This window comes from Streptomyces sp. NPDC059355, from assembly GCF_042752335.1.
In the GTDB taxonomy this organism is placed as follows: domain Bacteria; phylum Actinomycetota; class Actinomycetes; order Streptomycetales; family Streptomycetaceae; genus Streptomyces.
Window position 1 is genome coordinate 1 of record NZ_JBHYXN010000031.1, and the last position, 57,671, is coordinate 57,671.

Sequence of the window (57,671 nt, forward strand, 5' to 3'; positions counted from 1 at the left end):
CGTTCGCGCAGTTTGCCGGCGTCGATGTACTCCTGGACGGAGGCCACGTGCAGGCGCAGGTTGTGCCTGGCCACGGCGCGGTCGCGGTAGTCGAGGACCTCGGGGAAGTTGTGCCCGGTGTCCACGTGCAGCAGCGTGAACGGCACCGGCGCGGGCGCGAACGCCTTGAGCGCCAGGTGCAGCATCACGATGGAGTCCTTGCCGCCGGAGAACAGGATCACCGGCTTCTCGAACTCGCCCGCGACCTCACGGAAGATGTGCACGGCCTCGGATTCGAGGGCGTCGAGATGGCTCAGCGCGAAGAGCGAGCCGGCCGCCTCCGCGGCCCGGACGGTCGTCGTCATGCCAGACCCCTTTCGGTGAGCAGTGCGTACAGGGCGGAGGCCGACTCCCGGACGCTCTGGGTGTGGGACTCGATGCGCAGGTCCGGGACCTCGGGTGCCTCGTACGGGTCGTCGATCCCGGTCAGACCGGAGATCTCGCCCGCCGCCTGCTTGGCGTACAGGCCCTTGACGTCACGTACGGAGCACACCTCGACCGGGGTGGCCACGTGCACCTCCAGGTAGGGGGTGGCGGCGCCGCGGTGCCGCTCGCGGACCGCCTCGCGGCTGTCGGCGAACGGGGCGATCACCGGGACCAGCACGAGCACGCCGTTGCGGGCCAGCACCTCGGCGACCATGCCGATCCGCTGCACGTTGGTGTTGCGGTCGTCCCGGGAGAAGCCGAGGTCGGCGGAGAGGAACTTGCGGATCTGGTCCCCGTCGAGGACCTCCACCCGCCGGTGCTCCCGGCGCAGCCGCCCGGCCAGCTCCTCGGCGATCGTCGTCTTGCCGGCGCTCGGCAGCCCGGTGAGCCACACGGTGGCCCCCGGCCAGCAGGTGCACCGCCGGGCCTCGGATTGCGGCCGGGCCTCGGATTGCGGCCGGGCCCCGGGCCGGGGCCGGGCGCCGGATTGCGGCGGGGCCGCGGGGAGGGTTGTCACGAGTGTCATCGGTCTGCTCACGCTCCTTCGGGGCGGAGGGTCAGGCGGTCCTTCGTCGCGGTGGTGACCGCGGACCGGCTCGAGGGCCAGGGGAGGGTCTCGCCCCTGCGCCACAGCTCCGTCTGGTCGTCGTAGTGGTCGTTGAAGGCGTGTCCGGAGGCGCCGGTCAGGTTGATCCAGCGCGAGGCGTCGAAGTCGGCGAAGTCCACGACCATCCGCATCGAGGGCACCCAGTTCACCTCGTAGCCCTTGGAGGCGTCCCAGCCGGTCGCGTCGACGGTCGCCGAACCGCCGCCGACCTGCACCGGCTCGTGGTTCAGCAGCCACTGCACGGGCGCGGGCCCGCCGGTGCCCAGGGTGTCGTTGCGCAGGGTCAGGGTGTGCAGGGCGCCCCACCGCCACTTCGCCGGATCGGCGCCGAGCCGGCCGGACAGCTCCTTCGCCGCGTCGTCCAGGGCGGCCCGCAGCACGTCGTCGCGGGTGCGCAGGCCCCGCGGGTCCTTCGTGTTGCGCCACCAGGGGTCGTCCGGCGAGGTCAGCAGCTTGCGGACGACGTCGTACCAGAGGCCGCCGCCGTCCACGTGCAGCTGCGCCTTGTTGCCGTCGAGCTCGTCGTAGAACGTCAGCTTCAGCAGGTTGCTCCACACCGCGTTGAAGTATGCGGCCGCCGCCGAGTCCGCGCCCTGTCCGAAATCCCAGCCGCGCAGCAGGTCCTGGGCGGAGCGGGCGTCCTTCCCGGGGGTGACCGCCAGCAGGTACGGGGTCAGGGCCGCCGCGTTCTCGTTGTGGTCGTCGAGCTGGATCCGCTGCATCGCCGCGGCGTCCAGCTTGCCCGCCTTCTCGATCAGCTGCGCGATCCGCTCGCTGCGGTAGCCGTCGCCCCAGTTGCGGGTCAGGTTGTACGGGTACTGCGGGCCGGCCGCCGCGTTGTTCGCGGTGACGATGTAGCCCGAAGCCGGGTCGAAGGAGCGCGGCAGGGCGTCGAAGGGCACGAAGCCCTGCCAGTCGTACTCGCCGGTCCAGCCCGGCACCGGCCAGCGGCCCTCGCCCTTGCCGCGCACCGGGATCCGGCCGGGCGCCTGGTAGCCGATGTGGCCCTGGCGGTCGGCGTAGACCAGGTTCTGGGCGGGGGAGGAGAACAGCGCCGCCGCGACCCGGAAGGAGTCCCAGTCCTTGGCGGTGTCCAGCTGGAACACCGCGTCCATCGTCCGGCCGGGGTCCAGGGCGCTCCACCGCATCGCGACCGCGTACTCGGCGCCGCCGCCGCTCTCGCGCTCCACGCCCGGGATCCGGCCCTCCGTGGCGAGCGTCTTCGCCTTGGGGAAGGCGTCGGAGATGAGGGGGCCGTGGACGGTGGAGCGGACGGTGACGGTGCGGTCGGGGCCGCCCGCGACCTTCAGGACCTCCTGGCGGGTCTCCAGCGGCCGCTGCTCGCCCTTGTAGCCGTACGTCGAGCCGGTGATGCGCTCCACGAACAGGTCGGTGTCGGCGGGCGCCAGGTTGGTCACGCCCCAGCCGATGTCGCCGTTGTGGCCGACGATCACCCCGGGCATCCCGGCGAATCCGAAGCCCGACACGTCGTACGGGCAGGCCGGGCCGGCCGTGTTGCAGTGCAGCCCGCCCTGGTACCAGACGCCCGGCATGGACGGGGACAGGTGCGGGTCGTTCGCGAGCAGCGGCTTGCCGGTCGTCGTGCGGCTCCCGGCCACCACCCACGAGTTGGAGCCGATGCCCGAACCGCGCGGCCCGAGCACCTTGTCGATCCCGGAGAGGGCGTCGGAGGCTCCGGCCATCGGCCCGTACGAGGCCGTCGTAGCGGCGGTCGCCGCGGTCGTGGTCGCGGACGCCGCCGGACCGGCCGGCGCCTCGGGCACGGTGCCCTGGCTGTCGCCCGGGGAGACGATGGGCCGCCAGCGGGAGAAGTCGTACGTGGGGAACAGGGAGTCGACCTGGGCGTCGGTCAGGGTCGCGGCGAGCAGTGCGTGCCGGACCTGGTCGGAGAGGGTCGCGTTGAGGTTCCACGCCATGGCCTTGAGCCAGGACACCGAGTCGGCGGGCGTCCAGGGCGCCGGGCTGTAGTCCAGACCGCCCAGCTTCAGCAGGGGGTACTCCACCCCCAGGTCCGCGCCCTTGTGGCCGGCCAGGTAGGAGTTCACCCCCGCCGCGTAGGCGTCGAGGTTGGCCCGCGACTGCGGGTCCAGCAGGGCGACCTCCTGCTCGGCGACCCGCCGCCAGCCCATCGTGCGGATCAGGGAGTCGGTCTCCACCTGGCTCTCGCCGAACAGCTCCGAGAGGCTGCCGGAGGTGATGTGCCGGCGGATGTCCATCTCCCAGAACCGGTCCTGGGCGTGCACGAAGCCCTGCGCGAGGAACAGGTCGTGCGGGTCGTCCGCGTAGATCTGGGGGACGCCCGAGCCGTCCCGGGCCACCGTCACCTTCCCGTGCAGGCCCGCCACGGTCAGCTCGCCCGACACCTGCGGGTACGAGGCCCGCACCATCCGGGTCGCCGCGAGGCCGGCCACACAGGCGACCGTCACCAGCAGCACCGCCAGGCACCAGGCGGTCACCCGCAGCCTGCGCCACCGGCGCGAGCCCCGCCGCGGCGCGGCTCCGGCGCCCGGCACCTCCTGCGGCCCGCCCTCCGGCGCGTGCTCGCCGGACCCCTCCTCACCCGGTGCGCCGGCCCGGGTCAGCGGATCCATCACATCGCTCATGTGAATCTCCTCGTGTGGAAACCGCGGCCTTGAGACCGGGCACGAAACGTGTTCAGAGGTCGGGTCCGCGTGGCGGAATCGGTCGAAGGGTTCTTGTCCAGGTGAAACGGGCATCGCTCTCCCGGCCGCTTGCCGGCGTGGGAGGCGTGGGTTCCGCCTTCGTGAGGCGGGCGTTCAAGTACCGCTTCCATCCGAGTGATGTGCAGGCAGCGGAGCTCTCGCGCACGTTCGTGTCCCTGCTGTGTGAGGACTCGCTGGTGACGCCGGTCACCGTCGACCGGTGGTTCCCCAGCACGAAGCCGTGCTCGCGCTGCGGCGCGCTCGACGCACGTCTTCCCCTGCACGTCCGCACCCGGACATGTGAGAACTGCGGCACGACCCATGACCGGGACGGGAACGCCGCATGCAGCCTTTTGGCCGCCGGGCTGGCGGTGACTGTCTGTGGAGACGGTGTAAGACCTCAACGGAAAACTCCGGGCGGGCGGTCGTCGGTGAAACAGAAACCCCAACGGGCAACCGCTGGAATCTCCCGCCTCTAGGCGGCAGAGGATGTCAAGTCGTCCGATCCCATTCCTGGGTGGACCTTTTGTGCCCCCCGACAGTCGCAGCCGCGCCGCCGGTGCATAAGCCGGGGAATCTCCCGACAGTCGATCCGCTATTCGTTCGCTACTGGCCGGCCGTCGGCCGGGGGGAGCGGCCCGGCAGCGGGCCGATAGCGGGCCGGGAGCGGCCCGCGGTTGAGTGGGGTCACCGGGGACGCCGCAGCGGCGGAACCGGTGCACTTCACCCTTGGTTTTTCCGGACACGAAGGCGGGGACATGCCGGCGACAGCGCTCTGGGCGGCACCACGATCACGTTCGACCGCGTTCTTCCGGTCGATGCTCCAGCACGGCGGCATCACCGCCCTGCACGAGCCGTTCTGCAACGTCGCGGACTTCGGGGAGACCGAGGTCGAGGGCGCCGTCGTCCGCTCCGAACGCGAGCTGATCGACGCGATCGGCGAACTCGCCCGCCACCGGCCGGTGTTCTTCAAGGACACCACCGACCACCGTTACGCCGAGGTCCTCGCCGACAAGGAGTTCCTCGCCGGGACCCGGCACACCTTCCTGCTGCGCCGCCCCGAGGAGATCGTCTCCTCCTTCTACGCCCTCCAGCCCGACATGGAGCTCTCGGACGTCGGCATGGAGGGCCTGTACGAGATGTACCTGGCCGTCCTCGCCGCCGGGGGCGAGCCGCCCGTGGTCGTCGACTCCGACGACCTGGTGGAGCGGCCGGCCGCCACGATGGCCGCGTACTGCGCCGCCGTCGGCATCCCCTTCCGCCCCGAAACGCTCAGCTGGGACGCCACCGCCCGCGGCGAATGGCAGCGCACGGACCGCTGGCACGTCGCCGTCGCCAACAGCACAGGCTTCTCCAAGAGCCGCACCGCCTACCGCCACACCCCGGAGAACAACCCGGAGCTGGCGCGCTTCGCCGCCCACCACCGCCCGTTCTACGAGTTCCTGTGGGACGCCCGCCTGCGAGTGGGCCAGGAGGCCCCCGCTCTGTGAGGAAGGCGACCGGTGGCCGGCTCTCAGGCCGACCACCGGCCGCCGGAAGGGTCAGATCACCGGCGGGCGGCCCAGCCGGGTCATGCGCCACACCGTCCGCCACCGCATGGGGCGTCGTGGCGGACAAGGGGTCCGCACTCCCTCGAAGAACCCGGCCCACCACGACTTCAGCCCCGCGAGCGGGGGGCGTTGGACGAGGGTGTAGGCCGCCCACGAGGCGAGGTACACCGGCACCAGGACGGCGGGCAGGTGACGCTTGGCCAGCCAGACCCGGTTGCGCGCCGTCATCCGGTAGTAGACCGCGTGGCGCGCCGGGGAGGTCTTCGGATGCCGGAGCACCAGAGCGGGCTCGTAGCGGACGTCCCAACCGCGGTCGACCGCCCGCCAGGCCAGGTCGGTCTCCTCGTGCGTGAAGAAGAACGCGTCCGGCCACCCCCCGGTCTCCTCCAGCATCGGCATCGACAGGGCATGTCCGCCGCCCAGGAACGTCGTCACCGGCCCAGGCCTCATCGGGTCACCCGCGCCCAGGCGGGGTACGTGCCGTTTCTGCGTCCGGCCGGCCTCGTCCGCGATCCGGAACGAGACGATGCCCAGCCGCCGGTCCGCCGCGTACAGGTCGCAGATCCGCCGCAGGACGTCCGCCTGGATCAACAGGCCGTCGTCGTCCAGGTCCACCAGGACATCGACGTCCCCGAACTCCCGCAGGAGGCGCCAGGCGACGTTCCGGCCGCCCGACACCCCCAGGTTCTCCTCCAGCTCCACTGCGGTCACACCCTCGGGCAGGCCCGTCAGGACCGTCCCGTTCCCGACCACCACGACCCGGGCGGCAGGTTCGTCCTGCTCGGCCACCGAGGCCAGCAGAGCCAGCAGCTCGGGCATCCGGTCACCCCTCGTCAGCACGGCGACACCCACACGCGGCCGGGTCACGCACACCACCACTTCCTTCGGACACCAGGTGAGAGGCGAGCGTACTGCCGGCCCGCGCACCGCGGGCCGGGCCCGTCCACGGATCAGAGGGCGGCGGCGGCCAGTGCGCGCCGGTCCACCTTGCCGTTGCGGGTCAGCGGGATCTCCTCCAGCACGACCACCCGCCCCGGCAGCATGTACACCGGCAGCACCGTGCGCAGGTGCGCGTGCACCTCCGCGAGCGACGGGGTGTCCGTACCGGTGACGAAGGCCGTCAGCACGGGCTCACCGCCCTGCGGGCGCACCAGGTCCACCACCGCGTCCTTGACCCGCGGATGCGTCAGCAGGACGTCCTCGACCTCGCCCGGCTCGATGCGGTGCCCGTGCAGCTTGATCTGGGTGTCGATGCGGCCCGCGAACTCCAGGCCGTCGTCCCCCTCCGTCCAGCGGACCAGATCGCCCGTCCGGTACAGCCGCGCGCCGTGCCCGCCGAAGGGGTCCGGTACGAACTTCAGCGCGGTCAGCCCCGGCCGGTTCAGGTAGCCCCGCGCCAGGCACACGCCGCCGATCAGCAGCTCGCCGAACCCGCCCGGCGGCTCCTCGCGCCCGTCCGGGCCCACCACGTGCGCCTCCAGGTTCGGCATCGCGTCCCCGATCAGCGGCTTGGGCCGGCCCAGCCGCGGCTCGTGCCGCTGCTCGGTGCAGGCCACGGTCGCCTCGGTGGGCCCGTACTGGTTGTTGACGACCCGCGTCGGCGAGGACCAGCGGTCCGCCTGGAAGCGGCTCAGCTGCTCCCCGCCCACGTTCAGCACCCGCAGCTGCGGCAGCTGCTCCGGGTCCAGCAGCGGCAGGATCGCCGTCGTGAACACCCCGATCGTGACGCCCTCGTCGCGCATCAGGGCGCCCAGCGCCCGCGGGTCGAGCAGGCTCAGCGACGAGCCCTGCACCAGGCAGGAGCCCGTGGTCAGAGCCCCGAAGATCTCCAGGACGCTCACGTCGAAGCAGGGCGTGGTCAGCTGCAGCCAGCGGTCGCCCGGCCCGATCGAGAACTGCCGGGCCATGTGCGAGGTCAGGTTGACCACGCCCCGGTGCGGCAGCAGGGTCCCCTTGGGACGGCCCGTCGACCCCGAGGTGTAGATGACGTACGCCAGCTGGTCCGGGTGCGCCGGCAGCTCGGGATCGGCCGCGGACAGCCCGGTCAGCATGTCCGCCGTGAACGGGTCGTCGAGGCAGACCGCCGCGGCCTCCTCGGGGACCTGCCCGGCCAGCGAGGTCGTGGTGACGACCAGCTCGCAGCCCGCGTCCCCCATCAGATAGCCCAGCCGGTCCAGGGGCTGCGCCGGGTCCATCGGCAGGTACGCCGCGCCCGCCTTGAGGATCGCGAGCATCGCCAGCGGCAGCCGCGGACCGCGCTCCATGAGGATGCCCACGACCGACTCCCGGCCCACGCCCATCCGGCGCAGGTGCGCCGCCAGCCGGTTGGCCCGCCCGTTCAGCTCCCCGTAACTCCACTGCTCGCCCTCGAAGCGCAGCGCGGGCGCCTCGGGGATCCGCCGCGCCCAGTCCTGCACGAGCTCGTGCAGGCATGCCTGTCCGTTCATCGCCGACCGCCTCCAGCATCCGTGTCCGTGTCCGTGTCCGCCGGCCCGGATCCGTCCCGGCCGGCCAGCAGTTCCTCCACCTCGTCCTCGCTGAGCTCGCCGATCTCCAGGGCCAGGCGCGCGATCGCCTCCACGTCCACGCCCTGGTCCCGGCCGGCCGCCTCCACGAGGGCCGCCTGGCTCTCCACGTCGGTGGCCGCGAAGACCTCCCGCAGGGGGATCTCCACCCCGAAGACCTCCGCGGTCAGCGCGGCGATCCGGGTCGCGGCCAGCGAGTAGCCGCCCAGCTCGAAGAACTCGTCCCGTACGCCCACCCCGTCGACGTGGAGCACGCTGCCCCACACCTCGGCGAGCAGCGACTCCACCGGGGTACGGGGGGCCAGCCGGCCGGTGTCCAGGGCGGGCCGGGCGCTGCCGACGGGCGGCAGGGCCCCCCGGTCGGCCTTGCCGCTGACCGCGAGCGGCAGCCGCTCCAGCGCCACGAAGTGCGCGGGCACCATGTGTTCGGGCAGGGTCCGGCGCAGCTGCCGGCGCAGATCGCCGACCGGCAGTTCCCCGCCGCCGTCCGGTACGCAGTACGCGGCGAGGGTGGTGTCGCCGGTCTCCGTCACCGCCTTGACGACAGCCTCCCGGATTCCGGGCAGGGCCGTCAGGGCCGCCTCGATCTCGCCGAGCTCGATGCGGAACCCGCGCACCTTGACCTGGTCGTCGATGCGGCCGAGGTAGTCCAGGCCGCCGCCGGCCGTCCAGCGGGCCAGGTCCCCGGTGCGGTACATCCGCCGCCCGGGCTCCCCGAAGGGGTCGGGCAGGAAGGCGCACGCGGTCAGCGCGGGCCTCCCGTGGTAGCCGCGGGCCAGCCCCGCGCCCGCCACGTACAGCTCGCCCGCCACCCCGACCGGCACCGGCCGCAGCGCGCGGTCCAGCACGTACGCACGGGAGTTGGCCATGGGCCGGCCGATCGGGACCGGGCCCGGGGCCAGCACCTCGCCGGGGCACACCCGCAGGGCCACGCAGCCGACGGTGGCCTCGGTGGGCCCGTACTCGTTGGTGACCACGGCGCCGGGGAAGCGCGTCCGCCACTGGTCCAGGACCTCGGAGGTGAGCATCTCGCCGCCGATGACCAGGTCCCCGGTGGGCGAGTACGCCTCGGGCAGCCCCAGCAGGATCGGCAGGTGGCTCGGGGTGACCTTCAGGAGGGACAGCCGCCCCTCCCCGCCCGGCAGTTCGTCGGTGCGGCCGTCGAGGCCGCCCAGCACGATCCGGCCGCCCGCGGTCAGCGGCCCCAGCAGGGTGGTCACCGACAGGTCGACGGAGACCGGCGAGTGCAGCAGCGCCGATCCGGCCAGGCCCGGGTAGTCCCGCCGGCAGGCCGCCAGGTAGTCGGCGAGCGCGCGGTGGCTGATCAGGACGCCCTTGGGCTTGCCCGTCGAGCCGGAGGTGTAGATGGCGTACGCGAGGTGGTCGGGCCGCAGCGGGGCCCGCCGGTCGGCGTCGGTGACGTCGCCCGCCGCGCAGCGGGCCAGCGCGGCCCGGGTGGCGGGCGCGTCCAGGTCGAGGCGCTCGGCCGAGCCCGTCGCCGCCGGGGGGACGGCCGTGGTGGTGACCACGGCCGAGGGCGCCGCGTCGGAGAGCAGGTATGCGATCCGGTCGGGCGGCAGCACGGGGTCCACCGGGACGTACGCGGCACCGGACTTGAGGACGGCCAGCGCGGCCGTCACCGTCCCGGCCGAGCGCGGCAGCATCAGCGCCACCGTGCGCTCGGGGCCCGCACCGCGCTCGATGAGCAGCCGGGCCAGCCGGTTCGCGGCCTCGTTGAGCTCGCCGTACGTGAGGGTGCCCGTGTCGCCGACCACGGCCGGGGCGTGCGGGTGGGCGGCCGCGCGGGCCTCGACCAGGGCCGGGGTGAGCTCCGCGGGGACCTCGGCGGCGGTCCGGTTCCACTCCGTGAGCAGGGTGTGCTCGTCCTCGGGGCGCAGCAGGGGCAGCTCCCCGATCCGGTCCCCGGGGCGGGCCGCGGCCGCGGCGAGGAGGGTCTCGTACTGGGTCCACATCCGGGCGACGGTGGCCTCGTCGAAGAGGTCGGTGCTGTAGTCGACGACCCCCTCGAAGCACTCCCCGGAGTCCCACAGCTGCACGTTGAGGTCCAGGTGGGTGGCCTTGCGGCGGACCGGGACGGTCGACAGCTCCAGACCGTCCAGCGCCACGGCCGGCAGCGGCGCGCTCTGCAGCAGGAACATCACCTGGGCCAGCGGCTGGTGGCTCAGGTCCCGCCGGGGCGCGAGCTCCTCGACGAGCCGGTCGAAGGGCAGGTCCTGGTGCTGCATGCCGTCCAGCACGGTCTCGCCGACCTGCGCGGCGAGTTCGGCGAAGCTGGGGTTCCCGGCGAGGGAGGCCCGCAGCAGCAGCACGTTGATGAAGCAGCCGATCACCTGCTCCACCTGCGGGGTGCGGTTGGCCACCCCGCTGCTGACGGTGACGTCCTCGCCGCCGGTCCAGCGGCCCACCGCCGCGTGGAAGGCGGCCAGCAGGGCGGTGAACGGGGTGACCCCGAGGGTGCGGGCCGCCTGCCGTACGGCGGCCGAGGTCCGCGGGGACAGCCGTACGGGCAGGGTCGCCCCGCGGAAGGACTGCACGGGCGGCCGCGGCCGGTCGGCGGGCAGCTCCAGCACCGGCTGCATCCCGGCGAGGCGCTCGCGCCAGTAGCCGAGCAGCTCCTCGGTCCGCTCCCCGTCGAGCTGCTCGCGGTGCCAGGCCGCGTAGTCGACGTACTGCACCTCCGGCTCGGGCAGTGCGGGCCGCCCGCCGGCCCGCAGCACCGGGTAGGCCGCGGCCAGTTCGCCGACGAAGATCCCGCAGGACCAGCTGTCGGAGACCAGGTGGTGCATGGTGACGGCCAGGACGTGGTCCTCGGCGCCGAGCCGCAGCAGCTCGACGCGCAGCAGCCGTCCCGTGAGGTCGAAGGGGCGGGCGGCGGCCTCGGCCACCAGCGCGGCCAGCGCGTCGGGGTCGGCCGCGGCCGCGTGGCCGGTCAGGTCCCGTACGGGCACCTCGACGAGGTGGCCCTCCTCGACGATCTGGCCGAGGACCCCCTCGACCGTGCGGAACACGGTGCGCAGCGATTCGTGGCGGCGCACCACTTCCCGGACGGCGCCGGTCAGGGCGAGGGTGTCGAGCGGTCCGCGCAGCCGCACCGCGAAGGGCACGTGATAGGCGGAGCCGCCCGGGTACAGCTGCTCGATGATCATGATCCGCTGTTGGGCGTGCGTCGCCGGGAACATGATCTGTTCGGGGTGCATCAGGGCCATCGGATTCTCCACGTACGTCATGAGCCGGTCTTCTGGCTGCCGATCCGGCGTGCGGCCCGCAGGGCCCGCAGCGCGTCCTTGCCGCCGCCCGGTGCCGCTCCGGGCACGGCACCCGGCGCGACGAGTCCGACCTGGCGGGTGCGGTCGATCCGGGTGATCCGGCCGGCGCCCGCGCCGCCCTGCCCCGCTGCCGCCTCCGCCGTGGCGAGGGTGTCCACGGCCGCGGCCAGGTGCTCCAGCGTCGGGGTCTCGAACATCACCCGCAGCGGCAGTTGCGCCCCCAGCGACTCCCGCACGCGCACCGCGAAGCGGGACATCAGCAGCGAGTGGGCGCCGTGGTCGAAGAGGTTGTCGGTGCGGCCGATCGCCCCGGTGCCGAGCAGCTCCGCGAGGATCCCCGCCAGCTCCCGCTCGGTCGCCGTGGCCGGCTCGGCGCCGGGCCCGTCCGCCTCCGGCGCGGGCGGCTTGAGCGCCGCCCGGTCCACTTTGCCGCTGGTGCCCAGGGGGAAGCCGTCCACCCACACGAAGCGCGCGGGCACCATGTAGGCGGGCAGCACCCGCGCCAGCTCCTCGCGCAGGGCGCGGGTGGTGCCCCGCTCGTCGAAGTCCGCGCCGCGCGGGTCGCGGCTCCCGCGGACGTACGCGATCAGCACCGCCGGGGCGTCCGGCGCGGCGCGGTGCACCACGGCCACGCCCTGGCTCAGCTCCGGCAGCCGGCTGAGCGCGGCGTCGATCTCGCCCAGTTCGATCCGGTGGCCGTTGACCTTGACCTGGTTGTCGACCCGCCCCAGCAGCTCGGTCCGGCCGTCGGCCGTGGTCCGCGCCAGGTCCCCGGTGCGGTACAGGCGGGCACCGGGGGTGTCCCCGTAGGGGTCCGGTACGAACTGCAGCGCGGTCAGGCCCGGCCGGCCCAGGTAGCCGCGGGCCAGCCCGGCGCCGCCGATCAGCAGCTCGCCGGCCGCTCCGGCGGGCACCGGTTCCAGCGCCGGGTCGAGCACGTACACCTGCGTGTTGGCTACGGGGGCGCCCAGCGGGGTGGCGGCCCCCGGCACCGCGGTGACCTGCGTGCCGGTCGACCACACGGTGGTCTCGGTCGGCCCGTACAGGTTCCACAGGGTTCCCGCGCCGAACGCCAGCAGCGTGCGGGCCAGCCCGGGGGAGAGGGCCTCGCCGCCGCTGGCCATCGCCAGCCCCGGGGTGCCGGTCCAGCCCGCCTCGCACAAGAGCCGCCAGGTGGCGGGGGTGGCCTGCATCGTCGAGAAGGCGCCGGAGTCCAGCCGCACCCGCAGCTGCTCCCCGCTGGCCGCGATCCTGCGCGCCGCGATGTGCGAGCAGCCGCCGGTGATCAGCGGGAGGTAGGCCTCCAGGGCGGAGATGTCGAAGGAGAAGGTGGTCACGGCCAGCAGCCGGCCGCCCTCGGCGGGCTTCAGCAGCCGGACCATGGCGGCCAGGAAGTTGGCCAGGGCGCCGTGCGGGACCTGCACCCCCTTGGGCCGCCCGGTCGAGCCGGAGGTGTACAGCAGGTAGGCCGCCTGGTCGGGGCGTACGCGAACGTCGGGCGGGGAGGCGGGCAGCGCGGCCAGCTCCCCGGCCAGCTCGTCGAGGACCAGCCGGACCGGGCCGTTCGCGGTCGTCCCGGTGGCCCCGGTCGTCCCGGTCGTCCCGGCCGTCTCCACCGACGTGTCGGTGATCACGATCCGGGCCCCGCTGTCGGCCAGCAGGTACGCGATCCGCTCGGACGGCAGGTGCGGGTCGACCGGCAGGTAGCTGCCGCCCGCCCGCAGCACCGCGAGCATCGCCACCACCATGGACTCGTCGTGCGGCAGCCGCACGGCCACGGTCTCCTCGGCCTGCAGCCCCCGCGAGAGCAGCAGCCGGGCGAGCCGGTTCACGGCCGCGTCCAGCTCCCGGTAGCTCAGCGTCCGGGTGTCGCGTACGCGGTCCGCGTCCGGGGCGGGCCCGGCCGCGCCGAGCGCGTACTCGGCGTCGTCGAAGGCCAGGGCGGGCGCGTCGGGCGTACGGGCGGCCTGCGCGGCCACCAGCTCGTGCACCGGGACGTCAGAAGTCCCCGGTACGGACGTGTCGTTGCGGCCGTGCAGGACGGCGGTCCGCTCGGCGGCGGGCATCAGCGGCAGCAGGGCGGAGGGGCGCTCCGGGTCCGCGGCGACGGCGTCCAGCAGGGCGCACAGCCCGGCGGTCATCCGCCCGGCCGTGGCGTCCTCGAACAGGGCGCGGTCGAACTGGAGCAGCCCGCTGAGCGTGCCGTCCACCTCGGCGAAGGTCAGCTGGAGGTCCATCTGGGCGTGCGGCTGGTCCAGGGCCACCGGCCGCATGTCCAGCCCGCCCAGGTCGAACCGGGAGGCCGGATCGCCCAGGACGAATGCCGCCAGGGGTCCCGACTGGAGCGTGAACAGGGCCTGCACGAGCGGGGTGCGGCTCGTGTCGCGCGCCACCCGGCTCCGCTCGACCAGCAGCGACAGCGGCATCGCGCCGTGCCGCAGGGCGGCCGGCACGCGCTGCGCGGCCCGCCGCAGCAGGGCGGTGAAGGACTCGCCCGGCCGCAGATCGGCGCGCAGCACCGCGGTGTTCAGGAACGGCCCGACCACCTCCGCCGTGTCGGCGTGCTCCCGGCCGTGGACGGGGGAGCCCACGAGCAGGCTCGCCTGCCCGGCCGTGCGGCCCAGCATCAGCTGGTACGCGGTCAGCAGGACGGTGTAGAGGGTGGTCCCCTCGGCGCGCGCGAGGGCGCCCAGCGCGGCGGCGGTACGCGGCTCCAGCCGGAAGCGCCGCGCCCCGGCCGGGGCGCGCCGGCGGGCCGGCCGTACGTGGTCGGCGGGCAGTTCCAGTACGGTCGGGGCGCCCGCCAGCTCGCGCTGCCAGAACTCCCACAGCCGCTCGCCCTCCGCCCCGGCGAGCCGTCCGGCCTGGCGGTGCACGGCCGCGCCGAACCCGGGCACGGCCTGCGCGTCGGGGGCGGGCCCGCCGGTCTCGGCCCGGTAGTGCGCGCCCAGCTCCCGCAGCAGGATCTCCAGGGACCACAGGTCGCAGACCAGGTGGTGCAGGGAGACGACCAGCCGGTGCCGGCCCGGTCCGCAGCGCAGCAGGGCCACCCGCAGCAGCGGGCCGGCCTCCACGTCGAAGGGCCGGTAGGCGAGCGCGGTCAGCTCGGCCCGCATCCGCTCCGCCGGCCAGGCGCTCGCGTCGGTCTCGGTGAACTCCGGCTCCAGTTCGGCGTGGACGCGCTGGACGGGGCCGTCACCGACCTCGGGGAAGGTGGTGCGCAGGGCCGCGTGGCGCCGTACGACCGACTCCAGCGCGCGGCGCAGCGCGGCCGTGTCCACCTCGCCGGAGAGCTCCGCGGCGGCGGCGAGGTGGTAGGCGGTGCTCTCGGGGTCCATCCGGTGCATGAACCACATGGCCCGCTGCCCGTGCGAGAGCTCGCCGTCACCGGGCGGGGTGTCGGCCGGCGGTGCGGGCGCCGTGCCCGATGCCCCGGCGTCCGCGGCGGCGATCGCGCCGGCCAGTTCGGCCAGGGTCAGCGAGAACGCCTCCTCCGGGCCGAGCTCGAGCCGGAACTCCCGCTGGAGCCGGTGCAGGAGCCGTACGGAGTCCAGGGAGTCCAGGCCCAGGGCCGCCGGGGAGGCGTCCTCGGGCACCTCCTCGGGCCGGGTCCGCAGCAGTACGGCCGCGGCCCGCCGCAGGTGGGCCAGGACCGCCTCGCGGTCACCGGCGGCCGGTACGGGCGGCTCCGCGGCCGCGTCCCCGGCCGCGGCGGGCGGCTGCTCCTCGTCGGCGTGGACGGCGGTCACCAGGAGTTCGCCCGCCAGGTAGGCGGCGCGGCAGGCGTGCCGGGCCACCTTGCCGCTGGAGGTACGCGGCAGGGAGGCCGTACGGATCAGGACCACGGCGTTCGGGCGCACCTCGTGCTGCTCGGCGACCTTGGCCTGTACGGCACGCGCCAGCTCCGCCGGGTCCGCCAGCCCGTGGCCGTGGATCAGCTCCTGGACGACGACCAGCTGCTCGCCGCCGTCTGCGCCGGTGACGGAGAAGGCGGCGCCGCCGTTGCCGCGCAGCGCGGGCGAGCAGCGCTCGGCGGTCAGCTCGATGTCCTGCGGGTAGTGGTTGCGGCCGCGGACGATGATCAGGTCCTTGCGGCGGCCCGTCACGTACAGCTCGCGCGCACCGCCCTCGCCGGAGAGGAAGCCGAGGTCGCCGGTGCGCAGGAAGCCGGTGCCGTCGCCGCCCTCGACGAGCGCGCCGAAGGTGTCGGCGACGGCGTCGGTGCGGTTGAAGTAGCCGCCCGCCACGCTCGGGCCGGCCACCCACACCTCGCCGACCTCCCCGTCGGCCACGGGGAGCCGGGTCTCGGGGTCGACGATCTCCAGCCGCTGCTCGGGCGGCAGCACCCCGGAGGCGACCAGTTCACCGGCCACGCCGGAGCCGGAGGGCGGCTCGCAGGTGCGGAAACCGGTCCCCGCGGGGCCGCCCGTCACCAGCAGGGAGCCCTCGGCCAGCCCGTAGCAGGGCAGGAAGGCCTCGGGGCGGAAGCCGGAGACGGCGAAGGCCTCGGCGAAGCGGTGCAGCGAGGCCGGGCGGACGGGCTCGGCGCCGTTGTACGCGACCTGCCAGGACGACAGGTCCAGCGCGGCCCGCTGCTCCTCGGTGGTGCGCTCGACGGCCAGGTCGTAGGCGAAGTTGGGGCCGCCGGTGACGGTCGCCCGCTCCTGCGCGACCACGCCCAGCCAGCGCAGCGGGTCGCGGGCGAAGGTGCTCGGCGCCATCAGCGACATCGTGCCGCCCGCCCGGACCGTGCCCATGACCGAGCCGATCAGGCCCATGTCGTGGTACATCGGCAGCCACGACACCCCGCGCATCCCCGCGTCCAGCCCGAAGACCCGGCCGATCATCGCGGTGTTGTGCAGCAGGTTGCCGTGGCTGAGGACGACGCCGCGCGGCGTCGAGGTGGAGCCGGAGGTGTACTGGAGGAAGGCCGTGGCGTCCTCGCCGATGCGCGGGGCGTGCCAGGCCGGCGCGTCCTCGGCGCTCATCGCGTCGGTCGCCACCAGCCGCAGCGGCGGCACCCCGTCGGCGGAGGCCAGGCGCGGCGCGAGCCGGTCGCGGATCACCGCCGTCGTCAGTGCCGTGTCCGCGCCGCTGTCGCGCACGATCGCGGCGAGCCGCTCGGTCGAGCGGACACCCCGGCTCGGCGGATACGCGGGGACCGCGACGACCCCCGCGTACAGGCAGCCGAAGAAGGCAGCCACGTAGTCCAGTCCGGCGGGGAACAGCAGGACGGCACTGCGCCCGGCAAGTCCCAGGTCCGCGAGGTGCGCCGCGACGGCCCGGGCGCGGGCGTCGAGCCCGGCCCAGTCGAGGTGTTCGGGCTCGCCCGGCTCCTCGGAGTGGAAGCGGAAGGCCGTCGCGTGCGGGCGCTCCTGTGCCGTACCGGAAAGTACGTCTCGCCAGTTCATGTTACGACCTCACCTCGATCACACCGTGGTCAACGGTGCACACCTTGGCCCAGCCGCCGTCCCCGCCTCGATCGGGGCTTTCCCCGACTGCCCCGCGCGGGCGGGGCCTGTGAGAGTCCGTCAGGGTGCCCGGACCCCGGTCTCCCGCAGTCCGCCGTCAACGGCGCCTCGGAGCCACCGCGTCAACGGCGTTAACGCCGTTAACGCCGTTAACGCGGTCACCGCGGAGGGCGCCGAGAACCCGTGGAAAGGTCACCATGACGAGCACCGAGCCACGCACGGAGCCACGCACCGAGCCCGGCACCGGGCCGGCCCGCCCCCGCCACCCGCTGCGCACCACCCGCGACTACCGGGCCCTGTGGGTCGGGGACGCCGTCTCCCAGTTCGGCTCCAAGATCACGGAATTCGTGCTGCCGCTGCTGATGGTCACCGGCCTGCACGCGACCGGCACCCAGGTCGGCCTGCTCCAGACCCTCTACATGGCGCCGTTCTTCCTGCTGCCGCTGTTCGCCGGGGTCTGGCTGGACCGCCGCCCCGCCCGCCCCGTGATGATCGCCGCCGACCTCGCCCGCTTCGCCCTCGTGCTGGCCGTCCCCGTCCTCGCGCTGCAGGGCGGGCTCGCGATGTGGCACGTCTGGCTGATCGCCCTGCTCGGCGGCTCCCTGAGCGCGGTCTACGACATCGCCGCCACCGCCTACCTGCCGCGGCTGCTGCCCGCCGCCCAGCTCCCCGCCGCCAACAGCCTGGTGACGGCCAACCAGGCCGTCGGCGGCACCGCCGGGCCCGGCCTCGCCGGCTGGCTCGCCGCGCTCTTCGGCCCCGCCGCCACCCTCGTCTTCGACGCCCTGTCCTACCTGGCCTCCGCCAGCGCCCTGATGCTCGTACGCCACCGAGAGAAGACCGTCCGGTCCGCCGCCCCGCGCGACCTGCGCCGGGAGCTCCGGGAAGGGCTGCGCTCGGTCCTGGACAATCCGCCGCTGCGCGCCGTCGCCGTCCACGCGGGCATCTACAACGCGGGCATCGCCCTGCTGAACCTGGCCTTCCTGATGCGCTTCGTCCGCGAACTCGGCCACGACAGCGCCGACTTCGGGCTCGTCATGGTGGCCGGCGGGCTCGGCGCCGTCGCCGGGGCGCTCACCGCCCCGCTGCTGCTGCGCCGCCTCGGCTTCGGGCCGGCCTTCCTGACCGTCCTGGTCTTCTCGACCATGCCGTACCTGCTGCTGCTCACCGCCGACGGCGGCGGCGCCGACCTGCCCGTGAGCGCACTCGCCTACCTGCTGGGCACCGGAGGCGCCTCCGCGGGCAGCGTGATCGCGGTGACCATGCGGCAGCGGCTGACCGCCCCGCACCTGTACGCCCGGATGACCGCGACCTACCGGATCATCAGCTTCGGGATGCTCACGCTGGGCACCACCTGCGCCGGGCTGCTCACCCAGTACGCGGGGGCCCGTACCGCCCTCGCCGTCGCACCGGTCCTGCTGCTGCTCTCGGTCGCGCCGATCGCAGGCCGTTCCGTACGCACCCTGCGCACCGTCCCGGATCAGGCCGCGGAGGTGGCTTCCGCCTCCTGAGGGCGGTGCACGGAGTCGAACACGGGGATCTTCCGCACCTCGCCGAGGTAGGGGGTCCCCTCCGTGTATCCGGTGCCGCTGCGGCTGCCCAGCATCCGTACGGCGAGCCGGTAGTGGGTCTGGCGCCAGCGGCGCAGCGCGGAGGCGAACTCCTCCATGGCGGCGGCCGCCGGGAGCACGCGGCCGCGGTCGCCGAACGGCCCCGACAGGGCGTCCGCGTACGCGTCGTCCAGGGTCCGCTGGCCGGCCAGCACCTGCTCGCGGACCTCGGGCACGGAGCGGTAGGCGTGCGAGTGGAGCCGTTCGGCGTCGGGGGTCCGGCACAGGGACTCCACCAGCTTGTACGAGCGCGACTGGATGGCGCTCGCCCCCTCGGTGAACTCCCGGAAGACCCGGAAGGCCTCGGCCTGCATGGTGGCGAGCAGCGAGAACAGCGGCGCGGACTCCGTCAGGGCCGTCGCCGCGCGGCGCAGCCGGTCCGCGGCGGCGGGCCCGTGGCCCGCGTCGAGGGCCCCGATCGCCGCCCGCAGCTCGGCCGCCAGCAGGGTGAAGGTGGCCTCGAAGGCCTGGAGCACGCGGATGAACAGGTACTCGTCGTGCGTGACGTGCACCGGCAGCATGCTCAGCTCCAGCACCAGCCGTTCCCGCCCGGTCATCGACGCGTCGGACGTCTCCCACAGCCGGCGCGCCGCCTTCTCGGGCTCCTCGCCCGGTACGGGGCCGGGCAGCCCCAGCCGGGCCAGCGCGGGGGCGGCCACCCGCAGCGCCAGCCGGTGGCGCTTGCCGACCAGCAGCGGGGACGGGCGCAGCTGCGGCAGCAGGGCGGTCTCCCCGGCCACGGCGGCCAGTTCGAAGCGGGCGAGGTCGCCGAGGAGGTGCACGACGAGCCGGTCGCGGTGTGCGCGTATCTCCTCCGGGGCGGCCCCGGCGGGCGGGGCCAGCAGGGACAGCGCGGTGTAGGTGGGGTAGTCGTAGCGGCCGTCGTACTTGTCGAGGGCGGTGTCCAGGAACCGGTCGAGCACCTCGCGCGCGGCCTCCTGCCCGGCTCCGGCCGGGGCGGGCGCTGTGGTCAGCTTCCCGCGCGCCCGGTCCAGCAGGGCCAGCAGCGGGTCGGAGACGAAGTGCTTGCCGCCCTCCCGGTAGGCCGCGACCACGCCGGCGTAGGGGAAACGGTCCGGCTCGGGCGCTGCGAGCCAGTCGGTGAGCGCTTTCATTTGCGGTCTTTCTCCTCGGGAAGGGGGGCCGCCGGGCAGGGAGCCGCCGGGGGCGCGGTCGGAGCGGCCGGGGCGGCGTCGCCCATCGGGCCGGTGCGGGTGAGCTCGGTGCGCACGAGCCACAGGCGCGGGAAGAACTGGTGGCCGATCAGCTTGGTGAGCACGCCGATGGGGATGCCCTTGGTGCCCAGGACGTCCTCGCCCAGCAGGCGGAGCGCCATCTTGCAGTGCTCCACCCGCCACAGGGAGATCCCCTCGTCCCAGCCGATCAGGGCCTCGGCCAGGCGGTGCACGGGGGTGTCGGGCTGCGTGCGGTAAACCTCGGCGAGGTCGATGCCCCGCTCCTCGACGGCGCGGTCGAAGGCCTCGCCGAGCAGCGCGGTGGCGCGGCGGGCGGCCGCCCAGCCGGGGGACTCGAAGCCGGAGCCGTGGCCCAGGATGGTGCGGATGGTCTGGAAGTCCCAGGGCGAGAGCCGGCGCATCATCTCCAGCTGGTCGGTGGCCAGCCGCACGCCGAGCCGGGCCCGCTCCAGCAGCCGTACGGCCGTGTCGAAGGAGCCCTCGCCGATCAGCCGGGTGCTGTCGGTGAGTTCCTGGCAGGCGAGCTTGAGCCACAGCTCGGTGGACTGGTGCACCACCTGGAAGAGCAGCTCGTCGCGGTGGATGACCTCCTCCGGGCGGCGCTGGAGGGACAGCAGGGTGTCGGTCCGCATGTAGCGGGCGTAGTCCGTGTCCCCCGTTCCGGGCAGCACCGGTACGGAGTAGTCCTTGCCGGCGGGTGCGGCCCCCGCCTCGGGTTCGGTGGTCTGGGTGGTCACGGGGTTTCTCCTGTCAGGCGGCCGCGGGCGCGGCGGTGGTGCGGTGCCCGGCCGCCGCGGCGGCGGCCTCGGTGTGGGCGATGACCTCGCGGATGGTGTGCTGGCCGAGCATCCGGTCCAGGGGAAGTTCCAGCCCCTGCTCCCGGGCGGCGGTCACGATCCGCACGGCCCGCATCGAGTTCCCTCCCAGGGCGTAGAACTCGTCGTGGACGCCGACCTCGGAGACCTCCAGCACCTCGCGCCACAGCGCGACCAGCAGGTGCTCGCCGGGGGTCTGCGGCTTACCGCCGCCGGCCGGAAGGGCCGCGGGGGCCTCCTTGCGGGCCTCGTCGGCCTCGTCGGGCGCCTGGGCACCGCCCGCGGCCGGGCGGGCGTCGGCCACCGGGCAGGGCAGCGCCGACAGGGGGGTGCCGGGGGCCGCGGAGGCGGCCCGCAGCACCGCGGAAAGCGAGCGGGCCACGAGGGCGGCGGTCTCGGCGGCGAAGAGGTCCGCGGACAGGGACACGTGCCCGGTGACCGCGTCGCCCTGCTCCACCAGGTCCGCGACCGCGTCGAACTGCAGCGCGGTGTCGGGGAGTTCTACGGGCTCCAGCGTCACACCGGTGATCGGGGCGAGGCCCAGCGGTACGGACTGCTGCACGTTCAGCAGCGTCTGCGCCAGTGGCAGCCGGCCGGCCCGCCGGTCCGGGTGCGCCCGCTCCACCATCAGCTCGAACGGGACGTCCGCCCGGGAGTACGCCTCCACGCACCGGTCCCGGACCTGGGCCAGCAGCTCGCCGAAGGACGGGTTCCCGGACAGGTCGACGCGGATCGGGAGCGTGTTCACGAAGAACCCGACCAGCGGTTCGAGGTCCACCTCGGGCCGCCCGGCCACGGGCAGGCCCACCACCAGGTCGTTCTGCCCGCTCCACCGCGACAGCACCACCGCGTACGCGGCCAGGGCCACCATGGAGGCGGTCACCCCGCCGCCGGGGGCGGTCAGCCGCAGCTGGCGCACCACCGGCGCCGCCACCTTCACCGGCGCCGACACCGCCGACCACGCCCGTACGGCGGGACGCGGCAGGTCCGCGGGCAGCCGCAGCTCGCGCACCCCGGCGAGCCGCCCGCCCCAGTACGCCAGCTGCTCCTCCAGGGCGCCGGAGGCCACCTGCTCGCGCAGCCAGACGGCGTAGTCCGCGTACTGGAGGGGCAGTTCCTCCAGCTGGTGCGCGGCGTCGTGCAGGCAGGGCTCGTACAGGGCCGTCAGCTCGCGCAGCAGCACCCCCAGCGACATGCCGTCGCAGACGCTGTGGTGGACGAGCGCCAGCAGTACGTGGTCGTCCTCGGCCAGCCGCAGCAGCGTGCAGCGCAGCAGCGGGCCGCAGGCCAGGTCGAAGGGCTCCCGGCTCAGCTCCGCGGCCAGGGCCACGGCCGCCTCCAGGCCGCCGGGCACCTCCACGACGGGCAGGGACACCGGGCCGGGGGCCCGCACCACCTGTGCGATGTCGTTGCCGTCCAGCCGCAGCACGCTGCGCAGCACCTCGTGCCGGGCGACCACCTCGGTCAGGGCCCGCTCCAGCGCCCCGGGGTCCAGCGGGCCGCGCAGCCGCAGGGCGGCACGCATCGTGTAGAGGGCGGTCCCGCTGCCCGCCTGCTCCAGCAGCCACATCCGCTTCTGTCCGAACGAGGCGGGCAGGGAGAACAGTTCCTCGGACATCTCGGGCTGGGCCGTCTCGGTCCGGGCCGTCTCGGTCTGGGTCATGTCAGGACTCACTCCGCAATCGAAGGGGCGGGTACGCGGTAGGCGGACCGGTCGATGCGCCGCAGGGCGGGGGCGGACGCCGGGCGGCGCCCGGCTGCGGCCAGGGCCTCGGCCGTCGCGCGCACCGTCGGCGCCGCGAACAGCCGGCCCAGCGGCAGCTCCACCCCGTATCGCGCCCGTACCCGGGCGAGCAGCTGGGTGGCGAGCAGCGAATGCCCGCCGAGGTCGAAGAAGTTGTCGGTGGCGCCGACGGCGGGCACGCCCAGCACCTGCGCCCAGATCGCGCACAGCTCGCTCTCCACGGGCGTCGCGGGCGCGACCAGGCCGGACTCGGGGGCGGCGGGCTCCGGGTCCGGCAGCCGTCGCCGGTCGAGCTTGCCGTTCGGGCCGAGCGGCCACTCGGCGACGGCGGCGAAGGCCGTGGGCACCATGTGGGCCGGCAGCAGCTCCCGCAGGTGGGCGCGCAGGACGGCGGCCGGCCAGTCCGCGGCGGGCGCGTCCGGACCCTCGGCAGGGCGGACGTGCGCCACCAGCACCGGGGTCCCGGAGCTGCCGGTGCGCACCGAGACCACGGCCGAGTCCACGCCCGGGTGGGTGCGCAGCGCCTCCTCGATCTCGCCCGGCTCGATCCGCATCCCGCGCAGCTTGACCTGGTGGTCGATGCGGCCCAGGTACTGCAGGGTGCCGTCGGCCCGCCACCGGCACAGGTCCCCGGTGCGGTAGAGGCGGGATCCGGGCGCACCGAAGGGATCCGGTACGAACCGCTGCGCGGTCAGCCCGGGCCGGCGCCAGTAGCCGCGGCCCACGGCCGGGCCGCCCAGGAGCAGTTCGCCCGCCACGCCGGCGGGGACGGGCCGGCCCGCGCGGTCGAGGACGTACACGTGGGCGCCGTCGATCGGGCGGCCGATCGGAACCCGGCTGCCGTACCCCTCGGCGCAGGGGTACCAGGTGACGTCGACGGCGGCCTCGGTGGGCCCGTACAGGTTGAACACCCCGGTGTCCGGAAGCAGTGCGGCGCATTCGGTGACCAGCGCGGCGGGCAGCTCCTCGCCGCTGCAGACGATGCGGCGCAGGGTGTCGCGTACGGCGGGCAGCCGCCCGGCGGTGGTGAACGCGGCCAGCATCGAGGGCACGAAGTGGACGGTGGTGACGGCGGCCGAGGCGATCAGCTCGCACAGGTACTCGGGGTCCTGGTGGCCGCCGGGCCGGGCGAGCACGCACCGGCCGCCCACCATCAGCGGCCAGAACAGCTCCCACACGGAGACGTCGAAGCCGATGGGCGTCTTCTGGAGCACGCCCTCGCCCTCGGCGAGCCCGAACGCCCGGTGCATCCACAGCAGCCGGTTGACGACGGCCGCATGCTCGTTCATGGCCCCCTTGGGCCGGCCCGTGGACCCCGAGGTGAAGATCACGTACGCGAGGTCGCGGGCTGCCGCGCCCGCCTGAGGGCGGTGTTGCGGACGGGCGGCGACCGCCTCCGCGTCCCGGCGCAGGCACAGCACCTGCGCCCCCGCCGCCCCGGCCGCGGCCGTCAGCTCCGCGGGCACGGCGTCCGTGTCGGTGACGACGACCCGGGCTCCGGCGTCCTCCAGCATCATCTCGATCCGGGCCGCCGGGTAGCCGGCGTCCAGGGGCAGGTAGGCGCCGCCGGACTTGAACACGGCGAGCAGCGCGACCATCAGGTCCAGGCCGCGCGGCAGGGCCACCCCGACCAGGGCGCCCCGGCCGACGCCGCGCGCCCGCAGCTCCCACGCGAGCCGGTTGGCCCGCTCGTCGAGCTCGGCGTAGGTCAGCCGCTCCCCGCCGTACTGGACGGCGGTGGCGGCCGGCGTGCGGTCGGCCTGGGCCTCGATGTGCCCGTGCACGGTGAGGACGTCGGTCGCCACGGCGGGCACGCCCGCCCCGCTCCACCGCTCCAGCAGTTCGGCGCGGTCCGCCGGGGTCATGACCGGCATCCGCGACAGGGCGGCGGCCGCCTGCGCGGGCCCGGCCTCCTCCAGCACCAGCCGCAGCGCGGTCGCGATCCGCTCCACCGCGGCCGGGTCGAACAGCTCGGTGCTGTACTCGACGAGCCCGTCGAAGCCGCCGTCGGCGCGCGGCGAGAGGTCCACGGCCAGGTCGAACTTGGCGGTGCCGGTGTCGAGCCGGACCGGCAGCATCTCCAGTCCGCCCACGACGACGGCCTTCCGGGCGCTCTCGTCGGACTGGAACAGGTAGCGCACCAGCGGGGTGCGGCCGCCCGCGTCCCGCTGCGGGCGCAGCTCCTCGACCAGGTGGTCGAACGGCACGTCGGCGTGGGACCGGGCGTCCAGCACCTCGCCGTGCAGCCGCCCGACGAGCTCCTCCAGCGAGGGGTCGCCCGACAGGTCGACGCGCACCGGCAGGGTGTTGACGAAGAACCCGGCCAGCGCGGCCGTCTCGGCCCGGCCGCGGCCCGCCACCGGCGTGCCCACCACCAGGTCGTCCTGGCCGGTGAAGCGGGCGAGGACCGCGGCGAACGCGGCCATGGCCACCGTGAAGGGGGTAGTGCGCAGCCGGTCGGCGAGCGCGCCGATCCGGGCGCCGGCCGCCGCACCCACCTCGAAGCGGGCGTGCGCCCCGGAGAAGTCGGAGCGGGCCGGCCGGGGCCGGTCGGTGGCCAGGTCGGCGAGGACGGCCCCGTCGAGCCTCCCCCGCCAGTACTCCAGCTGCTCGGCCGCCGCCGGGGAGGTCAGCCACTGCGACTGCCACAGCGCGTAGTCGGCGTACTGGACCGCGAGCGCGGGAAGCCGCGGCTCGCGCCCCTCGGCCTGCGCCCCGTACAGCTCGACCAGTTCGCGGATCAGCACCTGCAGCGACCAGCCGTCGGACACGGCGTGGTGCATGGCCAGGACGAGCAGCCGGGCATCGCCGGCGCCGCGCAGCAGGGTGCAGCGCAGCAGCGGTCCGGCGGCGAGGTCGAAGGGCTCCGCGGCGATCTGCCCGGCCCGCCGTACGAGCTCCTCCCCTTCCTCGCCGGGGGCATGGACCGTGCGCACGGCGACGGGTGCCACGGGCAGGACCACCGCCTGTACGCCGCCTTCGCCGTCGGCGCGCAGGACGCTGCGCAGCACCTCGTGCCGCTCGGTGATGCGGGTCAGCGCCCGCTCCAGCGCCGGCTGGTCGAGGGGGCCGCGCAGCCACACGCCGCAGGCGATGTTGTACGCGGCGCTGCCCGGCTGGAGCTGGTCGAAGAACCACAGCCGGCGCTGCCCGGAGGACGGGGCGGCGGGGGCGGCCGGATCGGGCCGGCGCGTGATGCCGCCGGGCGCGGAGCCGAGGCCGCGCCCGCGGCGCAGCTGCGCGAGCAGCGCGGCGCGCTGCGGGGAGAGGAACTCGGAGGACATGGCGTCACTGGCCTTCGTCGTCAGGGGACCGGCGGTTCAGGGGTAGGTGCGCAGCAGTTCGGTCAGGCAGCGGGTGCCGAACTCCAGGGCGGTCACGGGGATCCGCTCGTCGGCGCTGTGCAGCAGGCGGCGGTGCGGGGCCCCGGCGGGGAGCAGGAGCGGCAGCCAGCCGTAGCAGCGGATGCCGAGGCGGGCGAAGACGGTGGCGTCGGTCGTGGCCGGGCTCATCACGGGAAGCGGTACGGCCTCGGGGTCGGCCTCGCGCAGGATCGCCTCCAGCCGGTCGTAGAACGGCCCGAACTCGGGCTCCGCGATCAGCTCGGGGCGGACCCGGGGGTCCTCGTGCAGCAGCTCGATGCCGATCGCGTCGGCGTCCTCGCCCTCCCCGCCGATCAGGGCGCGGATCTCGGCGACCAGGTCGGCCACCTCGAACTCCCCGGGCAGGATCCGTCCGTCGACATCGACGGTGATCTCCGCCGGCATCATGTTGATCTTGTGTCCGGTGCGCACCACCGTCGGGTTGACGGTGTGCCGCAGCACCGAGTCCAGCTGGAGCGCCTCGTTCAGCGGCAGCCCCGCCGGCGGCGAGTCGCCCTCGCGGTCCTCCCGCAGCCGGGTCACCGCCCCGGCCAGCGGCTCCGGCAGCGCCCCGGCCAGCGCGGCCAGCATCCGGTCGGCGGCCGGCATCTGATGGCGCGGCAGCCGGGCCCCGCTCAGCGCGGTCAGCACCGCGCCCAGGCGGGCCGTCGGATTGCCCGGCGCGGCCAGCCGCGAGGCGTGCCCGCCGGGCCCGCGCAAGGTCAGTCGCAGCCAGCCCGGCCGCTTCTCGGCGACCACGACCGGGTGGAAGCGGATCCCGGCCAGCTCGATCCCGGCCCCGCCCTCCTCGCCGATGGCGTACCGCACCCCCTCGAACAGCTCGGGGTGCTGCTCGACGAGGTGTGCGGCGCCGGCCCCGCTGCCGTCCTCCTCGTCGGCGACCACCGCGAGGATCACGTCCCCGGCGGGCCGCTCCCCGGCCGCGCGCAGCCGGAAGAGGGCGGACAGCATCATCGCGAGGCCGCCCTTCATGTCGATCGCGCCGCGGCCCCACACCTCCCCGTCCACGAGGCGGCCCTCGAACGGCGGGTGCGTCCACTCCTGGCCCGTCACCGGCACCACGTCGGAGTGCGCGTGCAGCAGCAGCGGCGGGGCCTCGCCCCGGCCGGGGAAGCGCACCACCAGGTTGGTGCGCTCCGCGCTGGGGCCGACCACCTTGTAGTCCGTGATCCCCTCGGCGATCAGCAGCCGTTCGAGGTGGGCGACGAGGCGGCCCTCGTCCCCGGGCGGGTTGACGGTCTCGATCCGGATCAGGTCCCGCAGCAGCGGCACCGGGTCCAGGAGGGGGGAGTCGTGCATGGCGCGGCCTTTCAGGTCAGCGGGGGTTCGGGGTGGGGGCGCAGGCCGTGGCGAGCGCCGCCGCCTCCCGCAGCAGCTCGGTGCCGGTGCCCAGCCACTGGGAGTCCACGGCGGCGCGGCGCAGGAACAGCTGGGCGTCGCAGGCCTCCGTCATGCCGTGGGCGCCGTGCAGGTGCACCGATTCGGCGGCCGCCCGCCGGGCCAGGTCGCCCGCCAGGTACAGGACTTGGGCGCCGGTGGCGCGTACGTCCTCCCCGCGGTCGGCGGCCGCGGCCCCCGAGCGGGCGAAGGCCGCCGCGGTCGCGGCCTCGGCGGCCAGTGCCGCCAGCCGGTGGGCGGGCGCCTGCCGGCCGGCCAGCGGCTGTCCGAAGGCCTGCCGGGACCTCAGCCGCTCCGCGGCCAGCTCCACGGCGGCCCGCGCGGCTCCCGCCAGTGCGGCGGCCTGCCGGATCCGGGCCGCGGCCAGCACGGCCGGCCAGGTGGCGCCCACCGGGTGGACCGCCCCGGACACCGCGGCCCGGTCCAGCTCCACCGCGTACAGGTCGCCGCGGCCGATGTCGTCGCGGCGCCTCAGGCGCACCCCGGGCTGCTCGCGCGGTACGAGGGCCAGGACGGGCTCCCCGTCGGCCCCGGCTCCGACCACCGCCAGGTGGCCGCAGTCGGCCGCGAAGGCGGTGAAGGGCCGCCGGCCGGTGACCGCGTACCCGTCCGCCCCGCGGTGCACGGTGAGCGGGCCGGGCCGGGCGGGCCCGGTCAGCCCGTCCTCCCGGACCGCGAGGGCCAGGGCCGCCGCGCCGCGGGCGACGCCGTCGAGCAGCGGTCCGTACGCCGGATCCCCGGTGGCGGCCAGCAGCGCGGCCGCCGTCACGGTGTCCGCGTACGGGCTCTGGTAGAGCGCGGCGCCCATCAGCTCGGCGATCGCGGCCCGTTCGTCCTCGCCGTGCGGGCCGAAGGCGCCCAGCTCGGCCAGGGTGGCCCAGACGGCGTCGCGGGTGCCCGCGTCCTCCTCGCCGAGCCGGGCCGCAGGCCCGTCCGCGGCGCCGCGCGGGCGCTCCCCGAGCCGGCGCAGCACCGGCGCCAGCTCCTGCCCGAACAGTTCCCTCAGCTCGTCGAGCACGGCCGTCGTCAAAGCAGCCCCAAACCGTTGGTGGCGATCAGAGTGAGCATGACCTCGGAGGTCCCGGAGGCCAGCCGGTGCGAGGGGCCCATGCGCAGGCCCGCCTCCAGCACCCCGCCGTCGGGCGCGGCGCCGTCCCAGGCGGTCAGGGCCGCCTCCAGTCCGCAGACTTCCAGGGCGAGGTCGAGCACCGGCCGGATCTGCTCGGTGACGTACCACTTGGCCATCGCCGAGCCGACCGGGTCCGGGCTGCCCGCGCCCAGGTTGCGCACCTGCTGCCAGGCCATGGCGTGCCCGGCGCGCAGGCGGGCGTCGAGCGCCGCCAGCGGCAGCGCGTACGCCGGGTCCGCCAGCCGGCCCGAGGCCGCGGCCCGCTCGGTCACCAGGTCCAGCAGGCGGCGGCCCTTGGCGTGGAAGTCGACTCCGGTGCGCTCCAGTTGGAGCAGGTCGTTCATCAGGGCCCAGCCGTTGTCGACCTCGCCGAGGACATCGGCCTCCGTGAGGCGCACCCCGTCGACGACGACCAGGTTGAAGCGGTCGTTGCACAGCGTCGGAACGGGCTCCACGTGGACGCCGGGGGAGCGCAGCGGCAGCAGGAAGAGGGTGATGCCGTGCATCGCCACCGGGGATTCGGTGGTGCGGGCCGCGCACAGCGCCACTTCGCCGTACTGCGACTTCATGTTGTAGATCTTCCGTCCGTACAGCCGCCAGCCGTCGCCGTCGCGGCGCGCGGTGGTGCGCAGCCCCGACAGGTCGGATCCGGCGTCCGGCTCGGTGAAGAGCACGGTGGCGATCTCCTCGCCGGCGGCCAGCGCCGGCAGGTGCCGCTTCTTCTGCTCCTCGGTGCCGACCTCCAGCAGGAACCGGCCGACGATGTCGATGCTGAGGACGTGCACGTCGTCGGGGATCCCGGCGAGCGTCATCTCCTCGGTGACGATGGCCGCCTCGGCGGCGCCCAGGCCCGCCCCGCCGTACTCCTGGGGCCAGTTCGGGGCCAGCCAGCCCCGCTCGCCCAGCCAGCGGTGCACCGGCAGGTGGGTGGCCTCGGTGCCCGGCGGGTACGCGGCGATCTCGTCCGCCAGGGCGCGTACCCGCTCCTCGGCCAGCAGCGCGCGGACCTGCCCGCGGAACTCCTCCTCGGCGGGGGTGAGCCCGCCCGGGTGCCGGCCGGTCACAGCGCACCGCCGCCGGCGGCTTCGGCGCGCTCCAGCAGGGCCAGCAGCTCGGCGTCGTCGGCCGAGGCCAGCTCCCGCTCCTCGACCAGGTCGGCGAGCTGCCCGAGGGTGCTGTTGACGAACAGGTCGCGCAGTTCCAGCTCCACCCCGAAGCGCTCCCGGACCCGGGCCGCGAACTGGGTGATCTTGAGCGAGTTGCCGCCGACGGCGAAGAACCCGTCGTGGGTGCTGAAGCCGCCCCGGCCCAGGATCTCCTCCCAGATGCCGGCCAGCGCGATCTGCGTGGGCGTCGAGGGGGCCTCGAACTCCACGGCGGCCACGGCTTGTTCGGGCTCCGGCAGCCGGGCCCGGTCCAGCTTCCCGCTCGCGGCCCGCGGCAGCTCGGCGAGCACCGCGAAGAGGGCCGGCACCAGGTGCGCGGGCAGCCGTCCGCCCAGACGGCGGCGCAGCTCCCCCTCCTCCGGTGCGTCCGTGCCCGGGGCGGGGACCACGTACGCCACGAGCCGGGCGTCGGCGCCCTCGCCGTGCGCGACGACGACCGCCTCGGCGATCTCCGGCTCCGCGGTCAGCGCCTGCTCGATCTCGCCGGGCTCGATGCGCAGCCCGCGGATCTTGACCTGCTGGTCGACGCGGCCGCGGAACTCCAGGTTCCCGTCGGCCCGGCGGACCACGAGGTCGCCGGTGCGGTACAGCCGCCCGGGCTCCCCGCCGTCGCCGTCCCCGCCGTCGCCGCCGCCGTCCCCGTACGGATCCGGTACGAACTTCCGGTCGGTCAGCTCCGGGCTGTTCAGGTAGCCGCGGGCCACCCCCGTGCCGCCGACGAGCAGCTCGCCCGGGACCCCGACGGGCACCAGGGCGCCGAACCGGTCCACCACGTGCGCCGTGTAGTTGGCGAGCGGGGTGCCGATGGGCGGCATCGAGTCGTGCACCGTCCGCGGGCACTTGTAGTCGATGCAGGCGACCGTGGCCTCGGTGGGCCCGTAGCCGTTGTGGAACTCGCGCCCGCCGGTGTTCCAGCGGTTGACCAGCTCGCCGGGGAAGGCCTCCAGGCCGACGAAGAGCATCCGCAGCTCCGGCAGCGCCGCCGGGTCGAGCGCCCCGAGCACCGCCGGCGGCAGGTCGGCCACCGTGACGTGCTCGCCCCGCATCAGCGCGGTCAGCCGCTCGGGGTCCAGCAGCGTCTCGCGCGGGGCCTGGACCAGGGCGGCGCCGCTGGTCAGCGCGGAGAAGAAGTCGAACAGGCTGACGTCGTAGGAGGGGTTGGCGAACTGCAGCACCCGGTCCCCGGGCCCCATCCGGAACAGCTCCGTGATGGCCCGCGAGAAGTTGACGATCGAGCGGTGCTCCACCTGCACGCCCTTGGGGCGCCCGGTCGAGCCCGAGGTGAAGATCACGTACGCGAGGTTCCGCGGCCCCGCCGAGGCCGGCAGCCGGCCGGGTGCGGGCCCGTCCGCGAGCGCCGGGTCGTCGGCGAGCACGGCGGCGACCGAGGCCGGCAGCTCCCCGGCCAGGTCGGCCGTGGTGACGGCGGTACGGGCGCCGGCCTCCTCCAGCAGCAGCTCCCAGCGGGCGGCCGGGTGGTCCGGGTCCAGCGGCAGGTAGCCGCCGCCCGCCTTGTGCACGGCGAGGAAGGCCACCGGCAGCGCCGGGCCGCGCCGCGCGAGCACACCCACCACCGACTCGGGGCCGACGCCCTGCGCGCGCAGCGCGCGGGCCAGGCGGTCGGCCCGCTCGTCGAGCTCCCGGTAGGTCAGCGCCTCGCCCTCGTACACCACGGCCACCGCGTCCGGGTGGGCGTCGGCGACGGACTCGAAGAGCTGGTGCAGGCACAGCTCCTCCGAGCCGTGGGTGCGCGCGGTGTCGTTCCAGCCGCGGACCAGCTGCCGGTGCTCCGCGTCCGTCAGCAGCGGCAGCTCGCTCAGGCGCAGTTCCGGGTTCTCGGTGACGGCCCGCAGCAGCCGGGCGTAGTGCCCGAACAACCGCTCGATCCGGTCCGTGTCGAACAGCTCGGTGGAGTACTCGGCCCACAGCCGCAGGCCCTGCCCGGGCACCTCGGTCAGCTGCACGGCCAGGTCGAAGCGGGCGGTGCCCGGGTCGGCCGGGTACGGCTCGGCGGAGAGCCCGCCCGCCTCGGCCTCGGCGGCCGCCGCGTGCTGCAGGGTGAAGCAGGTCTGGAAGAGCGGGTTGCGGCTCGGGTCGCGCTCGGGGGCCAGCTCGTCCACCAGGGTGCCGAAGGGCAGGTCCTGGTTGAAGTGGGCGCCCATCACGGTCTCGCCGGTGCGCCGCAGCAGCTCGCGGAAGGTCGGGTCGCCCTCCGTGGAGGTGCGCAGGACCAGGGTGTTGGAGAAGAAGCCGATGAGGTTCTCGATCTCCGGCCGGGTGCGGCCCGAGAACACCGAGCCGAGGACGACGTCGTCCTGGCCGGTGTAGCGGGACATCAGCGCGGTGAACGCGGCGAGCACCACCGTCAGCAGGGTGGCCCGCTCGGCCAGGGCCGTGCGGTGCAGTCCGCGCAGCAGCTCGTCCGGCAGCATCTGCGTCAGCGTGGCGCCGTCGCGGGTGGGGTCCGCGGGCCGGGGCCGGTCGGCGGGGAAGTCGAGGGTCGCGGCTCCGGCGAGCCGCTCCCGCCAGTACGCGAGCTGCTTGTCCAGCACCTCGCCGGTCAGGTGGCCGCGCTGCCACACCGCGAAGTCGGCGTACTGGACGGGCAGTTCGGGAAGCCCGGCAGCGGATCCGGCGGCCTCGGCCCGGTAGAGGGCGACCAGCTCGCGGGTCAGGATGTCCGTGGACCAGCCGTCGGTGGCGATGTGGTGCATGGCCAGGACCAGCACGTGCTCCTGCGGGCCGAGCCGGACCAGCGACACCCGCAGGGCGTGCTCGGCGGCCAGGTCGAAGGAGTGCCGGATCTCGGCCCGTACGTGGGCCTCGACCGCCGCCTCCTGCTCCGCGCCGGCGAGCGCGCCGAGGTCCGTCACGGGCAGCGGCACCTCGGCGGGAGCCGGGTCGACGTGCTGGTAGGCCACCCCGTTCAGCTCCGGGTAGCGGGTGCGCAGGATCTCGTGCCGCCCCACCAGGGCGGTCAGCGCCCGCCGGAACGCGGGCAGGTCCAGCGGCGCCCGTAGGCGCAGTACGGACGGCGCGTTGTAGACGGGCCGGCCCTGGGACCACTGGTTCAGGAACCACAGCCGCTGCTGGGTGAACGACAGCGGCAGGGCCCGGTCCCGGGCCGCAGGGGTGATCGAGGTGCTCGTCGCCCGCACCGTGGTGCGCTGGCGTTCGCGCAGCGCCAGCAGGGCCTTGCGGGTGTCGGCGAGGCTGCGCGCACCCGCGCCGGCCGCCGCCGTTGCCGTACCGGCCGCTGTTCCCGTACCGGCTGCTGTTCCCGTACCGGCCGCCGCTCCCGCCGCGGCCGTCGTTCCGGTCGTCGTCTCGGCCATCGCCGTCAGCTCCCCGTCGTCGTCAGCGGCGCGGCGCCGCCCGTCTCGTGTACGGCGGCCAGCCGTACGGTGGTCCCCGCGCCGCCGAGCGCGCCGGAGACCGGGTTCTTCACACGGCCGTCGGCCACCACCACCTCGGCCACGGAGCCCAGCAGGGCCTCCCGGGCCGCCTGCAGCTTGGCCTTCATGCCGCCCACGGCCGCGTCCCCGACGGGCCCCTCGGCCGGCACCCGGTACTCGGGCAGCAGCGAGGACTCGTCGCGGTGGTCGGCCAGTACGCCCGGCGCGCCCGTCAGCATCACGAGCCGCTCGGCGCCCAGGGCCGCGGCGACCGCCGCGGCGGTGCGGTCGGCGTCCACGTTCACCGCGGTGCCGTCCTCGGCGAGGGCCGGCGGCGAGAGCACCGGCACGATGCCGTGTTCCAGCAGCAGGGTCAGCAGGGTCGGATCCACCTTCCGGATCCGGCCGTTGTGGTCGTCGCGGATCATCACGGTGCGGCCGTCGAGCACCGCGCGGTGCGCGGCGGTCCGCCGGGCCGTGACCGTGGCCCCGTCCAGTCCGGTCAGCCCCGCGGCGCGGGCCCCGAAGCGGCCCAGCGCCGCCACCAGGGCGGGCTTGACCTTTCCGGCGAGCGCCAGCTGGAGGACCTCCAGGGTGGCGGGGTCGGTGTAGCGGCTGGAGGAGCCGCTGGGCGTGGTCAGCCGTCGCTGCGGGACACCGAGCCGCTCCGCCAGCAGGTCGACCTCGGCGGCCCCGCCGTGCACCAGCACGACACGGCGGCCCGCGGCGGCCAGGGACGCGATGTCTGCGCACATGGCCTCCCGGTCGATCGCCGGGCTGCCACCGCATTTGACGACGGTGACGGGGTGAATCATGTGTCGCTGCCTCTCGGATCGGTACGGCGCTTACGAAGGGGCACGGGGCCGGCCGCTGCGGCCGTGCCGGCCGGGCGGGCGGGGCCGGCGCCGCCGGGGGAGGGGGTCCCGTCGGCACCGGTGCGGGCGTACGGGGCCGGGAACCGGAACCGGAACCGGAACCGGCGCGGGCCCGGCACGGTCAGATCGGGTGCAGCCCCGGGAAGCCCAGGGCGGTCCGCTCGTCCCAGCCCATGCGGATGTTCATGCTCTGCACGGCGTTGCCCGCCCCGCCCTTGACGAGGTTGTCCAGCGCCCCGATCACGAGCAGCTCGCGGCTCGGCGCGTCGTAGGCGAAGCCGACGTCGCAGTAGTTGGAGCCGAGCAGCAGCTTCGGCTCCGGGAAGCGGTAGTTGCCGCGCTTCTGCGCGACGACGCGGACGAAGGGCTCCGCCGCGTACGCCGTGCGGTAGGCGGAGCGGATCGCCGCCTCCGTGACCCCGGGCCGGGCCGTGGCCCGGATGACCACCTGCACGCCGCGCACGGCGTCCACGCCGGTGGCCGTCATCAGCGCCTCCAGGCCGGTGGCCTGGCTGATCTCGGCCTGATGGCGGTGGCCCAGGGGGGCGAACACCCGCAGCACGTTGCTGCGCTCGGAGTGCAGGTTCATCTCGCCCGCCGAGGCGCCCGAGCCGCTGGAGCCCACCCGGCCGTCCACGGTGACCCGGGGCTCGATCAGACCCGCGGTGGCCAGCGGGTTCAGCGCCAGGATCGACGCGCTCGCCATGCAGCCGGGCACGCTCACCAGGTCGGCGGTGCGCAGGCTCTCCCGGTGCAGTTCGGGCAGACCGCTCACGGCGTCCGCGAGCAGGTCCGGTACGGGGTGCTCCCGGCCGTAGTGCTTGCGGTACAGCGCGGGGTCCTTCAGCCGCAGGTCGGCACTGAGGTCGAAGACCACCTTGCCGCGGGCGGCGAGCTCGGCCCGCCCGGCGGGGTCGTCCAGGCTGGACGCGGTGAAGAAGAGGACGTCGCACTCGGGCAGTTGCTCCGGTGCGACATAGCTGAGGTCGGTCAGACCCCGGAGGTTGGGGTGGCTGCCGTCGACCCGCCTGCCGGACAGGCGGGTCGACGTGGCGGCCACGACCTCGACCTCGGGGTGGCCGAGCAGCATCCGGAGCAGTTCGCCCCCGATGTACCCGGCCCCGCCGACGATCCCGGCGCGGATCACTTATTCACCCCAGTCCTCTTCGGCCTCGGGGGCCAGGGCCATGATCAGCGGTTCGCGCGAAACGATTTCGAGTTCCGCCATGCATTCCGCACACTCGACGATTTCGTTGAGTTCCACCTCGGGTGCGACGGAGACGTCTCCGGTGCATTCCGGGCATGCTTCCTTGAGCAAGACAGCATTCCTTTCCATGCGATATTCGGCATGTTTTCCGCGGGCGTTTCCACCGCAGGTCGAGCCTGCCGGGTGGGGTCCCGCGCAGTCAGTCGGGGATAACCCCTACGCGCCCTGAAGGGCCTGCCCGCGGGCTTCGAGACGACTCCGGAGACCGTCCAGGACCCGGTCGTACGCGTCGAGCAGCGCGGCCGTGCGGCGCAGCAGCCCCGGCACCGCCCGGGCCCGGTCCGGGCCGGCCGTGGCCACCGCGATGCGCAGCGCGGACCAGTGGTGGGCGACCCGGTCCACCTCGCGGGCCAGCTCGGCCAGCCGCAGTTCGCCGAAGCGCCGGCCGGCCTCGCGCAGGAACTCCGCGTGCAGCCCGGTCACCGCGAGGACGGGGCCGATGACCACGAAGACCTCGTCCCCGACGGCCGGGTCCTCGGGCAGCCGGTCGAAGGCCTCCGTCAGGAAGGTGCGCAGCCCGGCGAGCCCGCGCAGGTGCCCCGTAGCGGCATCGGCGGCGGCCGGCTCCGCCCGCAGCGCGCGCAGGTTCGCGGCGGTCACCCGGTCCACGAACTCCGGGTCGAAGGCGGGCTGGTCCTGCCCGATCCGCACCTCCAGCCAGCGGTTGCCGATCGGATTGGCGGTGAAGAACAGGTCCCGGTCGTGGTGGACCGGGTTGCCGGAGTCCCGGGCGGCGTCCAGCGCGGCCAGCGGGATGGTCCCCTGGAAGGCGGGCGGCACCGGGTCGGCCACGAACACGTCGCCGGTGGTGTCGTCGAACCCGTAGAGCACCATCAGGTGGTTGGTGTGCACGTCGCGGTAGGCCGGCCGGAACGGCAGGTGGAAGTTGTCGGCGGCCACCGCCACCGGGGTGCCCGCCGCCAGCGCGGCCCGCACCTGCTCCCGGCCCTCGCGGGCGTCGGCCGGCTCGTGCCAGCGCGAGTGCACGTCGTGGAAGGGGGCGAGCCCGCCGAAGAGGTCCTGCGCCGCACCCGGGAAGTAGTACTCCTCGCGGCGGATGTCGCCCGCCGGGTAGTCGAATCCCCAGCCGGCGCCCAGCGCCTGCACCGGGTCCAGCCCGTGGAAGCCCAGCAGGACCCCGGCCGTCGTGTGCAGGCAGTGCGACAGCTCGTGCCGCCAGTAGCCGACGGGTCCCAGTTCAACTCGCAAGACGGCTCTCCTCGTCCGCTGTGACGGTCATGGCGAAGACGTGCATCGCCGGGTTGTCCGGCAGCCGCACCGCGGCCAGCGGCGCGGGCACGCGCACCGGCACCCGCTGCTGCCAGATCGACGGCGCGTGGTGCAGGTGGGTGTGGCGGGGGTAGCGCATGCTGCCGGTGGCGAAGGCCCTCGGCTCGCCGAAGTACGCGCCGGTCTGCGGCCAGAAGTCGCTCATCCGCAGCCACTCGCGGCGCACGGTGCCGTCCGCGTAGTGCAGTTCGACCTCGTCCTCGGTGCGCCGTTCGGCCGCGCCGACCAGGCCGATCCAGTCCCAGCTGCCGCCCGGCAGCTCCACCAGCTGTCCGCGGCAGCGGACGTTGTCCCCGGCGGCGCTCTTGCGGGCCGGGAACTCGAAGACGGCCCCCACGAGGTCCACCAGGGAGCCGGGCTCCGGCAGTTCCTCGGCCGGAAACGTATTGCGCCAGATATTGAACCCGTAGTCGCCGGGCGTGTCCGGCGGCTGTATTCCGCGATTGTTGAAATGCGCGGACAGATTGACGACGGTGTTTCCCAATCCCATCACATCCACTATGTTGCGGCTGTGCTCACCACAGAAAAGGCGGCCACTGCCGTCGATATCCAGATCCGATTCCTTGACTCTGTTCCCGGCGCACCGGAAGACCTCTGCGGGCGGGTGGCGGCGGTCACCGCGGCCGCGTACGCCGCGGGCGACCTCGTCCCGGGCCTGCCCGTCGCCGACGGCGCCCGCGAACGGGCCGGGGACGTACGGGAGGACCTCGCGGCGGGCCGCGGACTGTGGGTCGCCTCCCTCGGCGGAGAGACCGCCGGATCGGTGCGGGCCGTGGTCCGCCCCGACGGCGACTGGGAGGTCCGCCGGCTGGCCGTCTCCCCCCGGGTGCGCCACGCCGGGCTCGGCCGGCTGCTGCTGCGCCGCCTGGAAGCCGCGGCCGCGGCCGCGGGCGCCCGGCAGGTGGTGCTCGACGCCGTGGTCGAGCGGGGCAACCCGGCCTTCTACGCCCGGGTCGGCTTCCGTACGGTCCGCCACTTCGGCGCCGCCGACAAGCCGCTCTCCGAGGTCCACATGGTGCGCGATCCGCGCGCCCCGCAGGAGCCCGGAGCGCCCTACGCCCCCGGCGGGGACGGCTGGGCGGTGTCCTGGTGGGCCGGTCCGTGCGGCACCCGCTGCCGGACCGGCGAGCCGCTGCCCGCAGCCCCGGAGGAGGCGCTGCTCGGCATCGACTTCCTGCCCGGTGCCGCTGCGTCCCAACGGGCCGCGGTGGTAGGGGTGTTGGCGGCGGCCGCGGACCGGCGCACCGCGGACGGGCTGTTCTTCGCCCGCCCCGCGGCGCAGATCGCGGCGTTCGCCCAGCCCCGGCTGATCCACACCAGCCTGCTGGCCTGGTGGCGCAGCCCGGCCGCCCGCGCCGCCCGCACCCCGCGCCCCTGAACGACGGCGGCCCGGCGGCTCGCCGCGGGGCCGCTCATCGCGGGGCCGCTCATCGAGGGGCGCCGGCCAGCCGGGCCGCCGCCGCGACGATCTCCGCCGGGCTGATGCCGGCCAGCTCCAGCAACTGCCGCTCGTCGGCGACGTGGTCGAAGAACCGGTCCGGCACACCGATCCGGTGCACCCGGCACGGCGCCTCCTGCGTCACCACCTCGCAGACCGCGGCCCCGAGGCCCCCGGCCACCAGGTGGTCCTCCACCGTGACGATCCCGGCGGTCTCCCGCGCCGCCGCGAGCACGGCCTCCCGGTCCAGCGGCTTGATCGTGTGCATGTTGAGCACCCGCGCCGACACTCCCCGCGCGCCCAGTTCCCGCGCCGCCTCCAGCGCCATCGACACCGGGTACGGGCCCGTCGCCACGATCGTGACGTCCGTACCCGCCCGCAGCTCGCGCGCCTTGCCGACCGTGAACTCGTACGGCTCCTCGTGCACCAGCGGCGTCGCCGCCCGGCCCAGCCGCAGGAACAGCGGCCCCGGCAGGTCCGCCGTGGCGCGCACCGCGTACTCGGTCTCCACCGCGTCCGCCGGCACCACCACGGTCAGGTTCGGCAGCGTCCGCAGGATCGCCAGGTCCTCCACCGCGTGGTGCGTGGGCCCGTAGTGCCCGGCCGACAGCCCGGCGTGGGTCGCCACGATCCGCACCGGCAGGTTGTTCCCGGCCACGTCTATCTTCACCTGCTCGCAGGCGCGGGCCGCCGCGAACCCCGACAGGGTGTTCGCGTAGGGCAGCAGCCCGGTCGCCGCCAGCCCCGCCGAGACCCCCATCAAATTGGCCTCGGCGATGCCGACGTTGACGTACTGCGACGGCAGCTCCCCGCCGAACAGCGTCTCCAGGCCGCCCATGTCGGAGTCCACGCAGATGATCCGCGGGTCGGTCCGGGCCAGCTCCAGCAGCGTGCGGCGGTACACCTCGCGCGCGGCGACCCCGTACCGCTCCTCCCAGGACGGCTCGGCGGCCCGATCGGACCCGGCGGCACCGGGCAGCTGCGCGGCCGTCTCCGGCATCGTGGCGGTCATCGTGCCCTCCTCGCGTTCAGGCCGGTCAGGGCCCGCTGGAACAGCCGAGGCGTCAGCTGCACCGAATGGGACTTCTTCTTGCCCTCGAACAACGGCACCCCACGGCCCTTGACCGTCTGCGCCAGCACCACGGTCGGCCGCCCGGCGTTGTCCGGCAGGGCCGCGAACACCTCCCGCAGCGCGCCCAGGTCGTGCCCGTCCACCTCCGCCACCGCCCAGCCGAAGCTGCGCCAGCGGTCGCCCAGCGGCTCCAGGCTCACGCACTCCTCGGTCGAGCCGGAGATCTGCAGCCCGTTGCGGTCGACCACCGCGACCAGGTTGTCGAGGCGGTGGTGGCCCGCGTTCATCGCGGCCTCCCACACCGAGCCCTCCTGGAGCTCGCCGTCGCCCAGCAGGGCGAAGGCCCGACCCGGCCGGCCCGTGCGGCGCAGGCCCAGCGCGACCCCCGAGGCCAGCGACAGGCCGTGTCCGAGCGAGCCGGTGGGGAACTCCACCCCCGGCAGCCGGCGCAGCGGGTGCCCGGCGAGCCGGCTCCCCGGCGCGCTGTACGTGGCCAGCTCGGCCCGGTCGATGAACCCGCGCTGGGCCAGCACCGCGTACAGGGCGGCGCTCGCGTGCCCCTTGCTGAGCACGAACCAGTCGCGGTCGGCCCAGTCGGGCTGCTCCGGCCGCAGCCGCAGCACCTCGTGGTACAGGACGGTCAGGACGTCGGCCGCGGACAGGCTGCCGCCGACGTGGGTGCCGTGCGCGGTGGTGCCCATCCGAAGGACGAGCTCGCGCACCTCGTGCGCCAGGTCCGCCAGGTCCGCCAGGTCCGCCAGGTCCGCCAGGTCCGCGGGACCGGCGGGCCCCGCCGGGGCGGCCGCCGTCGCGGGCGGTTCGAGCAGGGTGCTCACGCGCTCTCCTCAGGGGTGTTGACCGCGGCGTGCCACGGCGGGCGGTACTCCATGGCCCGCGCCAGCGGCAGCAGGTCCTCGATCCGGTCCCAGACCTTCTCGAAGGCCTGCGCGCACCGGTCGAGGACCGGGCCCGCCGCCGGGTTGAGGTGGATGCGCTGGATCGTCAGCGAGTCCTCGATCACGGCCAGCGAGACCGGGAATTCGGAGATGTCGTGGCGCGGCCGCGCCGCGCCCTCGATCCGCCACGGGTAGCCGCCGAAGCCGGACAGCTCCCGGAAGGCCCGCTGCCCCGGAAGCGGCACCACCTGGTACGGGGCCACCGGCACGCCCTCCGCCTTCAGCGCCCGCTGCAGCACCGCGCGCAGCGCCCCGTCGGAGACCTCGGGGTGGCCCAGGCCCGCCGCGGAGAACCGCAGCCGCAGGATGTGCCAGGCGTGCGTACGGTCGGCGGGGACCTGCGGGGCGAGCAGCCCCGGCAGCCGGCCGATGCGGTCCAGGAAGGACTCCACGTTCTTGGCGCGCAGTGCGTGGTACTCGTCGAGGCGGGCCAGCTGGCGCCGGGTGAAGGCGGCCTGCACCGCGCTCAGCTTCTCGTTGCCGGCCAGCACCCGCGAGATGTAGTCGCGGTCCTTGCCGGCCCGCAGGTCCTCGCCGAACTGGCGGCGCAGCACGATCCGCTCGTACAGCTCCTCGTCGTCGGTGGTGATCAGCCCGCCCTCGCCGCAGGTCGGCAGGTTCTTGACCACGTTGAGGCTGGTGGCGTTCACATCGCCGATCGAGCCGGCCCGGCGGCCCTGGTACTCGGCGCCCTGGGCCTGCGCGGCGTCCTCGATCAGCTTCAGCCCGCGGCTGTCCGCGAGGGCCCGCAGCGCCGTCATGTCGGCGGGCAGGCCGTGCAGGTGCACCACGATGATCGCCCGGGTCCGCTCGGTGACCGCCGCGGCGGCCGCCTGCGGGTCCATCGTGAAGGTGACCGGGTCCACGTCGACGAAGACGGGCACCAGCAGCCGCTGCACCACCGGGATCGCGGTCCCGATGAAGGTCAGAGCGGGCACCAGCACCTCGGAGCCCGGCTCCAGGTCGAGCGCGGCCAGCGCCAGCTCCAGCGCCGCCGTCCCGTTGGAGACGGCCGCGCAGTAGCGGGTCCCGGTGTACGCGGCCCAGTCGCGCTGGAGCGCGGACACCTCGCCGCGTCCGGCGTCGTTGGAGGTGAACAGGCCGCCGTCCAGCACCCCGCGGACCGCGGCGTGCTCCTCCTCGGTGATCACCGGCCAGCCGGTGAGCTCCTTGCCCATGTCCTGCCGGCGCAGCGTCTTGGCGCCGCCGAACATCGCCAGTGTGCCGCTCATGTCGTCACCAGACCGCTCTCGTGGGGATCGGGCAGGCCGGCCGGAGCCGGTGCCACGGTGGTCAGCGCGAGGAGTACGAGCCCCTCCCGCTCGGGCAGCCGTACGCGCTCCAGCTCGTCGCGGCGGGTCACCGGCACGCGCAGCCGTACGGCCGCACCCGCCGGGATCTCGGCGGTCTCGGGGTCGGTTCCCCCGGCGAAGTGCAGCCACAGCGTCGCCTCGGCGGGCGCGGCGGCGCGCACCTCCAGGTGAAGCCAGTCGTAGCGGCCGCGGGGCAGCTCCAGCACCCGGCCGTCGAAGGGCACCGGGCCGGCCAGCGGGAGGGGGGCCAGCCGGCCGGGCGCGCGGCTCACTGCGCGTCCCAGACGGCGAGCCGGGCCATGACGTAGTCCACGTACGCGCCGACCAGGTCGGTGCCCAGCACCTCGATCGCCCCGTGGAACTCGGGCGTGTGGTTGACCTCGTTGACGACCATCCGGCCGTCCTTGTGCTCGATGACGTCGACGCCGAGGACGCCCTCGCCGATCGCCTCGGCGGTCGCGGTCAGCAGCTTGACCAGGTCGTCGGTGAGCGGGCACACCTCGGTGCGGCCGCCGAGCGCCGTGTTGGTCCGCCAGTTCTCGGAGATCTTGTAGATCGCGCCGACCACCTCGCCGCCGAAGACGTACGCCTTGATGTCGCGGCCGGGCTTGTCGATGTACTCCTGGACGTACGTGATCTGGTGGTGCGGGCCGGGCAGCGCGGCCCGGTGCTCGAAGATCGCCTCGGCGCCCTCGTGGTCGTGCAGCCGGGCGCCCATCCGTCCCCAGGAGCCGGTCAGCGGCTTGACCACGGCCGGGTAGCCGAAGGCGTCCAGGGCGTCCAGCGCCGCGTCCGGGACCAGCCCGACCATCGCGCGCGGGGTGGGCAGTCCGCCCTCCCGCAGGGCGAGGGTGGTCAGCAGCTTGTCCCCGCAGAGGTTGATGATCCGCGAGCTGTTGAGCACCGGCACGCCCAGGTGCTCCAGCAGCCGGCTCGCGTACGCGTTGCGGGTGTGCGAGATCTCCCGGCTGAGCGCGCCCCGGTAGGGCAGTGCGCCCGGTCCGTCGAGCCGGAACGTCAGGCGCCGGGTGTCGAGCTGTTCGAACTCGATGTCCCGCTTGCGCAGTTCGGCCAGGAGCAGGCGCTCCTCCAGCCGTACGCGCGAGGTCAGTACCGCCAGCGGTCGTCGTGTGTTCACGGCGTGCCGCCTCCCATTCCGTTGAGGGCACCGGTCGTGGTGCGCAGGGCCACCGACTGCGCCAGCCGCGGCAGCGCCGCCGTCAGGACGTCGATGGCAGTGAGGTATTCCGGCAGAGCGATGTGCTCGTCCTCGGTGTGGCAGTAGCGGGAGTCGCCGGGGCCGTACGCGGCCGTCGGCACCCCCCAGACCGGACCCACCACGTTCCAGTCGGCGGTGCCCAGCTTCAGCTTCGCGGCGGGCCGGGCGCCGCTCTCGCGGATCGCGGCCGACAGGGCCTTGACCACCGGGTCGGTGCGCGAGGACCGCACCGCCTCCACGTGTTCGACGACGGTGATCCGCCGGCCGCCCGCCAGCTCGTCGAGCGCGATCCGGAAGGCGGCGGCGTCGAAGTGCACCGGCACCCGGCACGACACCTCGATCCAGGCCTCCTCCAGGCCGCCGCCCATGGCGACGACCGAGGGCAGCGCCTGGTCGAAGAGGGCGCTCGCGGTTCCGGGCCCGTACCGCTCCAGCAGCCACTCCCGTACGCCGAACCAGAAGTCCGCGACGATCTCCGCGGCCGTCGCCTCGGGCGAACTGGTGTGCGCGGCCGGCTGCTCGGCGGTCATCCGGAACCGGAAGACGCCCTTGTAGCCGATGCCCACGCAGGCGGCCCCGCTCGGCTCGCCGATGACCACGGCGTCCGGGCGCATCAGGCCGGCCAGGTGGCGGGCGCCGACCGAGGTGCGCTCCTCGTCGACCGCGCCGACGACGGTGATCCGCGCGTCGGTACGGTCCGCGAGGCGGGCCGCCGCGCAGACCATCGCGGCGAGCGGCCCCTTCGCGTCGACCGTGCCCCGCCCGTACAGGACGTCGCCCGACAGCCGGACCGGGACCTCGCCCGGCACGGTGTCCATGTGGCCCAGCAGCAGCAGGTGCGGCCCGTCCGCCGGGCCGACCGAGCCGTGCACGCTGCCCACGGCGTCGACGTGCGTGTCGAAGCCGAGCCGGTCCATCGACGCGGCCAGGAAGGACCCGACCGCGGCCTCGGTGCCCGAGACGGACGGGATGCCGACGAGCGAGCGCAGCAGCGCGGTCTCGCCGGTACGGTCCATGGCGCTCACGCCCGCGTCACCCGCCGGCCGGGGCGGCCGGGTTGAGGTCCACCAGCAGCATGTCGCGCACCGCCGTGCCGCCCAGCGGGCTGATGGGGGACACCTCGTGCGTCACGCGGGCGTCGTCGACGAACATCGAGTCCAGCGGGTCGAGCAGCGTCAGCCGGACCGGCTCGCCGCCCTCCGGGTGCACCGTCGAGAGCCCGCCGCCGCACCGGTCCCGGCGCAGCAGGTGCATCCCGACGTACGCGTGCCCGTCGCGGTGGCGGCCCTCGGGGGTCGGCTCGCCCTCGCCGCCCGGCTCGGCCAGGATGCGGATCAGGTGGATGCCGACCTCCCAGGAGGTGGTGCCGCTCAGCTGCGCGGCCGCCCGGGCGTCCAGCCCGACCAGCGCCAGCATGCCTTCGTGCAGGAGCACTTCGGGGGCGATCGGCGCGAACACCCGGTCCTGCCCCCGCCACATGTGGATCACGTCCTGGCGGAACGAGGCGTGCGGCAGCGGCGCGAACGAGGCCGTGCCGTCCGCCTCCACCTCCACCCGCAGCCGCCCGTAGCGGCGCAGCCGGAACAGCTTCCCGCCGGGGATGCCGGTGTCCGGCTCCAGGTCCTCCCAGGCCGCGCGGAAATCCTCCAGGGCGTCCGCCGGCAGCAGGTGCCGGATCCGGTCGCGGCGCAGGCAGGTGAAGCCGGCCCGGGCCGTCTCCCGGGCCAGGCCGTCGGCGCAGTCGCCGGCCGGCGGTCGGGTCCGGACTGCCTTGTCCGGCGCGGTCACTCCCGTACTTGTCACGATCGCCCCTTCAGAAATGATGCGTATGACCGGCGATCACGCTGCCGGTCCGGGCCGCGCCGGTGGAGTCCGGATTTCCCCCGACTCCACCGGCCCGCCCGCCCCGGGCAGGCTTCGGGCCAGACACACACGTCGACGAGGAGCCCCGGCATGCCGCGAAACGTCAACGACCGACTGGCACAGCTCACCCCCGAGCAGCGCGCCGCGCTGCTGGGAGAGCTGCGCGCCAACCGTGAGCCGCGGCAGGACAGCGACCGCATCGCCGCCGCCGGCCGCGAGGAGCCCCTGCCGCTGTCCTCCGTACAGCAGAGCCTGTGGTTCCTCGACCAGTGGTCCGACGGGCTGGCCTTCTACAACACCCCGCTCGCGCTGCGCCTGCGCGGCCCCCTCGACGTGCCCCTGCTGCGTTCCGCCCTGAGTACCGTCGTCGCCCGGCACGAGACCCTGCGCACGCGCTACCTCGCCACCCCCGACGGCCCCCGCCAGATCGTCGACGCGCCCGCGCCCGCCGCACTGGAGCTGCTCGACCTCTCCGGCCTGCCCGCCGCCGAACGCGAGGCGCGCACCCGCGAGACCGCCTCCCGCGAGGCCCGCCGCCGCATCGACCTGTCGGCCGGTCCGATGCTGCGCGCCACCCTCGCCAAGCAGGGCCCCGACGAGCACGTCCTGGTGCTGTCCATGCACCACATCGCCACCGACGGCTGGTCCACCACCCGCATGGTGCAGGAGCTCACCGAGTGCTACCTGGCCGGGCGGGCCGGCCGCGCCCCCGTCCTGCCCGAACTGCCCATCCAGTACGCCGACTACGCCGTATGGCAGCGCGAGCGGCTGGCCGGCGAGGCCGGCGCCCGCTCGCTTGCCTACTGGCGCGAGCGCCTGGAGGGGCTGCCCGCCCTCCAGTTCCCGTCCGACCGGCCGCGCCCGGCCGACCCGAAGTGGACCGGCGCCGAGGCCGGCGCGTACCTGGAACCCGCGCTCCACCGCGACCTGGAGGCCCTCGCCCGCAGCGAGCGGACCCGGCTGCTGCCGGTGGCCGTCGCCGGACTCGCCGCCCTGATGTCCCGCTACACCGGCCAGGACGACATCGCGCTCGGCTCCGTCTTCTCCGGCCGCACCCGCACCGAGTTCGAGCCGCTCATCGGCTACTTCGCCAACACCGTCGTGCTGCGCACCTCGACCGCGGGCGACCCCACCTTCCGCGAGCTGCTGGCGCGTACGGGCGACGCCGTCTCCGACGCGCACAAGCACCAGGAACTCCCCTTCGACCAGCTCGTCGGGGAGCTGCGGCCCGACCGCGACCAGAGCCGCAACCCGCTCTTCCAGCACGCGATCTACCAGCTGGGCACCCCGGTGGAGACGGTCCGCATGGGTGACATCGAACTCACCGGCCTGCCCCTGCACATGGGCACCACCAAGTTCGACTGGACGATCGGCCTCTCCGAGCGCTCCACCGGCGGCGTCGACCTGATGACCGAGTACGCCACCGAACTCCACGACGGCGACCGCATCGAGCGGATGCTCGGCCACTACCGCCGGGTCCTGGAGAGCGCCGTCGCCCGCCCCGACGCCCGCCTCTCCGAGCTCGCCGTGCTCACCCCCGCCGAGCACGAGCGGATCCTGGTCCGGTGGAACGACACCGCCGTCCCCGTCGAGACCGCCGGCGGGGTCCCCGCGGCCTTCGCCGCCCAGGTCGCCCGTACCCCCGGGGCCACCGCGGTCGTCCACCGGGGCGCCGCCCTCGACTACGCGGCCCTGGACCGGCGCGCCAACCGGATCGCCCACCGCCTGCGCGCCCTCGGCGCCGGCCCCGGCACCCTGGTGGGCGTCTGCCTCTCCCGCGGCCTCGACATGCCCGCCGGGCTCCTCGGCGTCCTCAAGTCAGGAGCCGCCTTCGTCCCCCTCGACCCCGACTACCCGGCGGCCCGCCTCGGCCACGTCCTCGGCGACGCCCGCCCCGCCGCCGTCCTCGTCGACGCGGACAGCACCGCCCGGCTGACCGCCGCGGCCGCCCTCGCCGAGGGCGCCGGGCCCGTCCTGCTCGACCTGTCGGCAGGCGCCCTCGAAGACGTCCCCGACACCGACCCGGGCGTCGGCGTCGGCGCACACGACCTCGCGTACGTCACGTACACCTCGGGCTCCACCGGAAAGCCCAAGGGCGTCATGGTCGAGCACGCCCAGCTCCTCAACCTCTTCCGCGGTCTCGACGACCGGGTCGGCGAGCACTCGCCGGGCACCTGGCTCGCGATCAGCAGCATCTCCTTCGACATGTCCGAGGTCGAGATGTTCTGGACGCTGACCCGCGGCTTCAAGGTGGTCGTGGCCTCCGGCCGCCCGCACGAGCTGCTGCGCTCGGCTCCCGCCCCGCGCACCCGACCCATGGAGTTCGGCCTCTTCTACTTCGCCAGTGACGCGGGTGACGACGCCCCCGGCGGCAACCGCTACCGGCTGCTGCTGGAGGGCGCCAAGTTCGCCGACCGGCACGGCTTCTCCGCCGTGTGGACCCCCGAACGCCACTTCCACGCCTTCGGCGGTCTCTACCCGGCCCCCTCGGTGACCGCCGCCGCCCTGGCCATGGTCACCGAGAACATCGCGATCCGCTCCGGCAGCGTGGTCATGCCGCTGCACCACCCGGTGCGGGTGGCCGAGGAGTGGTCCGTCGTCGACAACCTCTCCGGCGGCCGCGTCGGCATGGCCTTCGCCTCCGGCTGGCTCCACGACGACTTCGTCTTCGCCCCCGAGAACTACGAGGACCGCAAGCAGGTCATGATCGACGGCGTGCGGACCGTACGGTCGCTGTGGCGCGGCGAGCCGGCCACGCTGACCGCCGGCAACGGCAAGGACGTCGAGGTCCGCATCCGGCCCCGCCCCGTCCAGGCCGAACTGCCCGTCTGGCTCTCCTCCGGCGGCACCCCCGCCACCTTCAAGGCCGCCGCCGAACAGGGTGCCAACATCCTCACCCACCTGCTCGGCCAGGACCTCGACCAGCTCGCCGAGTCCATCCGGCTGTACCACGACACCTGGCGCGAGAAGTTCGGAACCGAGGGCGGCAAGGTCACCCTCATGCTGCACACCTTCCTCGACGAGGACCGCGACCGGGCCCTGGCCCTGGTCCGAGAGCCGTTCATCGACTACCTGCGCACCTCCCTGGACCTGGTCCGGGTGCTCGGCCAGCGCATGGGCGTGGACGTCGACCCCCGCAACATCGGCGAGGACGACCTCGACGCCCTCCTCGGTCACGCCTTCGACCGGTACGTGCACACCAGCGGCCTGTTCGGCACCCCCGAGGACTGCCTGGAGCTGATCGACAAGCTCTCCGCCGTCGGCGTCGACGAGCTCGCCTGCCTCGTCGACTTCGGCGTCGACGCCGACGACGTACTGGGCGGCCTGGAACACCTCGACCGGCTGCGCGTCCTCGCCAACGCCCCGCTGGGGCAGGCGCGGCCGGCGGACCCCGCGCACAACGCCTCCCTCGCCGAGCTGATCGCCGAGCACGGGGTCACCCACCTGCAGTGCACGCCCTCCCTCGCCCAGCTGATGCTCGACGACCCCTCCGGCGCGGCCCGCGAGGCCCTCGGCGCCCTCGACGTCCTGCTCGTCGGCGGCGAGGCCGTGCCCACCGCACTGGCCCTGCGGCTGCGCGAGGCCACCGGCGCCAGCTTCCACAACATGTACGGGCCCACCGAGACCACCGTCTGGTCCACCTCGGCGCCCATCGACGGCGCCGACACCGAGGCCCCCACCGTCCCCGTCGGCACCCCCATCGCCAACACCGCCGTCTACGTCCTCGACGCGCACGGGGCCCCGCTGCCCGTCGGCGTGCCCGGCGAGCTCCACATCGGCGGCGACGGCGTCTCCCGCGGCTACCACAACCTGCCGGAGCTGACCCGCGAGCGGTTCCTGCCCGACCCGTTCCGGCAGGACCGGGCACCCGGCGCCCGCATGTACCGCACCGGCGACCTCGCCAAGTGGCTGCCCGACGGCCGTCTGGAGTTCCTCGGCCGGGGCGACGACCAGGTCAAGGTCCGCGGCTACCGCGTCGAACTCGGCGAGGTCGAGACCGCCCTGCGCGACCACCCCGGGGTCGGCTCCTGCGTGGTCGCCGCCCGAGGCCCGGCCGGCGCCCAGTACCTGGCCGCCTACCTGGTGGCCGCTCCCGGCCAGGGAGCCCCAGGCGCCGACGGACTCCGCGCCCACCTGCGCGAGCGGCTGCCCGAGTTCATGGTGCCCGCCCGCTACACCGTGCTGGACGCGCTCCCGCTCAACGCCAACGGGAAGGTCGACCGCTTCAAGCTGCCCGACCCGTCCGCCGCGGCCGCGGACGGCCCCGGCCAGGCGCCGGCCACGCCCACCCAGCAGATCCTCGCCGAGGTGTGGCAGCAGCTCCTGGAGGTCCCCTCGGTCGGCATCCACGACAACTTCTTCGACCTCGGCGGACACTCGATCACCGTCATCCGGGCCGTCGACTTCGCCAACAAGCGCGGCGTGCGCATCACCGCCCGCCAGCTCTTCCAGCACCAGACCGTGGCCGAACTGGCCGCCGTCGCCGATCAGGAGGCCGCCTCGGCGTCCACGGCCGGCGCCGTGCCCGCACCGGGCGGCACCCTGACCCTCCTCAAGTCCGGCTCCGGATCCGCGCAGCTGCCCCCGCTGTTCTGCGTCCACTCCAGCACCGGAACCTCCGCCTCCTACTTTCCGCTGGCCCAGCACCTCGAAGAGGACCGGACCGTCTACGGCATCGACGCCGCGCCCATCGTCCCCGGCGCCCCCGAGGAAACCCTCGACGAGCTCGCGCACCGCTACCGGGACGCGATCCGCGAGGTCCGGCCGGAAGGCCCGTACCACCTGCTCGGCTGGTCGCTGGGCGGCGGCATCGCCTGGGCGCTGGCCTCGCTGCTCCAGGCCGAGGGCGCCGAGGTGGCCCTGCTGGCCCTGGTGGACACCCAGCCCCCGGCCCAGCTGCCGCAGCCGCTCGGCCACGCCGAGTCGGTGTGCGCCTTCGCCGACAGCTTCGCCCTCTCCATGGGCCGGCCCCCGCTGCACACCGACCCGGAGACGGTCCGCGCCCTGCCACGGGAGGCCGCGTACGAGGCCGTCCTCGGCCGGCTCGCCGAGGCGGGCCTGGTCCGCGACGGGGAGGACGCGGAGATCCTGGCCCGGGCCCGGATGTTCACCGCCATGACCCGTGCGGCCTCCACCTGGCGGGCCACCCCCTACCGCGGGCCCGTGGAACTGCTCGTCGCCGACGACCCGGGCGATCTGGACTGGTTCCGCGAGGGCTGGGAGCGGCACGCCGACGGCCCGGTCCGCACCCGGCTCGCCCCCGGCACCCACTTCACCGTCATGCAGGGCACCGGCGCCAAGGACATCGCCGCCGCGCTCGGCGAACTGCTCCCGGAAAGCCGCCTCGGATGACCGTCATGGAGACCCCGCGGGCCACGCGGCCCGCACTCGACACCCTGCTGCGGTCGGTCTTCCGCCAGCACGCCGCCGGGGTCGCGGTGATCACCGCCCGCGGGGCGGACGGCCGCCCCCACGGGTTCACCGCCACCTCGCTGATCTCGGTCTCGGCCGACCCGCCGGCCCTGGCGTTCGCCGTCTCGAACGGAGCCTCCAGCTGGCCGGCGGTCGCCGCCGCCGAGCACGTCGCGGTGCACCTGCTGGGCGAGGACCAGGCCGCGCTGGCCTCCGTCTTCGCCCGCAGCGGCGCCGACCGGTTCGCCGCGGCCGACTGGTCCGCCGGCCCCTGCGGGACCCCGGTGCTCTCCGGGGTCCTCGCCTGGCTGGTCTGCCGGGTGACCGCCCGCGTGCCGGCGGGCGACCACCGCATCGTGGTGGCCGAACTGGTCACGGGGGACCCGGGCCCGGCGGACCGGCTCCCCCTCCTCTACCGCGCGGGCGCCTTCACCTCCCTGCGCGAGCCCCGGCCGTAACCCCGGCGCCCCGGCTCCCGTACAGCCTTGGGCCCTTGGGCCCTTGGGCCCTAGGGCTCGTAGGGGAGCCATCCGCTGCGGACCGCGCGGACGCCGGCCTCGAACCGGCTCCGCGCGCCGAGGCGCTCCATCAGGACCGTGGCGATCCGGCGGGCGGTGCGGTGCGAGACCCCCAGCCGCTTGGCGATCCCCTCGTCCGTGTGCCCCTCGGCCAGCAGCCGCAGCGCGGCCTGCTCCTGCCGGCTGAGGCCGTCCTCGCCCCCTCGGGGCTGGACGGCCTCGCCGAAGGGCTGCGCCTGGTCCCATACGCCCTCGAAGAGCGTGCACAGCGCGGTCAGCGTCCCGTGACCGGTCAGCACCACGGCCCCTGCCAGACTGTCCTCGCTGTTGAGCGGGATGATCGCGGTCTTGCGGTCCAGGATCGTCATCCGGGTCGGGAGGGTGGCCACCGTACGCACCTGGCCGCCCTGGCCGGTCAGCCAGTTCGCGTGCTCCACCGTCGGCGGGCTGTTGCGGACCGCGTCGACGTAGATGGTGCGCATCACCACGCCGCGCTTGAGCAGGCGCTCGTTCAACGGTCTCGCGGCGGCCATGTTCTCCTCGCTCTGGCCCCCGTCGGGCACGAAGGCCATCACCTCCTGTTCCACCTCGTTGGTGAAACGGGCCAGCCGGGCCCGTATCTCCTCCACCCCGTTGAGATGCTCCACCCCCGTCTGCGATGCGGCCGGCTGGAGGCCGGCGTACTCCGAGATGAGCTGGGACGCGGCCGCCCGGGAGGCGGCGATGCGCTGGCGGTGCGCCGCGAACTCCGCCTGCTGGCGGGCCAGCAGGTGCTCCAGCCCCAGCTCGGGGCTGACCGCGCGCGGGTGGTCCGGGAAGTCGGCCCGGTCCTGCACCACCAGACACAGCTCTGCCAGCCTCCCCCAGGCGCGGCGGATGTCCTCTTCGGTCCAGCCCAGCCGTTTCGCCAACGCGGTCGCGTCGTCCCCCGGATGGGCCAGCATCGTGCGGTAGACGGATTCTGTGGGGCCGTCCAACCCCAAAGACTCAAGCACTGGAATCCCCCTGCTGAACAGAGCGGACTGGTCGCTCCGCCCTGATCATGCCAAACGACAACCTGCCGATCGAGGGGATGAAACCACCCGGCGAGGCCCCGCGCCACCGTGATGCCGTCCGGTGGACTGAAAGGGCCAGGGCCCAATCAGGCCACCCGGTTTCCCTTCACCTGCACCCACCGCTCGAAGGATGCTTGAGCCACGGCGGAAAACAGCCGCCGCAGAACTCGGCAGAACCCCCCGAACCACGTCAACCGCGGGACGTGCGAGGGGAGTTCGAGTACCTCACCCCGACTCCTGGATGGGACCGCTCATGCTCCGCGCCCGCTTCGCCCCGATCGCCGCCAAGACCGCCGCCCTCGCCCTCGCCGCCCTGTGCATCCTGCCGGCCGGCGGCGCTGCGACCGCCACGGTCATGGCCGACGGGCCCATTCCGCCGGCGGCCACCCAGCCGGCCCCCGGCACGGGCACCGGCGGCACCGGCACCGGCAGCGGCACGGGTGACGACATGGGCTGGGGCTGACCGGACCGGACACCGAGGCAGCCGGCTCCGAACCCGCGGGAGACCACGTGGACATCCGACAGCTGACGACCTTCCACCGGGTGGCGACACTGCTCAGCTTCACGCGGGCCGCCACCGAGCTCAAGTACGCCCAGTCCAGCGTCACCGCGCAGATCAAGGGACTGGAGATCTCCCTCGGCGTCGAGCTCTTCGAACGTCTCCGCGGCAAGATCCAGCTCACCCCGGCCGGTGAGCGCCTGATGCCGTACGCGGAGCAGATCCTCTCCCTCGCCGACGAGGCGCGGGGCGTGACCGCCGGCCTGGGGGACCCCTCCGGGGTCCTGACCATCGGCACCATGGAGAGCCTGATCTCCTACCGGATGCCCCCCGTCCTGGAGTACTTCCACCACCGCTACCCACTGCTGCAGCTGGTGCTCCGCCCCAGCCTGTGCGCCGAGACCTGCCACTCGCTGCGCCAGGGCTCCTTCGACCTGGGCTTCCTGATGGAGGCCGAGACGGAGCACTCCGGGGTGCAGACCGCCGTCCTGGGCTCCGAGCCGCTGTCCGTGGTGGCCGCTCCCGGCCACCCCCTCGCCCTGGCCCGCTCCCTCACGACGCAGGACCTGCGCACGGCCGCCGTCCTCGCCCCCGAGGCCGGCTGTGCCTACCGCGAGCTGTTCGAGGCCGAACTGAACGACGGCTCGGGCGAGCCGGTGTCCTTCCTGGAGTTCGGCAACATCGAGTCCATCAAGCGGGGCGTGGCCGCGGGCCTCGGCATCAGCCTGCTGCCGACGATGACCGTCGCCGAGGCCGTGGAGAGCGGCCAGCTGGCCGTCCTCGACTGGGAGCCGCCCTTCGAGGTGTTCACCCAGCTCGCCTGGCGGCGCGGCAAGCAGCTGTCGCGGGAGATGCGCCTGTTCGTCGAGCAGACCGTCTCCTTCATGTCCGAGTACTACCGGCCGGTGGCCGCGGCCACCGCGGCGGCCGCCTGAAGGGGCTCACAGGTGGACGCGGCGGGCGGTCGGCGAGGCGCGGTGGCGGATGGTCCACAGACTGCGCCGCACGTAGGTGCGCTGGACCCAGCGGTCCAGCCCGTCGTAGCGGGGCGTGAACACCGAACGGGCGTGCACCCCCTTGCGGTTGTTGACCAGCAGGGCCTGCCCGGGCCGCAGCCGCACGGGCTGCGCCACCGAACGGCAGACCTCCTGGAGCCGCAGCAGCGCCGTGCCGGCCGCGGTGGTCATCGGGCGGACCCCGTTGGCCGCCACGGTGATCTCCGGGAAGGCCGCCGCGCCTCCGATCAGGGGCACCGGATCGGAGAGCACCTCGCGGCCGCCGGCGTGGGCCCGGGTGTAGCCGCCCGGGGCGTTCAGCCGGAACAGCGGGCTCCGCAGTGTCGTCAGCAGATCGTCCCCGAGGGAGGCCGCGATGTCGCGGGCGTCCGCGTAGTACGTCACGGCCTCGCCGTCATGGTCGGCGCGCAGGCAGTTCAGCACCAGGAAGTCGGGATTGGCCAGGTCGTAGCGGCCCGCCGGGTCGTGGACGATGTCGCTGTGGAAGTTCAGGAAGGCGCGCGAGCCCTGGTTGGTCTGGGTGTGCTCGCCTCCCGGGACGGGCACCACGTCGTGGACGATCCGGCCGTCCTTCTCGGTGAGCATCCCCACCGGCTCGCCCAGCAGTCCGCTCAGCCCCAGCAGCACCCCCTCGGCGACGAAGGTCCCCTTGGCGGGGCTCGGCCCGCCGTCGAGCGGGGTGGGCGGCAGCAGGGCGTCCTGGGGCAGGTTCCCGACCAGCGCCACCCCCGGCGTGTCGGGGTGCCGGCCGAAGTCCAGCAGCCGGCGCAGCAGTTCGGTCGGCAGCTGGGCGAAGACCTGGTGGCAGCGGGCCGTGGCCCAGTCGAGGTCCGCGGCCGGGTCGGCCAGCTGCGCCAGGTCCCGTCCCACCGCCTCGCGCACGGAATCGGGCAGGTCCCAGACGGCGAGCGTGGAGCCGCTGTCCGGCCGTGTGCCGAGGATGTCGGCGACAGTCATGGTCATGTGCGTCACACTCCTGCGAGTCTCAGGGGCCGGGCACGGGAGGCCGGGCCGTTCTCGAACGTGCCGTGCAGCCGCCGCGCGAGGGCCACGGCCCCGTCCGCGTCGGCCGCCAGATGCGTGGTCGCCACCGGCCCGCGCAGCACCGTCACCGGTACGCCCGCGCCCGATCCGGGGGCCAGGCCCCGGCGCCGGTGGAACTCCGCGAGGTCCAGGAACCCGCCGACGGCCACGACCAGCGGGCCCTCGCCCAGCCGGACGGCGTCCGCGTTCGCCGCGCGCAGCGCCGCGTACGCCCGGTCGGCCTCGGCCTCGCCGGAGTACCGCAGGGCGACGGAACGCCGGTTCAGGACCACGGCGCGTACCGGCTCGCCCGCCGCGCCCACCCGGGTGCCGTGGGCGAACGGCGGCCGCCCGTGCCGCAGTACGAGCTCCACACCGCACTTGCGGGCCATCTCCACGGCCCGCCGGTGGATCACCTTCGCGCCGTGCAGCGACAGCAGCGAGGCCGTGTCGTAGGAGACCAGCGGCAGCAGCCGCGCCCCCGGCACCAGGTGCGGGTCCGCGCTGTAGATGCCGTCCACGTCCGAGTGGATCTCGCACGCGGGCGCGCCGACGGCCGCGGCCACCGCCACCGCCGACAGGTCCGAGCTGTTCTTGCCGAGCCAGGTCGGCCGGCCCCGCGCGTCCACGGCCTGCCCGCCCGGTACGACCACCACCTCGTGCCGGGCCAGGGCCGCGGCCAGCGCCCCCGGATCCGTGTGCACCAGCCGGGCCCGCGCGAACACCGAGTCCGAGACCAGGCCCAGCTGCTGCCCGGCCAGTACCGCCGACCCGATGCCCGCCCGGTGCAGGGCCGCGGCCAGCAGCTGCGCGCCCGCCGTGTCGGCCAGCGTCAGCAGCCCGGCCAGGGTCTCGTCCTCGGGATGCGGGTCGATGCCCAGCAGCCGCTCCCGCAAGGCCTCCGTCTCGCCCGGACCCGCGCTCACCACCACGGCCAGCGGGCCGCGCCCCTCCCGCAGCCGGCGGCCGACCGCGTCCGCGACGCGCTCGTACCCGTCCGGCCCGGCGAAGCTCGACCCGCCGAACTTGAGGACCCGCGCCGCGCTCACAGCGTGCCCCGGGCGAGGAGTTCCTCCGCGATCTGCACCGCGTTCAGCGCCGCGCCCACCCGCAGATTGTCGGCGACCAGCCACAGCCAGAAGCCCCGCGGGTCGTTCGGCGAGACGCGGATCCGGCCCACGTGCACCCGGTCGGGGTCCTCCAGGGAGGCCGGCACCGGCGGCTGGGCCTGCGGTCCGTCGTACACGCTCACCTCGGGCAGCGCGCCGAGCAGCGCGACGAGTTCGCCGCGGTCGACCTCGTCGGCGCACTCCACCCACACCGATTCCGAGTGCCCGTTGACCACCGGCACCCGTACGCACGTCGCCGTCACGTCCAGTCCCGGCAGGTCCAGGATCCGCCGCGACTCGTGCAGCAGTTTCTCCTCCTCGCGGGTGAAGCCGCTCTCCAGCACCTCGTCGATCCGAGGCAGCACGTTGAAGGCCAGCGAGGGGGTGAACCGCTTCGACAGCGGCTCGGCGCCCGGGTCCTGGAGCGCGAGCGCGGTCGCCTCCTGGAGCTCCTCGATGCCCGAGTGCCCCAGCCCCGAAGCCGCCTGGTACGTGCTCACCACGACCCGGCGCAGCCCCCAGCGCCGGCCGACGGCGTCCAGCAGCCGCACCAGCGGGATGGTGGAGCAGTTCGGGTTGGCGACCGTACCGCTGTCCGGCCGCCGGTCCAGCTCCGCGGCGTTGACCTGCGGGACCACCAGAGGGGTCGCCGGGTCCATGCGGAAGGCGCGGGTGTTGTCGATGACGAGGGCGCCCGCGGCCGTGGCGACCGGCACCCAGCGCTCGCTGACGGCCGTACCGGCCGAGAAGAACGCCAGGTCCACCGAGGTGAAGTCGAACTCCTCCAGGTCCCGCACGGTGTAGTAGCGGCCCGCCACGCACACCTCCCGGCCGGCGGAGCGCGGCGAGGCCACCAGGTACAGCTCGCGGTAGGGCAGCTTCCGCTCCTCGAACAGCTCGACGAGGGTGCCACCGACCGCGCCGGTCGCCCCGATGATGGCGATGCGGGGCGCTGAGGGGTCGCTGACGAGGGTCACACGAATCTCCGATCTCGATCGTTCAGTCGGTCAGTACAGGGAAACCGGGTAGTGCAGACCACCACCGGTCCACAGCTCGTTGAGGCCGCGCGGCACGTCCAGCCCGGAGGTCGGTCCCAGCGCGCGCTCGTACACGTCCGCGTAGGTGCCGACGGCGGCCAGGACCCGGGCGGCCCACCGCGGTTCCAGCCCCGCGGCCGGCCCGTGCCGTCCCGCCGCCCGGGCCACCCGCTCCAGGGCGGCGGCGGCGCGGCCGCCGTCCCCGGGGCCGGCCTGCGCCACCTCGTGCTCGGCGGCCAGCAGCAGGTTCACCACCCACCGGCACAGCCGCAGCCAGCCCGGGTCGTCCTCGCGGACGGCGGCGGCCATCGGCTCGCGCGAGACGGTCTCGGCGAGGACCGTGTGCCCGCCGGGTACGGGGAGCAGCGCCCGCTGCCCGGCCAGCGCGACCCGGTCCAGTACGAGCGCGGCGCACCCGCCGTCGGCGTAGCCGGCCAGCGCGGCGGCGGGCGTCGGGTACTCGCGTACGCGGACGGCGAGACCCCTCGGCCCGTACCAGGCGGCGAGGTTGGCGGCGCTCGTCGTACCCGCCTGCACCGCGACCTCACGCCCCGCGAGACCGGCGGGGCCCGTGATCCCGTCCGCCGCTCGAACGAGGAAGCCCTCGCCGTCGTAGCAGGTCACGGCGGCGAACAGGACCGGCCAGGCGGCTTCGCGGCCCATCGTCCAGGTGGTGTTGGCCACCGTCAGCTCCGCCCCGCCCGCCGCCAGCACGGAGAGCCGGTCCGCCGGATCGGCGGGCACCCACTCCACGGCGTCGCCGTCGCCCAGCGCGGCCGCGGCCACGGCCCGGGCCACGTCGGTGTCCAGCCCCGACCACACCCCGCGCGCCGAGCACGCCGACAACCCGGGCACACCCCGGCTGACGACGGCGCGCAGCGCCCCGCGGGCCCGTACGGCGGCGAGGGTGCTCCCGCCCCGGCCGGCGCTCATGCGGCCGCCCCGTCGGCGAGGCGGCGGCCGAGTACGTCCTCCACGTCGAAGCGGCGCTCGTTGAAGCCGAGCATGTCCAGCAGCTGCCGGGAGCCGACCGCCGCGTCCGGGGACACGGCGCGCCGGGTCCGCGGGGGGAGCGGGACCCGGCCGGGGTCCGCCCAGCGCAGCACGCCCCAGGGGTCGACGACGGCCCGCGCCCGGTTCGCGTTGTCCGGGTGCAGGCAGTACGGCACGTCCAGCAGCCCCGTCGCGAAGGCCCGCAGCAGCGCTTCGCCCACCGTGGGCGCCTGCTCCAGCACGCAGTCCACCAGCAGCGCGGCCTCCTCGTACACGCCGTACGGGCCCGTGACGGGCGCCGGCAGCGGACGCGCACGCGTACGGGCACGGACGCGGATGCGGTCCCGCTCGTCGGCGGCCACGGCCGCGGCGAACTCCAGCGCGGCCACGTTCTCGTCCAGGGTCGGGATCCGGTGCGCCTCCGCGGGCGTCTTGACCACCAGCCGGGCCGCCCCGCCGCGCACCGCGAGGCGCGCACTCTCCTCCAGGAGCCGCAGGGCGCCCGCCGCCGAGCGCGGGAAGACCCCCATGAACGTGTACAGCACGACGTGCCAGTCCGGGCCGCCGTCCGGGCCGCCGTCCGGGCCGCCGTCCGGGCCGCCGTCCGGGCCGCCGTCCGGGCCGCCCTCCAGCCGCTCCGCGGCGAGCCGGTGCAGCGCGGCGAGCGCCTCCAGGTCCTGCCCGGGGTGCGTCTGCTGCGCGTAGCTGAGCGAGAGGGAGCGCACCCCGTGCTCACGGAAGAACAAGGCCTCCAGCACGCTCAGCGCGACCAGCATCGACGGCGGGCACAACTGCCCCAGCATGCCGCCGCCGAAGGTCTCCAGGTGCATCGGCTCCGCGCGCGCCGCGATCAGTTCGCAGCACCGCGCCCAGGCCCGTACCGAGTCCCGCAGCGGCACCCGCCCGTACGGCAGGCAGTACGAGACCGGGCCGCCCTCGGTGGCGTCCGCCCCGGCCGCGCAGACCGCCGCCACCAGCCGCCCGGCCAGCGCCGAGCCGTGCCGCACCTGGACGGGGAAGTCCTCCGAAGCCACCCCGTCCAGTACCTCACGCGTACGCTGCGCCCCATGGGCCACGAGGGGGAAACCGTTCAAGTCCGCCCCGGAGCGCAGCGCCTCCAGCGCCCGCGCGTACTGCCCGACCCGGGTGTAGCTGTCCACGGTGACGGTGCCCGCCGTGGGCGCCGCGACATCGCGGACCGCGCGCAGCCCCTCACGCATCCGGCGTGCGCCGGCGAATCCCATCCGCGGCTGTACGACCAGCGACCCGGACTCCCGGGCCCTGCGCACGT

40 protein-coding genes and 1 pseudogene (1 of these 41 running past the window's edge) are annotated in these 57,671 nt (G+C 74.8%); 8 read left to right on the forward strand and 33 right to left on the reverse strand.

Annotated elements, in window-relative coordinates:
• The 3 genes from ACFXGI_RS26160 to ACFXGI_RS26170 form a co-directional block, all read right to left on the reverse strand.
• Positions 1-344: phosphoadenosine phosphosulfate reductase family protein (locus ACFXGI_RS26160; protein WP_384711254.1), on the reverse strand; the 344-nt coding region annotated here is incomplete at its 3' end.
• Complete coding sequence (gene cysC / locus ACFXGI_RS26165) at positions 341-982, reverse strand: adenylyl-sulfate kinase (protein ID WP_384711439.1); 642 nt, start codon at positions 980-982, stop codon at positions 341-343. The genes ACFXGI_RS26160 and cysC, both read right to left, overlap by 4 nt.
• A gap of 17 nt (positions 983-999) precedes the next feature.
• Complete coding sequence (locus ACFXGI_RS26170; protein ID WP_384711257.1) at positions 1,000-3,696, reverse strand: penicillin acylase family protein; 2,697 nt, start codon at positions 3,694-3,696, stop codon at positions 1,000-1,002.
• 266 nt (positions 3,697-3,962) lie between these two features.
• On the opposite strand from ACFXGI_RS26170, the pseudogene ACFXGI_RS26175 reads away from it, so the two are divergent.
• Together ACFXGI_RS26175 and ACFXGI_RS26180 are read left to right on the forward strand one after the other, a co-directional pair.
• A pseudogene (locus tag ACFXGI_RS26175) lies at positions 3,963-4,235 on the forward strand (zinc ribbon domain-containing protein); the annotation flags it as partial.
• A gap of 279 nt (positions 4,236-4,514) precedes the next feature.
• Positions 4,515-5,246 carry a sulfotransferase family protein gene (locus ACFXGI_RS26180; RefSeq protein WP_384711260.1) on the forward strand — a complete coding sequence of 244 codons (732 nt, stop codon included), beginning with the start codon at positions 4,515-4,517 and terminating at the stop codon, positions 5,244-5,246.
• Between the two features lie 51 nt (positions 5,247-5,297).
• Here ACFXGI_RS26180 and ACFXGI_RS26185 read toward each other — a convergent pair whose 3' ends face one another.
• The 4 genes from ACFXGI_RS26185 to ACFXGI_RS26200 all read right to left on the reverse strand — a co-directional run bounded on the left by ACFXGI_RS26185 (position 5,298) and on the right by ACFXGI_RS26200 (position 16,529).
• Positions 5,298-6,173, reverse strand: coding sequence for a glycosyltransferase family 2 protein (locus ACFXGI_RS26185; protein ID WP_384711262.1), 876 nt, complete (start codon positions 6,171-6,173; stop codon positions 5,298-5,300).
• 83 nt (positions 6,174-6,256) lie between these two features.
• Positions 6,257-7,753 (reverse strand): amino acid adenylation domain-containing protein, encoded by a 1,497-nt coding sequence (locus tag ACFXGI_RS26190; RefSeq protein WP_384711265.1) that lies wholly within the window; start codon positions 7,751-7,753, stop codon positions 6,257-6,259.
• Positions 7,750-11,079, reverse strand: coding sequence for an amino acid adenylation domain-containing protein (locus ACFXGI_RS26195; RefSeq protein WP_384711268.1), 3,330 nt, complete (start codon positions 11,077-11,079; stop codon positions 7,750-7,752). The genes ACFXGI_RS26190 and ACFXGI_RS26195 overlap by 4 nt, the downstream gene beginning before the upstream one ends.
• On the reverse strand, positions 11,076-16,529 hold the full coding sequence (locus tag ACFXGI_RS26200) for an amino acid adenylation domain-containing protein (RefSeq protein ID WP_384711271.1): 5,454 nt from the start codon (positions 16,527-16,529) through the stop codon (positions 11,076-11,078). Before ACFXGI_RS26200 ends, ACFXGI_RS26195 begins: the two co-directional genes overlap by 4 nt.
• A gap of 257 nt (positions 16,530-16,786) precedes the next feature.
• Here ACFXGI_RS26200 and ACFXGI_RS26205 point away from each other — a divergent pair, with 257 nt between their 5' ends.
• Positions 16,787-18,100: an MFS transporter gene (locus ACFXGI_RS26205; protein WP_384711274.1), complete on the forward strand. Its 1,314-nt coding sequence runs from the start codon at positions 16,787-16,789 to the stop codon at positions 18,098-18,100.
• Here the strand turns inward: ACFXGI_RS26205 and ACFXGI_RS26210 are convergent.
• From ACFXGI_RS26210 to ACFXGI_RS26270, 13 genes are all read right to left on the reverse strand, one after another.
• Positions 18,070-19,314 (reverse strand): tryptophan 2,3-dioxygenase family protein, encoded by a 1,245-nt coding sequence (locus ACFXGI_RS26210; RefSeq protein ID WP_384711277.1) that lies wholly within the window; start codon positions 19,312-19,314, stop codon positions 18,070-18,072. The genes ACFXGI_RS26205 and ACFXGI_RS26210 overlap by 31 nt on opposite strands.
• Entirely contained in the window at positions 19,311-20,132 is an 822-nt protein-coding gene (locus ACFXGI_RS26215) for a tryptophan 2,3-dioxygenase family protein (RefSeq protein WP_384711280.1), read from the reverse strand. The genes ACFXGI_RS26210 and ACFXGI_RS26215 overlap by 4 nt, the downstream gene beginning before the upstream one ends.
• A 13-nt stretch (positions 20,133-20,145) precedes the next feature.
• Positions 20,146-21,873 carry a condensation domain-containing protein gene (locus ACFXGI_RS26220; protein ID WP_384711283.1) on the reverse strand — a complete coding sequence of 576 codons (1,728 nt, stop codon included), beginning with the start codon at positions 21,871-21,873 and terminating at the stop codon, positions 20,146-20,148.
• Between the two features lie 8 nt (positions 21,874-21,881).
• Complete coding sequence (locus ACFXGI_RS26225; RefSeq protein WP_384711286.1) at positions 21,882-25,238, reverse strand: amino acid adenylation domain-containing protein; 3,357 nt, start codon at positions 25,236-25,238, stop codon at positions 21,882-21,884.
• 36 nt (positions 25,239-25,274) lie between these two features.
• The gene (locus ACFXGI_RS26230) at positions 25,275-26,636 is read right to left on the reverse strand and encodes a M20/M25/M40 family metallo-hydrolase (RefSeq protein WP_384711288.1); all 1,362 of its coding nucleotides are present in this window, start codon (positions 26,634-26,636) and stop codon (positions 25,275-25,277) included.
• A gap of 16 nt (positions 26,637-26,652) precedes the next feature.
• Positions 26,653-27,765 (reverse strand): acyl-CoA dehydrogenase family protein, encoded by a 1,113-nt coding sequence (locus tag ACFXGI_RS26235; protein ID WP_384711290.1) that lies wholly within the window; start codon positions 27,763-27,765, stop codon positions 26,653-26,655.
• A complete protein-coding gene (locus tag ACFXGI_RS26240) occupies positions 27,762-28,928 on the reverse strand; it encodes an acyl-CoA dehydrogenase family protein (RefSeq protein ID WP_384711293.1) in 1,167 nt (388 codons plus the stop codon). The genes ACFXGI_RS26235 and ACFXGI_RS26240 overlap by 4 nt, the downstream gene beginning before the upstream one ends.
• A complete protein-coding gene (locus ACFXGI_RS26245) occupies positions 28,925-32,365 on the reverse strand; it encodes an amino acid adenylation domain-containing protein (protein WP_384711296.1) in 3,441 nt (1,146 codons plus the stop codon). Before ACFXGI_RS26245 ends, ACFXGI_RS26240 begins: the two co-directional genes overlap by 4 nt.
• Before the next feature lie 5 nt (positions 32,366-32,370).
• A complete protein-coding gene (locus tag ACFXGI_RS26250) occupies positions 32,371-33,240 on the reverse strand; it encodes a [LysW]-aminoadipate kinase (protein ID WP_051806097.1) in 870 nt (289 codons plus the stop codon).
• Positions 33,241-33,421: 181 nt separating this feature from the next.
• The gene (gene argC / locus ACFXGI_RS26255) at positions 33,422-34,447 is read right to left on the reverse strand and encodes an N-acetyl-gamma-glutamyl-phosphate reductase (protein WP_384711301.1); all 1,026 of its coding nucleotides are present in this window, start codon (positions 34,445-34,447) and stop codon (positions 33,422-33,424) included.
• The gene (locus tag ACFXGI_RS26260) at positions 34,448-34,618 is read right to left on the reverse strand and encodes a lysine biosynthesis protein LysW (protein ID WP_229335785.1); all 171 of its coding nucleotides are present in this window, start codon (positions 34,616-34,618) and stop codon (positions 34,448-34,450) included.
• Positions 34,619-34,723: 105 nt separating this feature from the next.
• Positions 34,724-35,776 carry a BtrH N-terminal domain-containing protein gene (locus ACFXGI_RS26265; protein WP_384711304.1) on the reverse strand — a complete coding sequence of 351 codons (1,053 nt, stop codon included), beginning with the start codon at positions 35,774-35,776 and terminating at the stop codon, positions 34,724-34,726.
• Entirely contained in the window at positions 35,766-36,347 is a 582-nt protein-coding gene (locus ACFXGI_RS26270; RefSeq protein WP_384711306.1) for a hypothetical protein, read from the reverse strand. Before ACFXGI_RS26270 ends, ACFXGI_RS26265 begins: the two co-directional genes overlap by 11 nt.
• 21 nt (positions 36,348-36,368) lie before the next feature.
• On the opposite strand from ACFXGI_RS26270, the gene ACFXGI_RS26275 reads away from it, so the two are divergent.
• Complete coding sequence (locus ACFXGI_RS26275; protein ID WP_384711309.1) at positions 36,369-37,235, forward strand: GNAT family N-acetyltransferase; 867 nt, start codon at positions 36,369-36,371, stop codon at positions 37,233-37,235.
• A 49-nt stretch (positions 37,236-37,284) separates the two neighbouring features.
• Here ACFXGI_RS26275 and ACFXGI_RS26280 read toward each other — a convergent pair whose 3' ends face one another.
• From ACFXGI_RS26280 to ACFXGI_RS26310, 7 genes are read right to left on the reverse strand one after another with little or no spacing between them, the layout of a single operon-like run.
• Complete coding sequence (locus ACFXGI_RS26280; protein WP_384711312.1) at positions 37,285-38,307, reverse strand: transketolase family protein; 1,023 nt, start codon at positions 38,305-38,307, stop codon at positions 37,285-37,287.
• A complete protein-coding gene (locus ACFXGI_RS26285) occupies positions 38,304-39,203 on the reverse strand; it encodes a transketolase (protein ID WP_384711315.1) in 900 nt (299 codons plus the stop codon). The genes ACFXGI_RS26280 and ACFXGI_RS26285 overlap by 4 nt, the downstream gene beginning before the upstream one ends.
• Complete coding sequence (locus ACFXGI_RS26290; RefSeq protein ID WP_384711318.1) at positions 39,200-40,555, reverse strand: DegT/DnrJ/EryC1/StrS family aminotransferase; 1,356 nt, start codon at positions 40,553-40,555, stop codon at positions 39,200-39,202. The genes ACFXGI_RS26285 and ACFXGI_RS26290 overlap by 4 nt, the downstream gene beginning before the upstream one ends.
• Positions 40,552-40,908, reverse strand: coding sequence for a hypothetical protein (locus tag ACFXGI_RS26295; RefSeq protein WP_384711321.1), 357 nt, complete (start codon positions 40,906-40,908; stop codon positions 40,552-40,554). The genes ACFXGI_RS26290 and ACFXGI_RS26295 overlap by 4 nt, the downstream gene beginning before the upstream one ends.
• On the reverse strand, positions 40,905-41,774 hold the full coding sequence (lysX, locus tag ACFXGI_RS26300) for a lysine biosynthesis protein LysX (RefSeq protein ID WP_384711324.1): 870 nt from the start codon (positions 41,772-41,774) through the stop codon (positions 40,905-40,907). The genes ACFXGI_RS26295 and lysX overlap by 4 nt, the downstream gene beginning before the upstream one ends.
• Positions 41,771-42,871, reverse strand: coding sequence for a M20/M25/M40 family metallo-hydrolase (locus tag ACFXGI_RS26305; protein ID WP_384711442.1), 1,101 nt, complete (start codon positions 42,869-42,871; stop codon positions 41,771-41,773). The genes lysX and ACFXGI_RS26305 overlap by 4 nt, the downstream gene beginning before the upstream one ends.
• A gap of 16 nt (positions 42,872-42,887) precedes the next feature.
• Positions 42,888-43,658 (reverse strand): 2OG-Fe dioxygenase family protein, encoded by a 771-nt coding sequence (locus ACFXGI_RS26310; RefSeq protein ID WP_384711327.1) that lies wholly within the window; start codon positions 43,656-43,658, stop codon positions 42,888-42,890.
• Between the two features lie 150 nt (positions 43,659-43,808).
• On the opposite strand from ACFXGI_RS26310, the gene ACFXGI_RS26315 reads away from it, so the two are divergent.
• Positions 43,809-49,070, forward strand: coding sequence for a MupA/Atu3671 family FMN-dependent luciferase-like monooxygenase (locus ACFXGI_RS26315; protein ID WP_384711330.1), 5,262 nt, complete (start codon positions 43,809-43,811; stop codon positions 49,068-49,070).
• Positions 49,067-49,588: a flavin reductase family protein gene (locus ACFXGI_RS26320; RefSeq protein ID WP_384711334.1), complete on the forward strand. Its 522-nt coding sequence runs from the start codon at positions 49,067-49,069 to the stop codon at positions 49,586-49,588. Before ACFXGI_RS26315 ends, ACFXGI_RS26320 begins: the two co-directional genes overlap by 4 nt.
• A 50-nt stretch (positions 49,589-49,638) precedes the next feature.
• Here the strand turns inward: ACFXGI_RS26320 and ACFXGI_RS26325 are convergent, their stop codons facing one another.
• Positions 49,639-50,643 (reverse strand): helix-turn-helix domain-containing protein, encoded by a 1,005-nt coding sequence (locus ACFXGI_RS26325; RefSeq protein WP_384711337.1) that lies wholly within the window; start codon positions 50,641-50,643, stop codon positions 49,639-49,641.
• Between the two features lie 313 nt (positions 50,644-50,956).
• Between ACFXGI_RS26325 and ACFXGI_RS26330 the strand changes: the two genes are divergently transcribed.
• Both ACFXGI_RS26330 and ACFXGI_RS26335 read left to right on the forward strand, forming a co-directional pair.
• Complete coding sequence (locus tag ACFXGI_RS26330; protein ID WP_384711340.1) at positions 50,957-51,166, forward strand: hypothetical protein; 210 nt, start codon at positions 50,957-50,959, stop codon at positions 51,164-51,166.
• 47 nt (positions 51,167-51,213) lie between these two features.
• A complete protein-coding gene (locus ACFXGI_RS26335) occupies positions 51,214-52,137 on the forward strand; it encodes a LysR family transcriptional regulator (RefSeq protein WP_384711343.1) in 924 nt (307 codons plus the stop codon).
• A 6-nt stretch (positions 52,138-52,143) separates the two neighbouring features.
• Here ACFXGI_RS26335 and ACFXGI_RS26340 read toward each other — a convergent pair whose 3' ends face one another.
• The 5 genes in view from ACFXGI_RS26340 to ACFXGI_RS26360 are tightly spaced (at most 30 nt apart) and all read right to left on the reverse strand, a layout consistent with a single transcriptional unit that may run on beyond the window.
• Entirely contained in the window at positions 52,144-53,181 is a 1,038-nt protein-coding gene (locus ACFXGI_RS26340) for an oxygenase (protein ID WP_384711346.1), read from the reverse strand.
• Between the two features lie 5 nt (positions 53,182-53,186).
• Positions 53,187-54,290 (reverse strand): aspartate kinase, encoded by a 1,104-nt coding sequence (locus ACFXGI_RS26345; protein ID WP_384711349.1) that lies wholly within the window; start codon positions 54,288-54,290, stop codon positions 53,187-53,189.
• Positions 54,287-55,327 (reverse strand): aspartate-semialdehyde dehydrogenase, encoded by a 1,041-nt coding sequence (locus ACFXGI_RS26350; RefSeq protein WP_384711352.1) that lies wholly within the window; start codon positions 55,325-55,327, stop codon positions 54,287-54,289. Before ACFXGI_RS26350 ends, ACFXGI_RS26345 begins: the two co-directional genes overlap by 4 nt.
• A gap of 30 nt (positions 55,328-55,357) precedes the next feature.
• The gene (locus tag ACFXGI_RS26355; protein WP_384711355.1) at positions 55,358-56,320 is read right to left on the reverse strand and encodes a transporter substrate-binding domain-containing protein; all 963 of its coding nucleotides are present in this window, start codon (positions 56,318-56,320) and stop codon (positions 55,358-55,360) included.
• Positions 56,317-57,671: the 3' portion of a methylaspartate mutase gene (locus tag ACFXGI_RS26360; RefSeq protein ID WP_384711358.1), read on the reverse strand. The gene runs 43 nt beyond the window's last position; the window shows 1,355 of its 1,398 coding nt (coding positions 44-1,398); its start codon lies beyond the right edge, outside the window; the stop codon is at positions 56,317-56,319. Before ACFXGI_RS26360 ends, ACFXGI_RS26355 begins: the two co-directional genes overlap by 4 nt.

What these genes read in the sequence shown, in the direction of transcription:
- ACFXGI_RS26170 (WP_384711257.1), bottom strand. Translation starts at nt 3,696, where the DNA reads ATGAGCGATGTGATGGATCCGCTGACCCGGGCCGGCGCACCGGGTGAG.
- ACFXGI_RS26180 (WP_384711260.1), top strand. Translation starts at nt 4,515, where the DNA reads ATGCCGGCGACAGCGCTCTGGGCGGCACCACGATCACGTTCGACCGCG.
- ACFXGI_RS26190 (WP_384711265.1), bottom strand. Translation starts at nt 7,753, where the DNA reads ATGAACGGACAGGCATGCCTGCACGAGCTCGTGCAGGACTGGGCGCGG.
- ACFXGI_RS26195 (WP_384711268.1), bottom strand. Translation starts at nt 11,079, where the DNA reads ATGACGTACGTGGAGAATCCGATGGCCCTGATGCACCCCGAACAGATC.
- ACFXGI_RS26200 (WP_384711271.1), bottom strand. Translation starts at nt 16,529, where the DNA reads ATGAACTGGCGAGACGTACTTTCCGGTACGGCACAGGAGCGCCCGCAC.
- ACFXGI_RS26205 (WP_384711274.1), top strand. Translation starts at nt 16,787, where the DNA reads ATGACGAGCACCGAGCCACGCACGGAGCCACGCACCGAGCCCGGCACC.
- ACFXGI_RS26210 (WP_384711277.1), bottom strand. Translation starts at nt 19,314, where the DNA reads ATGAAAGCGCTCACCGACTGGCTCGCAGCGCCCGAGCCGGACCGTTTC.
- ACFXGI_RS26220 (WP_384711283.1), bottom strand. Translation starts at nt 21,873, where the DNA reads ATGACCCAGACCGAGACGGCCCGGACCGAGACGGCCCAGCCCGAGATG.
- ACFXGI_RS26225 (WP_384711286.1), bottom strand. Translation starts at nt 25,238, where the DNA reads ATGTCCTCCGAGTTCCTCTCCCCGCAGCGCGCCGCGCTGCTCGCGCAG.
- ACFXGI_RS26230 (WP_384711288.1), bottom strand. Translation starts at nt 26,636, where the DNA reads ATGCACGACTCCCCCCTCCTGGACCCGGTGCCGCTGCTGCGGGACCTG.
- ACFXGI_RS26245 (WP_384711296.1), bottom strand. Translation starts at nt 32,365, where the DNA reads ATGGCCGAGACGACGACCGGAACGACGGCCGCGGCGGGAGCGGCGGCC.
- ACFXGI_RS26250 (WP_051806097.1), bottom strand. Translation starts at nt 33,240, where the DNA reads ATGATTCACCCCGTCACCGTCGTCAAATGCGGTGGCAGCCCGGCGATC.
- ACFXGI_RS26270 (WP_384711306.1), bottom strand. Translation starts at nt 36,347, where the DNA reads ATGGGATTGGGAAACACCGTCGTCAATCTGTCCGCGCATTTCAACAAT.
- ACFXGI_RS26280 (WP_384711312.1), bottom strand. Translation starts at nt 38,307, where the DNA reads ATGACCGCCACGATGCCGGAGACGGCCGCGCAGCTGCCCGGTGCCGCC.
- ACFXGI_RS26290 (WP_384711318.1), bottom strand. Translation starts at nt 40,555, where the DNA reads ATGAGCGGCACACTGGCGATGTTCGGCGGCGCCAAGACGCTGCGCCGG.
- ACFXGI_RS26305 (WP_384711442.1), bottom strand. Translation starts at nt 42,871, where the DNA reads ATGGACCGTACCGGCGAGACCGCGCTGCTGCGCTCGCTCGTCGGCATC.
- ACFXGI_RS26315 (WP_384711330.1), top strand. Translation starts at nt 43,809, where the DNA reads ATGCCGCGAAACGTCAACGACCGACTGGCACAGCTCACCCCCGAGCAG.
- ACFXGI_RS26320 (WP_384711334.1), top strand. Translation starts at nt 49,067, where the DNA reads ATGACCGTCATGGAGACCCCGCGGGCCACGCGGCCCGCACTCGACACC.
- ACFXGI_RS26330 (WP_384711340.1), top strand. Translation starts at nt 50,957, where the DNA reads ATGCTCCGCGCCCGCTTCGCCCCGATCGCCGCCAAGACCGCCGCCCTC.
- ACFXGI_RS26340 (WP_384711346.1), bottom strand. Translation starts at nt 53,181, where the DNA reads ATGACCATGACTGTCGCCGACATCCTCGGCACACGGCCGGACAGCGGC.
- ACFXGI_RS26355 (WP_384711355.1), bottom strand. Translation starts at nt 56,320, where the DNA reads ATGAGCGCCGGCCGGGGCGGGAGCACCCTCGCCGCCGTACGGGCCCGC.